The 57671-nt window shown below is 68.7% G+C and carries 55 protein-coding genes (2 of these 55 cut by a window edge); 12 read left to right on the plus strand and 43 right to left on the minus strand.

What is annotated here, in order from left to right:
* The 3 genes from ASG69_RS11775 to ASG69_RS11785 all read left to right on the plus strand — a co-directional run.
* A protein-coding gene (locus tag ASG69_RS11775) for a glutamate ABC transporter substrate-binding protein (RefSeq protein ID WP_027505129.1) crosses the window boundary here: on the plus strand, positions 1-391 show its final stretch. 443 nt of this gene lie to the left of the window's left edge; 391 of the gene's 834 nt are visible here — the last part of the coding sequence; its start codon lies off the left edge, out of view; its stop codon occupies positions 389-391.
* Positions 392-477: 86 nt separating this feature from the next.
* Positions 478-1158, plus strand: a complete 681-nt coding sequence (locus ASG69_RS11780; RefSeq protein WP_027505128.1) for an amino acid ABC transporter permease — start codon at positions 478-480, stop codon at positions 1156-1158.
* Positions 1155-2078 (plus strand): amino acid ABC transporter permease, encoded by a 924-nt coding sequence (locus ASG69_RS11785; protein ID WP_082544487.1) that lies wholly within the window; start codon positions 1155-1157, stop codon positions 2076-2078. Before ASG69_RS11780 ends, ASG69_RS11785 begins: the two co-directional genes overlap by 4 nt.
* A gap of 4 nt (positions 2079-2082) precedes the next feature.
* On the opposite strand, the gene ASG69_RS11790 is transcribed toward ASG69_RS11785, so the two are convergent.
* The 9 genes from ASG69_RS11790 to pgsA all read right to left on the minus strand — a co-directional run bounded on the left by ASG69_RS11790 (position 2083) and on the right by pgsA (position 8727).
* On the minus strand, positions 2083-2724 hold the full coding sequence (locus ASG69_RS11790) for a regulatory protein RecX (RefSeq protein WP_082544488.1): 642 nt from the start codon (positions 2722-2724) through the stop codon (positions 2083-2085).
* 17 nt (positions 2725-2741) lie between these two features.
* Positions 2742-3788: a recombinase RecA gene (gene recA, locus ASG69_RS11795; RefSeq protein ID WP_056445287.1), complete on the minus strand. Its 1047-nt coding sequence runs from the start codon at positions 3786-3788 to the stop codon at positions 2742-2744.
* 166 nt (positions 3789-3954) lie between these two features.
* Entirely contained in the window at positions 3955-4149 is a 195-nt protein-coding gene (locus tag ASG69_RS11800) for a DUF3046 domain-containing protein (RefSeq protein ID WP_027505125.1), read from the minus strand.
* Positions 4150-4184: 35 nt separating this feature from the next.
* Positions 4185-5363, minus strand: a complete 1179-nt coding sequence (locus ASG69_RS11805; protein WP_056444911.1) for a glycosyltransferase — start codon at positions 5361-5363, stop codon at positions 4185-4187.
* Positions 5364-5397: 34 nt separating this feature from the next.
* The gene (locus ASG69_RS22860; protein ID WP_027505123.1) at positions 5398-5571 is read right to left on the minus strand and encodes a hypothetical protein; all 174 of its coding nucleotides are present in this window, start codon (positions 5569-5571) and stop codon (positions 5398-5400) included.
* Between the two features lie 198 nt (positions 5572-5769).
* Positions 5770-6609, minus strand: a complete 840-nt coding sequence (gene pspM, locus ASG69_RS11815; protein WP_235578925.1) for a phage shock envelope stress response protein PspM — start codon at positions 6607-6609, stop codon at positions 5770-5772.
* 31 nt (positions 6610-6640) lie between these two features.
* Positions 6641-7459 carry a phage shock protein PspA gene (gene pspA, locus ASG69_RS11820; protein WP_027505120.1) on the minus strand — a complete coding sequence of 273 codons (819 nt, stop codon included), beginning with the start codon at positions 7457-7459 and terminating at the stop codon, positions 6641-6643.
* A gap of 161 nt (positions 7460-7620) precedes the next feature.
* Complete coding sequence (locus ASG69_RS11825; protein WP_027505119.1) at positions 7621-7971, minus strand: helix-turn-helix domain-containing protein; 351 nt, start codon at positions 7969-7971, stop codon at positions 7621-7623.
* A gap of 201 nt (positions 7972-8172) precedes the next feature.
* Positions 8173-8727 carry a CDP-diacylglycerol--glycerol-3-phosphate 3-phosphatidyltransferase gene (gene pgsA, locus ASG69_RS11830; protein WP_235578939.1) on the minus strand — a complete coding sequence of 185 codons (555 nt, stop codon included), beginning with the start codon at positions 8725-8727 and terminating at the stop codon, positions 8173-8175.
* A gap of 284 nt (positions 8728-9011) precedes the next feature.
* Between pgsA and ASG69_RS11835 the strand changes: the two genes are divergently transcribed.
* On the plus strand, positions 9012-9494 hold the full coding sequence (locus ASG69_RS11835; RefSeq protein ID WP_027505117.1) for an amino-acid N-acetyltransferase: 483 nt from the start codon (positions 9012-9014) through the stop codon (positions 9492-9494).
* A gap of 37 nt (positions 9495-9531) precedes the next feature.
* Entirely contained in the window at positions 9532-9816 is a 285-nt protein-coding gene (locus ASG69_RS11840; protein WP_027505116.1) for a YciI family protein, read from the plus strand.
* Between the two features lie 75 nt (positions 9817-9891).
* On the opposite strand, the gene ASG69_RS11845 is transcribed toward ASG69_RS11840, so the two are convergent.
* The 3 genes from ASG69_RS11845 to ASG69_RS11855 form a co-directional block, all read right to left on the minus strand.
* Positions 9892-10980, minus strand: coding sequence for a TerC family protein (locus tag ASG69_RS11845; RefSeq protein WP_082544489.1), 1089 nt, complete (start codon positions 10978-10980; stop codon positions 9892-9894).
* A gap of 264 nt (positions 10981-11244) precedes the next feature.
* Positions 11245-13962 (minus strand): DNA translocase FtsK, encoded by a 2718-nt coding sequence (locus ASG69_RS11850; protein ID WP_200933806.1) that lies wholly within the window; start codon positions 13960-13962, stop codon positions 11245-11247.
* A 66-nt stretch (positions 13963-14028) separates the two neighbouring features.
* Positions 14029-14658: a TIGR03085 family metal-binding protein gene (locus ASG69_RS11855; protein ID WP_056444917.1), complete on the minus strand. Its 630-nt coding sequence runs from the start codon at positions 14656-14658 to the stop codon at positions 14029-14031.
* Between the two features lie 36 nt (positions 14659-14694).
* Between ASG69_RS11855 and ASG69_RS11860 the strand changes: the two genes are divergently transcribed.
* Complete coding sequence (locus ASG69_RS11860; protein WP_056444919.1) at positions 14695-15468, plus strand: sulfite exporter TauE/SafE family protein; 774 nt, start codon at positions 14695-14697, stop codon at positions 15466-15468.
* Positions 15469-15546: 78 nt separating this feature from the next.
* Here the strand turns inward: ASG69_RS11860 and ASG69_RS11865 are convergent, their stop codons facing one another.
* The 5 genes from ASG69_RS11865 to ASG69_RS11885 are packed head-to-tail and all read right to left on the minus strand — an operon-like array spanning position 15547 to position 21530.
* The gene (locus ASG69_RS11865) at positions 15547-17571 is read right to left on the minus strand and encodes a ribonuclease J (RefSeq protein WP_082544490.1); all 2025 of its coding nucleotides are present in this window, start codon (positions 17569-17571) and stop codon (positions 15547-15549) included.
* Complete coding sequence (dapA, locus tag ASG69_RS11870) at positions 17571-18527, minus strand: 4-hydroxy-tetrahydrodipicolinate synthase (protein ID WP_081821173.1); 957 nt, start codon at positions 18525-18527, stop codon at positions 17571-17573. Before dapA ends, ASG69_RS11865 begins: the two co-directional genes overlap by 1 nt.
* A gap of 57 nt (positions 18528-18584) precedes the next feature.
* Positions 18585-19358, minus strand: a complete 774-nt coding sequence (thyX, locus tag ASG69_RS11875) for an FAD-dependent thymidylate synthase (protein WP_056444922.1) — start codon at positions 19356-19358, stop codon at positions 18585-18587.
* Between the two features lie 26 nt (positions 19359-19384).
* The gene (locus ASG69_RS11880; RefSeq protein WP_056445297.1) at positions 19385-20626 is read right to left on the minus strand and encodes a winged helix-turn-helix domain-containing protein; all 1242 of its coding nucleotides are present in this window, start codon (positions 20624-20626) and stop codon (positions 19385-19387) included.
* Positions 20619-21530 carry a DMT family transporter gene (locus tag ASG69_RS11885; protein ID WP_056444925.1) on the minus strand — a complete coding sequence of 304 codons (912 nt, stop codon included), beginning with the start codon at positions 21528-21530 and terminating at the stop codon, positions 20619-20621. Before ASG69_RS11885 ends, ASG69_RS11880 begins: the two co-directional genes overlap by 8 nt.
* Before the next feature lie 122 nt (positions 21531-21652).
* Here ASG69_RS11885 and ASG69_RS11890 point away from each other — a divergent pair, with 122 nt between their 5' ends.
* Complete coding sequence (locus tag ASG69_RS11890; protein WP_056444928.1) at positions 21653-22423, plus strand: trans-aconitate 2-methyltransferase; 771 nt, start codon at positions 21653-21655, stop codon at positions 22421-22423.
* A gap of 38 nt (positions 22424-22461) precedes the next feature.
* Positions 22462-23115 (plus strand): DUF3105 domain-containing protein, encoded by a 654-nt coding sequence (locus ASG69_RS11895; RefSeq protein ID WP_056444933.1) that lies wholly within the window; start codon positions 22462-22464, stop codon positions 23113-23115.
* On the opposite strand, the gene ASG69_RS11900 is transcribed toward ASG69_RS11895, so the two are convergent.
* From ASG69_RS11900 to ASG69_RS11965, 14 genes are all read right to left on the minus strand, one after another.
* The gene (locus tag ASG69_RS11900) at positions 23116-23568 is read right to left on the minus strand and encodes a flavodoxin family protein (protein WP_027505105.1); all 453 of its coding nucleotides are present in this window, start codon (positions 23566-23568) and stop codon (positions 23116-23118) included. It abuts the gene before it with no gap.
* A complete protein-coding gene (locus ASG69_RS11905) occupies positions 23565-23987 on the minus strand; it encodes a hypothetical protein (RefSeq protein WP_197027766.1) in 423 nt (140 codons plus the stop codon). The genes ASG69_RS11900 and ASG69_RS11905 overlap by 4 nt, the downstream gene beginning before the upstream one ends.
* Before the next feature lie 70 nt (positions 23988-24057).
* On the minus strand, positions 24058-24810 hold the full coding sequence (gene dapB / locus ASG69_RS11910) for a 4-hydroxy-tetrahydrodipicolinate reductase (protein WP_027505103.1): 753 nt from the start codon (positions 24808-24810) through the stop codon (positions 24058-24060).
* Positions 24811-24845: 35 nt separating this feature from the next.
* Positions 24846-25952, minus strand: a complete 1107-nt coding sequence (locus ASG69_RS11915; RefSeq protein WP_056444936.1) for a zinc-binding dehydrogenase — start codon at positions 25950-25952, stop codon at positions 24846-24848.
* 9 nt (positions 25953-25961) lie between these two features.
* A complete protein-coding gene (locus ASG69_RS11920) occupies positions 25962-28655 on the minus strand; it encodes an MGH1-like glycoside hydrolase domain-containing protein (RefSeq protein ID WP_056445300.1) in 2694 nt (897 codons plus the stop codon).
* 54 nt (positions 28656-28709) lie between these two features.
* Positions 28710-29429, minus strand: a complete 720-nt coding sequence (locus ASG69_RS11925; protein WP_056444942.1) for an AMP-binding protein — start codon at positions 29427-29429, stop codon at positions 28710-28712.
* Positions 29430-29549: 120 nt separating this feature from the next.
* On the minus strand, positions 29550-30383 hold the full coding sequence (locus ASG69_RS11930) for an IclR family transcriptional regulator (protein ID WP_037185313.1): 834 nt from the start codon (positions 30381-30383) through the stop codon (positions 29550-29552).
* A 31-nt stretch (positions 30384-30414) separates the two neighbouring features.
* The gene (locus ASG69_RS11935; RefSeq protein ID WP_056444945.1) at positions 30415-32319 is read right to left on the minus strand and encodes a DUF294 nucleotidyltransferase-like domain-containing protein; all 1905 of its coding nucleotides are present in this window, start codon (positions 32317-32319) and stop codon (positions 30415-30417) included.
* Positions 32297-33814 carry a GMC family oxidoreductase gene (locus ASG69_RS11940; protein WP_027505097.1) on the minus strand — a complete coding sequence of 506 codons (1518 nt, stop codon included), beginning with the start codon at positions 33812-33814 and terminating at the stop codon, positions 32297-32299. Before ASG69_RS11940 ends, ASG69_RS11935 begins: the two co-directional genes overlap by 23 nt.
* On the minus strand, positions 33811-35355 hold the full coding sequence (locus tag ASG69_RS11945; RefSeq protein WP_056444948.1) for an APC family permease: 1545 nt from the start codon (positions 35353-35355) through the stop codon (positions 33811-33813). Before ASG69_RS11945 ends, ASG69_RS11940 begins: the two co-directional genes overlap by 4 nt.
* Before the next feature lie 30 nt (positions 35356-35385).
* The gene (locus tag ASG69_RS11950; protein WP_056444951.1) at positions 35386-36918 is read right to left on the minus strand and encodes an aldehyde dehydrogenase family protein; all 1533 of its coding nucleotides are present in this window, start codon (positions 36916-36918) and stop codon (positions 35386-35388) included.
* 23 nt (positions 36919-36941) lie between these two features.
* Positions 36942-38099 carry an aromatic ring-hydroxylating oxygenase subunit alpha gene (locus ASG69_RS11955; protein ID WP_056444954.1) on the minus strand — a complete coding sequence of 386 codons (1158 nt, stop codon included), beginning with the start codon at positions 38097-38099 and terminating at the stop codon, positions 36942-36944.
* Entirely contained in the window at positions 38096-39238 is a 1143-nt protein-coding gene (gene solA / locus ASG69_RS11960; protein ID WP_027505093.1) for an N-methyl-L-tryptophan oxidase, read from the minus strand. The genes ASG69_RS11955 and solA overlap by 4 nt, the downstream gene beginning before the upstream one ends.
* A complete protein-coding gene (locus ASG69_RS11965; protein WP_082544491.1) occupies positions 39235-41709 on the minus strand; it encodes a GcvT family protein in 2475 nt (824 codons plus the stop codon). Before ASG69_RS11965 ends, solA begins: the two co-directional genes overlap by 4 nt.
* Before the next feature lie 212 nt (positions 41710-41921).
* Between ASG69_RS11965 and ASG69_RS11970 the strand changes: the two genes are divergently transcribed.
* The 3 genes from ASG69_RS11970 to ASG69_RS11980 all read left to right on the plus strand — a co-directional run bounded on the left by ASG69_RS11970 (position 41922) and on the right by ASG69_RS11980 (position 44620).
* Positions 41922-42251 (plus strand): bifunctional 3-phenylpropionate/cinnamic acid dioxygenase ferredoxin subunit, encoded by a 330-nt coding sequence (locus ASG69_RS11970; RefSeq protein WP_056445305.1) that lies wholly within the window; start codon positions 41922-41924, stop codon positions 42249-42251.
* Positions 42248-43417 (plus strand): NAD(P)/FAD-dependent oxidoreductase, encoded by a 1170-nt coding sequence (locus ASG69_RS11975; RefSeq protein WP_056444955.1) that lies wholly within the window; start codon positions 42248-42250, stop codon positions 43415-43417. The genes ASG69_RS11970 and ASG69_RS11975 overlap by 4 nt, the downstream gene beginning before the upstream one ends.
* A 120-nt stretch (positions 43418-43537) precedes the next feature.
* The gene (locus ASG69_RS11980) at positions 43538-44620 is read left to right on the plus strand and encodes a fused (3R)-hydroxyacyl-ACP dehydratase subunits HadA/HadB (RefSeq protein ID WP_056444959.1); all 1083 of its coding nucleotides are present in this window, start codon (positions 43538-43540) and stop codon (positions 44618-44620) included.
* Between the two features lie 6 nt (positions 44621-44626).
* Here ASG69_RS11980 and ASG69_RS11985 read toward each other — a convergent pair whose 3' ends face one another.
* The 4 genes from ASG69_RS11985 to ASG69_RS12000 form a co-directional block, all read right to left on the minus strand.
* Positions 44627-45931 carry a M16 family metallopeptidase gene (locus ASG69_RS11985; protein WP_051613192.1) on the minus strand — a complete coding sequence of 435 codons (1305 nt, stop codon included), beginning with the start codon at positions 45929-45931 and terminating at the stop codon, positions 44627-44629.
* Between the two features lie 61 nt (positions 45932-45992).
* Positions 45993-48275 carry a polyribonucleotide nucleotidyltransferase gene (locus tag ASG69_RS11990; protein ID WP_056445309.1) on the minus strand — a complete coding sequence of 761 codons (2283 nt, stop codon included), beginning with the start codon at positions 48273-48275 and terminating at the stop codon, positions 45993-45995.
* 361 nt (positions 48276-48636) lie between these two features.
* Positions 48637-48906: a 30S ribosomal protein S15 gene (gene rpsO / locus ASG69_RS11995; protein WP_027505086.1), complete on the minus strand. Its 270-nt coding sequence runs from the start codon at positions 48904-48906 to the stop codon at positions 48637-48639.
* A gap of 140 nt (positions 48907-49046) precedes the next feature.
* On the minus strand, positions 49047-50015 hold the full coding sequence (locus ASG69_RS12000) for a bifunctional riboflavin kinase/FAD synthetase (protein WP_156380500.1): 969 nt from the start codon (positions 50013-50015) through the stop codon (positions 49047-49049).
* A gap of 66 nt (positions 50016-50081) precedes the next feature.
* Here ASG69_RS12000 and ASG69_RS12005 point away from each other — a divergent pair, with 66 nt between their 5' ends.
* Positions 50082-50750 carry a metal-dependent transcriptional regulator gene (locus ASG69_RS12005; RefSeq protein ID WP_056444966.1) on the plus strand — a complete coding sequence of 223 codons (669 nt, stop codon included), beginning with the start codon at positions 50082-50084 and terminating at the stop codon, positions 50748-50750.
* A 22-nt stretch (positions 50751-50772) separates the two neighbouring features.
* Here ASG69_RS12005 and truB read toward each other — a convergent pair whose 3' ends face one another.
* The 8 genes from truB to infB all read right to left on the minus strand — a co-directional run.
* Entirely contained in the window at positions 50773-51690 is a 918-nt protein-coding gene (gene truB, locus ASG69_RS12010; protein WP_056444968.1) for a tRNA pseudouridine(55) synthase TruB, read from the minus strand.
* 47 nt (positions 51691-51737) lie between these two features.
* On the minus strand, positions 51738-52412 hold the full coding sequence (locus tag ASG69_RS12015; RefSeq protein ID WP_056445312.1) for a 4'-phosphopantetheinyl transferase family protein: 675 nt from the start codon (positions 52410-52412) through the stop codon (positions 51738-51740).
* A gap of 20 nt (positions 52413-52432) precedes the next feature.
* Complete coding sequence (locus ASG69_RS12020) at positions 52433-53392, minus strand: metallophosphoesterase family protein (RefSeq protein ID WP_056444971.1); 960 nt, start codon at positions 53390-53392, stop codon at positions 52433-52435.
* 2 nt (positions 53393-53394) lie between these two features.
* On the minus strand, positions 53395-54765 hold the full coding sequence (locus ASG69_RS12025) for an MATE family efflux transporter (protein ID WP_056444975.1): 1371 nt from the start codon (positions 54763-54765) through the stop codon (positions 53395-53397).
* Complete coding sequence (locus ASG69_RS12030) at positions 54762-55727, minus strand: DHH family phosphoesterase (RefSeq protein WP_056444977.1); 966 nt, start codon at positions 55725-55727, stop codon at positions 54762-54764. The genes ASG69_RS12025 and ASG69_RS12030 overlap by 4 nt, the downstream gene beginning before the upstream one ends.
* Positions 55728-55734: 7 nt before the next feature.
* A complete protein-coding gene (gene rbfA, locus ASG69_RS12035) occupies positions 55735-56184 on the minus strand; it encodes a 30S ribosome-binding factor RbfA (protein WP_027505079.1) in 450 nt (149 codons plus the stop codon).
* A gap of 19 nt (positions 56185-56203) precedes the next feature.
* Positions 56204-56494 (minus strand): DUF503 domain-containing protein, encoded by a 291-nt coding sequence (locus tag ASG69_RS12040; protein WP_027505078.1) that lies wholly within the window; start codon positions 56492-56494, stop codon positions 56204-56206.
* 94 nt (positions 56495-56588) lie between these two features.
* Positions 56589-57671 carry the end of a translation initiation factor IF-2 gene (gene infB, locus ASG69_RS12045; protein WP_056444985.1) on the minus strand. Its footprint extends 1800 nt past the window's final position, so only the last 1083 of its 2883 coding nucleotides appear in the window; its start codon lies off the right edge, out of view — the gene reads right to left on this strand; it ends in the stop codon at positions 56589-56591.

The following is a 57671-nucleotide window of genomic DNA, read 5'->3' on the forward strand; positions in this document are numbered from 1 at the left end:
TGGCAAGCGCCTCTGCTCCGTCTCCGGCTCCACCCCCGCGCAGAAGGTCAAGGACCAGTACGCGCAGGACGTGCAGCTGCAGGAGTTCGACACCTACTCCGCCTGTGTCGAGGCACTGCGCAACGGCGCCGTCGACGCGGTCACGACCGACGACATCATCCTGGCCGGCTACGCGGCTCAGTACCCGGGTGAGCTCAAGGTGGTCGGCGAGCCGTTCACCGAGGAGCGCTACGGCATCGGCCTGGCCAAGGGCGACGACGAGACCCGCACCAAGATCAACGACGCGATCGACGCCATGATCGAGGACGGGTCGTGGCAGAAGGCATTCGAGGACACCGTCGGACCGTCCGGGTACCCGCTGCCCGCACAGCCGACCGTCGATCGCTACTGATCACCACTCTTCGCGAGACCCGAACGGGCGGTTCACACCGGTGAACCGCCCGTTCGACTCGTCACCGCTCTCGGAAGGAGTCGCCGGTGGACATACTGAGTGACTACGCGCCCGAACTCCTCGACGCGTTCTGGATGACGATCAAGCTGACGGTGCTCTCCGCCATCGGCGCTCTCGTCCTCGGCACCCTGCTCGCGGCGATGCGGGTCTCCCCCGTTCCCGTCGCGCGGTGGATCGGTGCCACCTACGTCACCATCTTCCGCAACACCCCGCTCACGCTGATCCTGCTGTTCTGCGCCTTCGGCCTCTACCAGACCCTGGGCGTCACGCTCGCCGATCAGGCGTCCCCGACCGGCCAGGCGGACAACAACTTCCGGCTCGCCGTTCTCGGTCTGAGCATCTACACGGCCTCGTTCGTGTGCGAGTCGCTGCGGTCCGGAATCAACACGGTGAACGTCGGGCAGGCGGAGGCCGGGCGTTCGCTCGGTCTGACGTTCTCGCAGAACCTGCGCTTCATCGTGCTCCCCCAGGCGTTCCGTGCGGTCATCGGCCCGCTGGGCAGCGTGCTCATCGCCCTGACGAAGAACACGACCGTCGCCGCGGCGATCGGCGTCCTCGAAGCGGCCATTCTGATGAAGGAGATGATCGAGAACGAGGCGGCGATCTTCGTCGTCGGCGGTATCTTCGCGCTCGGCTTCGTCATCCTGACCTTCCCCACCGGCCTCTTCTTCGGCTACCTCGGCAAGCGATTGGCGGTTGCCCGATGACCACAGCGAACGCACCTCTGAGCACCGAGGCACCGCCCAAGAAGGTCGCCTCCGCCGAACGCGCCACCGTTCTCTACGACGCTCCCGGGCCCCGCGCCAAGGTGCGCAATCACATCATCTCGGCCGTCGTGCTCGTCCTGGTACTGCTGGCGGCGTACGTGATCTACGCGAAGCTGGACGAGAAGGGCCAGTTGACATCGGAGAAGTGGAGCCCGTTCGTCGAGTCGTCGACCTGGACGACGTACCTGGTTCCCGGCATCCAGGGCACCCTGGTCGCCGCGGGACTGTCGATCGTGCTGGCGCTGATCCTGGGCGCCGTCCTGGGCATCGCGCGCCTGTCGGACCACCGGCCGGTGCGGCTGGTCGCCGGATTCTTCGTCGAACTGTTCCGCGCCATCCCGGTGCTGATCCTGATGATCTTCCTGTACCAGTTCTTCGCCGAGTACCAGGTGTTCAAGTCCCGCTACCTGGCCCTGGCCGCGGTGGTGACGGGCCTGACGCTCTACAACGGCTCGGTCATCGCCGAGATCGTGCGGTCGGGCATCCAGTCCCTGCCGAAGGGTCAGACCGAGGCGGCCATGGCCATCGGCCTGCGCAAGGGCCAGATCATGCGCATGATCCTGCTTCCCCAGGCCGTGACAGCGATGTTGCCGGCCATCATCTCGCAGATGGTGGTGGCGCTGAAGGACTCCGCGTTGGGCTACATCATCGGCTATGTCGAGGTGGTCCGGTCGGGCCAGCAGGTCGGTGCCTTCTACGGCAACTTCCTGCCGGCGCTGATCATCGTGGCCATCATCATGATCATCCTGAACTCGCTGCTGACGTACCTCGCCACGAAGGTGGAGAAGCGACTGCGACGAGCGAAGAAGAGTCCGGTTCCTGTCGATCAGGGTGCCGCCATGGGTGGCGCGACAGTCTGACGTTCTAGTACTCGAGGCCTTCGGAATCGTTTCCGAGGGCCTCGAGTTCTGTCCGAACCACGTCGAAGGCCATGCCCTGGGCGAACCCGCGACGCGCGAGCATCGACACGAGCTTGCGCACCACCTTGTCGCGTTGCGCACGCCGCTCCCGCGGATCCTCGATCTCCTCGTTCAGAGCGGACAGCAGAGCCGGGGCTCGGAGCTTCTTGACGACCAGTTCGCGCGCACGCTCCCGCTCGTCCTCGGGCTCGATCATGTCGAGTGCCTCGGTGGCCAGCACCGGATCGATGCCCTTGGTGCGTAGTTCTGTGCGCAGCGCCTGCTTGCCTCGGCCCGAGTACGTGTGTCGCGAGCGGACCCACTGATGGGCGAAGTCGCGATCGTCGACCAGCTTGATCTCGGTCAGCCTGTCGAGCACGGACGTGATGATCTCGTCCGTGAATCCTTTGGCGGCCAACCGCTGTTCGAGCTCGGCGCGGCTCCGGGCGCGATCGGTGAGCAACCGCAACGCGGCATCCTTGGCCTGCACCGCCGTGCCCCCGCCCGGGGGCGGCGTCTCGCCCGATCGGCGGCCGGAACGGGACCGGGCGCCCGACGTACGTCGGGCGCCCGGTGCACGCGAGTCCGGAAACTCGTCGTCGTTCACAGTCGAGAGACCTGCTGTCAGAAGTCGACCGGAGCAGCGACGGTCTCGTCGGGCGTACGCACGTCTGCACCGATGCCGAGCTTCTCCTTGATCTTCTTCTCGATCTCGTCACGGATGTCGGTGTTCTCGAGCAGGAACTTGCGTGCGTTCTCCTTGCCCTGGCCCAGCTGATCACCCTCGTAGGTGAACCAGGAGCCGGACTTGCGCACGAAGCCGTGCTCGACACCCATGTCGATGAGCGAGCCTTCCTTGCTGATGCCCTTGCCGTACAGGATGTCGAACTCGGCCTGCTTGAACGGCGGCGACACCTTGTTCTTGACCACCTTGACGCGGGTGCGGTTACCGACTGCGTCGGTTCCGTCCTTGAGCGTCTCGATACGACGGATGTCCAGGCGCACCGATGCGTAGAACTTCAGCGCCTTACCGCCCGTCGTGGTCTCGGGCGAGCCGAACATGACGCCGATCTTCTCGCGCAGCTGGTTGATGAAGATGACCGTGGTGCCGGACGAGCTGATGGCGCCGGTGATCTTGCGCAGGGCCTGGCTCATCAGGCGGGCCTGCAGACCGACGTGACTGTCACCCATCTCGCCCTCGATCTCGGCACGGGGAACCAGGGCTGCCACGGAGTCGACGACCAGGATGTCGATGGCACCGGACCGGATCAACATGTCCGCGATCTCGAGCGCCTGCTCACCGGTGTCCGGCTGGGAGACCAGCAGCGCGTCGGTGTCGACACCGAGCTTGGCGGCGTAGTCCGGATCGAGAGCGTGCTCCGCGTCGATGAACGCGGCGATGCCGCCGGCGGCCTGTGCGTTGGCGACCGCGTGGAGCGCGACCGTCGTCTTACCCGAGGACTCCGGGCCGTAGACCTCGACGATGCGGCCGCGCGGGAGTCCGCCGATGCCGAGCGCGACGTCCAACGCGATCGAACCCGTGGGGATGACGGCGATGGGCACACGGGCCTCGTCGCCGAGACGCATGACCGACCCCTTGCCGAAGTTCTTGTCGATCTGCGCGAGCGCGAGATCGAGCGCCTTGTCCCGATCGTATGCAGCTGCAGCCATCATGGTCTCCTTCTCGAAGTTCTTGTCCCCGAAGCGTCTGTACCCCGTCGATCTGTCGCCAAGGTAGAGGGGGGTACCGACAAGAACCGCTGCCGTGCGATTCCCGTCGACTCTGCACACGACTATAAGCGAACAGGTGTTCGATACCCAGCGACACGCCGGAGGTTCACCACCGCGATCGGGGAACGTCGAACTCGACGCACAGTGCGCGCCACACGTCCTTCGGATCCTCGCCGTCCTCGATGGCCTGCGCGGCGGTGCGGTTCCCGAGGCTCAGCAGCAGGTGGTCGACCAGCATCGAGTCCCCGGTCACGGTTCCGAACTGTTCGGCGACACGGTCGTGGAAGTCGGTCAGGCGCACCATGTCACCGTAACCCGGGACGTCCGCGCTCCCCCTCAGCGCGGGCGGGAGTCGACGATCACGCTGCGGCACACCGCGACGGGGTCCTCGACCGCGGCGGCGGTCGCCGCGGCACGACCTGCCGCGGCGGCGTACGTCGAGTCGTTCAGCACCCGGTCGATCGCCTCCGCCACGGCGTCGGCGGACACCGGACGCACGATCGTGGCGCTTCCCTGCCGGGCCGCGCGGTTGGCCAGTTCCCACTGATCTCCCCCGCCGGGGATCACGACCACCGGGACGCCGGCGGACAGCGCCTTCGCCAACATCCCGTGGCCGCCGCCGCACACCACGACCGACGCCAGCGGCAGCAGCGCGTCCTGGCGCCCCAGTCCGCCCACCGCCCAGGACGGTAGACCGGCCGGAACGTCGTCCACCGTGGTGATCACCAGTCGACGACTCCGGCCGCGCGCACGTGAGGCCGCCGTCGCCTCGACAGTGGCCTCGACCATGGACACGGCGCCGGTCGCGGCCGTCGACGGTGCCAGCAGGATCAGCGGTTCGGTCCCCGGCGGCGGGTCGAGGAGAGCGGTCGTCGGCTCCCACAACAACGGACCGACGACCCGCGCCTCGGCCGGCCAGTCCGTCCGCGGCACCTCGAGCGCGGGGATGGTCGCGACGAGGCGCCGCGCGGGGCCGGGGTCCGACGCGGGCAGACCGACGCCCTCGCGCGCCCGAGCGCGCTGCGCCAGCCCTGCTCGGACGGAGCGGTCGGTCAGAGCTCGCATCACGGTGTCCCGCAACCGACCTCGCAGTCCCGTGCCCGGTGCGAGGCCACTCCCGATCGGGGGCAACGACACGGAGGGCCGGTAGAGCGGGTGCGGAGACAGTTCCACCCAGGGAACTCCCAGCCGCTCGGCGGCGAGACCGCCGCCGGCCGTGAGAATGTCCGAGACCACCAGATCGGGAGCCGACTCGGAGAGCACCGGCAGCAGCATCGAGGACATGTGGGCCGCTCGCTCGTGAATTCTGCGGCCGGCGTCCGCGTCGTCGTCCTCGGGCCGCGGTTCCAGTCCCGGCAGCAGGCGAGTGTCCACCCCGTCCGCTCGCGCGGCGTCGAGCCACCGATGGCCGGTGTAGACCACGGCCGTCTCTCCTGCGGCCGTCAGCGCCTTCGCGAGCGCGATGGCAGGGAAGGCGTGCCCCGCATCGGGGCCGGCGACCACCGCGACGAGCATGGGCGAAGCCTAGGTCAGCGCGGCACCGGGGACGTCAGAAGGGTGACTTCGCCGAGTCGCGATCGCCGCTCATCGCGCGGAAGAGGAAGTAGAGACCGGTTCCCACCACGGCCAGCGCCACCAGGGGGAACAGCGCCTTCAGCAGGGCGCCGAGAACGACGATGCCGATCCACACCAGAACGATCGCACCGAGAATCTTCCAGAACATGTCGAACTCCTTCTCGTCGGGGACTCTCGTCGCCGGCCGCGGTGGAGTTCACCGGCGATCCGTCGACGAGTTCGACACTGCCAGAACCGAACTGGCACAACACCGAATCGTCCCGGAGTTCAGGGTGAAGATCGGGGTCGACCCCGAGGACGGTACGTCGATCTCAGGGTCGCGGTCGGGGTGAGACCGTCGCCGAGGTCAGGGCTTCTGCAGGTGCTCGAGGCCGAATGCCCAACCCTCGAGGCGATCGGACGCGAACTGGAGGGCGTCCCGTCGCGCGTCGAGTGCGGTGAGCGAACCGGAGGAGCCCGGCGCGGTGAGCAACGCAGCCGCGGCGACGAGCCCGTCGAACTGGTGCACACCGTCCGCCAACCGGGCCGCGGTGGACCCGATGGACCCGGACAGATGGACCGCTGCAGCGGGACTTCCCAGCGCTGCTCTCTCCATCGCGACGATGTCGTGCGCGACCTCGGTCAGGGCTGCCGACGCGGCCGCGGCGATCCGGGTCGTGTCGTGCACGTCGTCCGCGGCGACCGCCCCGGATCGAGCGAGGATGCCCGTCAGCTCGTGCAGACTGCGTTCGGCGGCCGCGAGACGTTCGATGGGCTCGCGAGCGGCGGAGCCCACCGGAGGCAGAGCACGGCGGACCGGCGCTGCTGCCGGCAGTGGCTGGGCCCGCAGCCGTCGGTAGGCCGCCGCCGCGGCCACGGCGGGCACCGCGAACAACACCGTGGTGCCCGATCCCCCGACGACGATCCAGTCGGGTGCGGACGTGGCCGCCACCGTGACGGTGGCGACGCCCATCGACCCGGACGCCGCACCGAAGAGCGTGGCCCGCCGGCGAGTCCGACGGATCCGCCGTTCGGCCTTCTTCCGCGGGTCGTTCCACGACTTGGCGGCGTCGAGGAACGGCCGCGTGACGTCGACGACACCACGAGCCCGGGCGCGCACCAGGTCGGCAGCGCGCCCCACTTCGGCCGGTGCAGCGGGCCGCTCGTGCCACATCTGCCGTCGGTGCGGGTCGCCGTGTCCGGACATCAACGCTCCGTGAGGGTCTCGTGCAGGCAGATCAGTTGGCCTGAGGCGGCTCGGGGGTCGCCTGCGGGGACGACAGGTTCTTCTGCGTGGACACGCCGTCCGCGGAGGGGCCGGCGGTGAGCGAGTCGCCCGCCATGGAGGCACGGATCTGCTCGAGGCGGCTGTGTCCGGCCATCTGGACGCTCGCCTGCTGGACCTCCATCATGCGGCCCTGCACGGAGTTCTGAGCGAGCTCGGCGGAGCCGAGCGCGTTGGCGTAGCGGCGCTCGATCTTGTCCCGGACGGCGTCGAGGCTGGGCGTGTTGCCCGGCGCGGACAGCGTGGAGTCCATCGAGCGGAGCGACTCGCTGACGCGCTCCTGCATCTTGGCCTGCTCGAGCTGGCTGAGCAGCTTGGTGCGCTCGGCGACCTTGGCCTGCAGCGTCATGGCGTTCTGCTCGACAGCCTTCTTGGCCTGGGTGGCGGCCTGGAGCGCCTGGTCGTGCAGAACCTTGAGGTCCTCGACGCTCTGCTCGGCGGTGACCAGCTGAGCCGCGAACGCCTCGGCGGCATTGGTGTACTGGGTGGCCTTCTCGACGTCGGCAGCCGCATTGGCCTGGTCGGCGAGGGTGACGGCCTGGCGCGCATTGGCGTTCAGCTTCTCCACCTCGTCGAGCTGGCGGCTGAGCTTCATCTCGAGCTGGCGCTGGTTACCGATGACCGACGCGGCCTGCTGCGAGAGCGCCTGGTGCTGACGCTGGGCGTCCTCGATGGCCTGCTGGATCTGGACCTGCGGATCCGCCTTCTCGTCGATCTTGGAGTTGAACAGAGCCATCAGATACTTCCAGCCCTTGACGAAAGGATTGGCCATCGGTTCTTCCTGCCTCCATGTGATCCGCCGCGTACGCGACCCGGCTGGCGACCGTCACCGCCGGTGATGCTGCGCGTGTCCGGGACACGCGGTCTGTCTGTGATCGGTACCCGCCATGATCCCATGTCGAACCACGAATGGTCGGAAACGGGACGCGAAGATCAGGCAGCGGCGAGTGCTCGCGCGGTCGGGGCCGGGATGACCACGCGCGTCTCGTCCGAGATGTGGGCCGCACCGCGCTCGGCGGGAACACCCGTCGACGCGGCCGCACTCGCCATCGTGTCCGTGAGCGATTCGCTCACGTCGAACAGAACGTCCGACAGTGGGACGTCGAGGGCATCGCAGATGGCGTTGAGCAGTTCGCTCGACGCCTCCTTGCGGCCACGCTCGACCTCCGAGAGATACCCGAGGCTGACGCGCGCCGTGTTGGAGACCTCGCGCAACGTGCGGCTCTGAGCGACCCGTGTGCGGCGAAGACTGTCGCCCAATGCCTCACGCAAGAGCAGCGCCATGTGGCCCCTCCTTCATCGTGTTCGAACTACGTCGTGGTCGACCGCGGGAACGCCTGTCGGTGCACCGTCGCTCGACCCTCGTCCACCTACAACGCCGGAACGGTCCGATCGGTTCCCGCTACGCGTGTGGACACCCGTCGGAACGGGTGAGAGAACCCTAACCCCCGCCCGCGATCCGCACGCGGCGGAGCACCGGACGGCTCATCGCCCGTCGTGTGGTGTCCGGACCCGCGGCCGCACCGCCTGCACCACGTAGTCGAGTCCCGTGATCATGGTCAGCGCCACGGCCACGATCATCAGCACCATCGCTGCCGGGATCACAGCGTCGGGAAGCGGCAGAACGTAGACCCCGATGGCCACGCTCTGGACGAGGGTCTTGAGCTTGCCGCCGCGTCCCGCGGGGATGACACCGTGCCGCAGGACGGCGAACCGCAGGAGCGTGATGCCGATCTCGCGGGCACCGATGACGAGGGTGATCCACCAGGGCAGGTCCCCCAGCATGGACAGTCCGACCAGGGCCGCCCCGATCAGTGCCTTGTCGGCGATGGGGTCCGCCATCTTGCCGAACTCCGTCACGAGCCCGTGCTTGCGCGCCAGTTGGCCGTCGATGCGATCGGTGATCGCCGCGACGACGAAGATCCCGAAGGCCGCGAGCCGCCACCCGGTCTCCTGGCCACCGTCCGCGAACAGAGCCCACAGGAACACCGGGACCAGCGCGATCCGCAGGACGGTCAGGACGTTGGCGATGTTGAGCAGTGGAGCCGGAGTGAGCGGGCCCGAGCCGACGACGGCGTCCGGCGTCGGCGCGGACGCGTCACCGGGGCCACGACCGACGTCGTACTGAGCGCTCACGTCGCCGAGCCCGCTCTCGGGACGTGACGTGAGTTACCGGCGCGGGACACACGGTCACAATATCGGTACGCCCGATGACTACTGTTCACCCCATGACTTCCGACCTCGATCCGGAGACGGACTCCCGGGCGGCGCAGGATCGCGCAGACGTCCGGACCGCGTCCGGGTCCACCACCGAGCGCGTGCGCCTGCGCCGTGCCCGCACCTCCGACATCCCGGAGATCAAGCGACTCATCGACATCTACGCGGGCCGGATCCTGCTCGAGAAGAATCTCGTGACCCTCTACGAGGCGGTCCAGGAGTTCTGGGTCGCCGAGGTCGACGGTGTCGTCGCCGGCTGCGGCGCGCTGCACGTGCTGTGGGCGGATCTCGGCGAGATCCGCACGGTCGCCGTCGATCCGTCGGTCAAGGGCCACGGCGTGGGCCACCTCATCGTGTCCCGGTTGATCGACGTCGCCCGCGAACTGCAGCTCTCCCGCATCTTCGTGCTCACCTTCGAGGTGCCGTTCTTCGCCCGCCACGGGTTCTCCGAGATCGACGGGACCCCGGTCACCGCCGAGGTTTACGCGGAGATGTGTCGCTCGTACGACACCGGTGTCGCCGAGTTCCTCGATCTCAGCTACGTCAAGCCGAACACTCTCGGCAACACCCGCATGCTGCTCACGCTCTAGATCACCCACCACCCGCTCACACCGCAGGAGAACATCGATGGCCCATTTCCTCGTCAACTACACCTACTCGTCGGCCACCGCCGAGGGACGCGACCGCGTCCGCGCCGAGCACCGCGACTGGCTGCGGGATCTCCTCGCTCGCGACATCGTGGTGGTGGCGGGGCCGTACGCGGACGACAGCGGCGCCACCATCATCGTCAAGGGTGAGAGTGCGGACCAGGTGGGCACGCTGTTCGCCGAGGACCCGTTCGCGGTGGAGAAGCTCGTCGACGCCGTGGCGATCCAGGAGTGGAAGCCGGTGATGGGCGTCCTCGCGGAGTGACCCGCCCTCCGGCACCGCCGGACACACGAACAGCCCGGCACCTCTCGGTGCCGGGCTGTTCTCGTGCGGGGTGGATCAGTGCGAGTCGCGCTCGGTGTCCGTGACGCCGGTCGACGTGGTACCACTCGAGGCGGCCGTGGTGTCGTCGCCGAGGACCGGGCTTCCGGTCTCGCCGTCCTTCACCGCGGGCTTCGCGTCGCCGCGGGTCTTGAGCAGGCTGGCCACGGTGGTGACGATCAGGATGCCCATGATGACACTGAGCGACACTCCGGTGCTGATCTCGGGGACCGACAGGTTCTCGCCGCCGTTGATGAAGCCGAGCTCGTTCTCGTGGAGCGCGTGGAGGACGAGCTTGACGCCGATGAACGCCAGTACCAGGGACAGGCCGTAGGACAGGTAGACCAGGCGATCGAGCAGTCCGCCGATCAGGAAGTACAACTGGCGCAGACCCATGAGGGCGAAAGCGTTGGCCGTGAAGACGATGTACGGCTCGGTGGTGAGACCGTAGATCGCCGGGATCGAGTCCAATGCGAACAGGATGTCGGTGAAACCGATGACGACCAGGGCCAGCAGCATCGGGGTGACCACGCGCTTGCCGTCGATCTTCACCGTCAGACGATCACCGTGGTACTCGTCCGTGGTGGGGAGGATCTTCTTGGCGAACTTCATGATCTTGGTGTCCTGCTGGACCTCGTTCTCCTCCTCTTCCCCGGCCTCCTTGATGAGCTTGTAGGCCGTGTAGATGAGGAACGCACCGAAGAGGTAGAAGACCCAGCTGAAGTTGTTGATGGCCGCGGCACCGAGGGCGATGAAGCCACCGCGCATCACGAGCGCCATCACGATGCCGATGAGCAGCACCTTCTGCTGGTACTGACGCGGTACGGCGAACGTCGTCATGATGATGAGGAAGACGAACAGGTTGTCGACGCTGAGCGCCTTCTCGGTGACGTACCCGGCGAAGTACTCACCGCCGTAGGTCGCGCCGTACTGCCAGAACACGATTCCGCCGAAGATGATGGCGATCGTGATGTAGACGACGGACCACGTCGCCGACTCCTTGAAGGTCGGCTCGTGGGGGGTCTTCACGTGAGCGAAGAAGTCGAAGACGAAGAGTCCCAGGATCACCACGATGGTGACGATCCAGACTGTGGACGAGACATTCATGTGAGCAACTACCTCCGGTAGTCCATGGGTGGGCTCCGGAGGTCTCTCCCACAGAACCAGTGATGATGTCTCGTGCGACCACTGTGTCTGCCGATGACCCGGATCGAGGCAGGGCTCGATCGTGCTGACGGGTCCTTCGCAAGCTGGGGATACTCCCCTCCTGAAAACAACCATGCCACAGCCCCGGACGTATGGAGGCACGCGAAGGGTAATGCACAGGTAAAACTCAGCTAGCGTGAGAGTCAATTCACAACGGGGCCACCGTCACTCGTCCGGATTGTCCGACTCTCCCGGATCCCCGCCCTTAATCGACCACAGCAGCCCGTCCAACTCGTCGGGCTTGACCAGGACGTCGCGGGCCTTCGATCCCTCGCTCGGGCCGACCACTCCGCGCGTCTCCATCAGATCCATGAGCCTGCCGGCCTTGGCGAAGCCGACGCGCAACTTGCGCTGCAGCATGGACGTCGAGCCGAACTGACTCGTCACGACGAGTTCGACGGCTTGGAGCAGCACGTCGAGATCGTCGCCGATGTCGGCGTCGACGTCCTTCTTCTCCGCGGCCTTCTGCGCGGTGACGCCCTCCTGGTACTCCGGCTCCGCCTGGTTCTTGGCGAAGTCGACGACCGCGGTGATCTCCTCGTCGGTGATGAAGGCACCCTGCAGACGGGTGGGCTTGCCCGCGCCCATCGGCAGGAACAGGGCGTCGCCCATACCGATGAGCTTCTCCGCACCCTGCTGATCCAGGATGACGCGGGAGTCGGTCAGCGACGACGTGGCGAACGCGAGCCTGGACGGGACGTTGGTCTTGATCAGGCCCGTGACGACGTCGACGGACGGGCGCTGGGTCGCGAGCACGAGGTGGATGCCGGCCGCGCGCGCCTTCTGCGTGATGCGGACGATCGCCTCCTCCACGTCCCGCGGCGCGGTCATCATCAGGTCCGCGAGCTCGTCGACGATCGCGAGGATGTACGGGTAGGGCTTGTAGACGCGCTCGCTGCCGAGCGGTGCGGTGATCTCGCCCGACTTCACCTTCTTGTTGAAGTCGTCGACGTGGCGCACCCTGTTTGCCTGCATGTCCTGGTAGCGCTGCTCCATCTCCTCGACCAGCCAGGCGAGGGCCGCGGCAGCCTTCTTCGGCTGCGTGATGATCGGCGTGATGAGGTGCGGGATCCCCTCGTACGGGGTCAGCTCGACCATCTTGGGGTCGATGAGGATCATCCGGACCTCCTCCGGCGTCGCCCGCGCGAGCAACGACACCAGCATGGAGTTGACGAAGCTCGACTTGCCCGAGCCGGTGGAGCCCGCCACCAGGAGGTGCGGCATCTTCGCGAGGTTGGCGCTGACGAAGTCGCCCTCGATGTCCTTGCCGAGGCCGATGACCAGAGGATGGTGATCCTTGCGGGTCGAGGGCGCCGTCAGCACGTCGGCCAGGCGGACCATCTCGCGGTCGGAGTTGGGCACCTCGATGCCCACCGCCGACTTGCCGGGGATGGGGGCCAGCAGACGCACGTTGTCGGTGGCCACCGCGTACGCGATGTTGCGGGCGAGCGCCGTGATCTTCTCGACCTTGACGCCCGGTCCGAGCTCGACCTCGTAGCGCGTGACCGTCGGTCCGCGGGTGAAGCCGGTGACGGCGGCGTCGATCTTGAACTGCTCGAGGACCTCGGAGATCGCCTCGATCATCGCGTCGTTCGCCTGGCTGCGCGTCTTCGGCGGATCGCCGTCGATCAGCAGGGACAGCGAGGGCAGGACGTAGTCGCCGTCGACGACGCGGTCCACGACGAGTTTGTCGTCCTCCTTCGGCTTCGGCGGAGTCGCCGCGACGACCGGAGCGGGCTTCGGCTTCGGCGTCGGCTCGACCACCGGTTCCTTCGCACGCGTGCGGACGGGCGGCGGCACCGGCACGTACTCGGTGGGAGCGTCGTCCACCGGTGCCGACTCCTCCACCGGGTACGCGTCGGCCGGCGCGGACGATCGGCGGCGGCGCGACCTCGCCGGCTTCTCGTCGACCGGGTAGCCGTCGGCGTCGAACAGGGCCGGGTCGTACTCGTCGTACGAGGAGCCGTAGCCCGCGGAGTCGTACCCGTCCGGTGCGAAGTCACCGAGGTGCGACTCCTCCTCCCAGTCCTCGTAGTCGCTGTACTCGTCGCCGCGGTTCGCCGTACCGAACAGGGTCCGCAGACGCGCGGGGATGTCGCGCACGGTCGTCCCGGTGAGGAGAAGGACGCCGAACAGGACCGCGAGCAGGAGCAGCGGCACGGCGAGCCAGACGGTGACCCCGCTGCTGAGCGGACCGCCGACGACGAAGCCGACGAAGCCGCCGCCGGACGCACGCCCGGCCAGGTCGTCCGGTGATCCGGAACCCAGATGCCAGAGTCCGAGCATCGGCAGGCCGACCAGCAGAGACCCGAGGACGAGCCGGGGGCGGTCGTCGGGAGCGGGTTCGGTCCGCATCAGGGCTACGGCGACGCCGATGCCGAGCAGCGGCAGCAGGATGGCCGCGCTGCCGACGACGGCGCGCAGCCCGATCTCGATCCACTCCCCGACCGGGCCACCGGCCGAGAACCAGAGACCGGCGGCGACGACCACGCTGACCGCGAGGCACCCGAGGGCGATGCCGTCGCGGCGGTGGCCGTGTTCGATGTCGGCGGCCTTGCCGACGGTGCGAGTGGTGGCACCGAGTCCGCGCGCGGCGAGGCCCCACCCCTTGCCGATGCCGCGACCCACGGAGTTCAGGGCCGCGCGACCGGGCGAGATCGTGCGCTTGGGGGCGCTGCGAGGTCGGGCTCCGGACGACGACCGTGCGGTACCGGACGAGCGAGTCGCCGGGGTGCGCCCGGTGGACGACCGGGGGGCGGTGGGCTTGCGCGGCGTCGTGACCGTCCGCCCGCGTCCGGTGGAGGCACCACTCGTGCCGGTGCCTGCCTTGCTCGATCCGGCCGCGCCGGATCGGGACGCGCGCGTACTCGTCTTGCCTGCCATACCCGTCAGGCTAGTCGGTCGACCCCATCCGGACCATCCGCAACACCAGTAACAGCTCGACCGCTGTCACACGCCGCGGTCGAGGCCCTTCACCGCGGCGACGTCCGCTTGGTCACCGTCGAACTCCAGCACCACCGCATCGCGGCCGAACGCGTGCAGCACCAGCTCCGACGGCTCCCCGCGCAGCGCCACCCGGCGCGAGGCCGACTTCTTCCCGAACGTCCGCCGACGACCGTCCGGGGTCTCCACGTCCACGGCCACGGGGGCTCCCCTGTAGGCGACACGGCCGAGCAGACCCAGCAGACCCCACAGGGCGGTCTGCATCTCGGCGCTCAGTTCTCGCGGAGTCGGTGCGGATCCGTCGGCCCGCCGGACGTCCTCGTGGTGGACGAACATCTCCCCGAGGTTGATCTGCGCGTCGAGGAGCTTGTACGGCGACCACACCGGAGGTCCCGTGCGCACGTCGTCGACGAGACCCACCCACTCCCCCGCGGCGACCGAGTCCTGCACGCGGCGCGTGTACCCCGCCAGCGGCGGTAGGAAGATGCCCGGAGCCGCATCCAGGCGGCGTTCGCGGATCACCAGATGCGCCGCGAGATCCCGGACGGTCCAGTCACCGCACAGGGTGGGAGCGTCCGGACCGACCTTCGCCATCGTGTCGGCCAGTTCCAGACGTTCGTCGTGCGCAAGGCTCATGACACACGAATCTAGCCGTGTCGTACGGTCGCCGGTGTGCCCGTCTCCGAAATAGTCCTCGTGCTGCTCGCGGGGTTCGCCGCCGGTGGCATCAACGCCGTCGTCGGGTCAGGAACGCTCATCACGTTCCCCACTCTCATCGCCTTTGGTTACCCACCCGTCACGGCGACCATGAGCAATGCGATCGGACTGGTGGCAGGCAGCGCCTCCGGCGCATGGGGCTACCGACGCGAACTACGCGGCCAGTGGTCGCGGTTGCGCTGGCAGCTCCCCGGATCGCTGCTCGGCGGCGTGCTCGGTGCCTGGCTCCTGCAGCACCTGCCCGAGAAGACCTTCACCGCCGTGGTTCCGGTGCTGCTGATCCTGGCGCTGGTCCTGGTGGTCACCGGCCCCCGCATCCAGGCCTGGGCCCAGAAGCGCTCCGAGCCGGACACCGCCGCCGGGATCGGCCGCGGACGCTTCGTGCTGCTGGTGATCGGGACGTTCGCCGTGGGTGTCTACGGCGGCTACTTCACCGCGGCCCAGGGCATTCTGCTGATGGGCGTCATGGGCGCGTTGCTGCCGGAGAACATCCAGCGCATGAACGCGGCCAAGAATCTGCTGTCGCTCGTGGTCAACGTCGTGGCGGCGGCATCGTTCATCATCTTCGCCTTCGACCGGATCAGTTGGGCGGCAGCCGGTCTCATCGCCGTCAGCTCCCTGATCGGCGGCGCGGTGGGAGCACGGTACGGCCGGCGTCTGTCACCGCGGGTGCTGCGTGCCTGCATCGTCCTGCTGGGCCTCGTCGGTCTGTACAACCTGCTCGCCTAGCCGGCCGACGACGGGGCGAGAGACACGACAGGCCGGCGCCGGGGTGTCCCCGGGGCCGGCCTGTCGAGTGCGACCGTGTCAGCTCGGCGTGACCTCGAGCACGGTCGGCACGATCATCGGCTTGCGGCGGTACTTGTCCGCCACCCAGCGACCGACGATGCGGCGGACCGACTGCGCGATGCGGTGCGTGTCCCGCACACCCTCGCCGGCGAGACGCACCAACTCCGCCTCGACCAGCTGCGCCGCTTCCTTCAGTGCCGCGGGATCGTCGGAGAAGCCGCGACCCGAGACCTCAGGAGTGCCGACGGACTTGCCGGTGGTGGTGTCCACGGCCATGGTGATGGCGATGAAGCCGCCCTCACCGAGGACGAGGCGGTCGGACAACGTCGAGTCACCCACGTCGCCGACGGACAGGCCGTCGACGTACACGTGGCCCACCGGCACCTGGCCGACGATCTCGGCGAGGCCGTCGACCATGTCCACGACGACGCCGTCCTCGGCCAGCACCACGCGCTCCTCCGGCACACCCGTCGACACCGCGAGAGCGGCATTGGCGCGCAGGTGCCGCCACTCGCCGTGCACGGGCATCGCGTTGGTGGGACGGACCGCGTTGTAGAGGTACAGCAGCTCGCCGGCCGACGCGTGGCCGGAGACGTGCACCTTGGCGCTCTGCTGCGTGACCACCTTGGCGCCACGCTTCGCGAGCCCGTTGACGACGGCGAACACGGAGTTCTCGTTGCCGGGGATCAGCGACGACGCGAGGACGACCAGGTCGTCGGCACGGATGTTGATCTGACGATGCTCACCCCGCGCCATCCGGGACAGCGCGGAGAGCGGCTCGCCCTGCGAGCCGGTGGAGACCAGGACCAGCTTGTCGTCCGCGAGCTTCGTCGCGGTGTCCATGTCGACCTCGACACCCGAGGGCACCGTCAGGTACCCGAGCTCCTGGGCGATGGCCATGTTGCGCACCATCGACCGCCCGACGAAGGCGACCTTGCGGTTGTAGCGGTGTGCGACGTCGATGACCTGCTGGATGCGGTGCACGTGGCTCGCGAACGACGCGACGATCACGCGGTTCCTGGCCTTGCCGATGACCGTGTCCAGGACACCGCCGATCTCACGCTCGGGCGTGACGAATCCGGGCACCTCGGCATTGGTGGAGTCCACAAGGAAGAGGTCGACACCCTCGTCGCCGAGTCGCGAGAACCCGCCGAGATCGGTCAGGCGGCCGTCGAGCGGCAGCTGGTCGAGCTTGATGTCGCCGGTGTGCAGCGCGACACCGGCATCGGTACGGATGGCGACGGCGAGCGCGTCGGGGATCGAGTGGTTGACCGCGAAGTACTCGAGCTCGAACGGTCCGTGGTTCGTGCTCTCGCCCTCGCGCACCTCGACGAGCTTCGGCTTCTGGCGGTGCTCACGGCACTTCGCCGCCAGCAGCGCCAACGTGAACTTGGAGCCGATGACCGGGATGTCCGGGCGCAGGCGCAGCAGGAACGGCACGGCACCGATGTGGTCCTCGTGACCGTGGGTGAGCACCAGGGCGACCACGTCGTCCATCCGGTTCTCGATGTGACGGAAGTCCGGGAGGATCAGGTCGACACCGGGCTGTGCGTCCTCGGGGAAGAGCACACCGCAGTCGACGATGAGCAGCTTGCCCTTGTGCTCGAAGACCGTCATGTTGCGGCCGATCTCGCCGATGCCGCCGAGAGCGACGATGCGGAGACCGTTCTTCGGTGCCTTGGGCGGAGCTCCGAGTCGCTGCGTCTTGTCCACGACCGTGCGCGCATCGGGTCGCTGGATGGCAGCGGAGTTCTGCGGGGTGCGCGCGGGACGCGACCGAGGACCGCGGCCCCCACCCGAGCCCGAGTTGCCGTTCGACGATCGCGAGCCGCCCGACTGGCGGTCGCGGCCGGTCGGCGCGTCCTTCACGGGCGCCTCCTTCACGGGAGCGGCTTTCGCCGGCGCCTGCGCCGCGGGGGCATCCTGCACGGGCGCGGCCTCGGCCTTCGGTGCAGGAGGAGCGGGCTGCTGTTCCTGCGGAGGAAGTTCCGCGGGCGGTCCGGCACTACGGGTGGCACTGCGCCGCCTGGGCGGTCGAGTCATCAAAGAACTCCTGCACGGTGAAGATCGGCTGCCAGAGCATCGATCTGATCGGTGGACGGTGGAACTTGTGGCAGACGGGGCTCCCCCACGTCGATGCCGAGAAGTCGAAGGCCCGCCTTGGAGCCCGTGACGCCGCCGAGTCGGGCGAACGACCGCACGATCGGGAGCAGACCGACGTTGATGGCCTGCGCTGCGGCGATGTCGCCCGCGGCCCAGGCGGAGTGGAGATCCCGGAGCTTGCCGGGCACGAGGTGCCCGATGACGCTGACGAAGCCGACGGCCCCGACGGACAGCCAGGGCAGATTGAGCGGGTCGTCGCCCGAGAAGTACTCGAGACCGGTCGAGGCGATGAGTTCGGCTCCCGCGGCGAGGTCGCCCTTCGCGTCCTTGACGGCGAGGATGCGCGGATGATCGGCGAGGCGACGCAACGTCTCCGTCTCGATCGGCACCACCGAGCGGGGCGGGATGTCGTACAGCATGACGGGCAGATCGGTCGAGTCGGCCACGGCGACGAAGTGGGCGTACAGGCCGGCCTGCGGCGGGCGCGAGTAGTACGGGGTGACGACGAGCAGTCCGTGTGCCCCGGCGTCGGCGGCGGCACGAGCGAGTTCGATGCTGTGCGCGGTGTCGTTGGTACCGGCGCCGGCGACGATGCGAGCGCGATCTCCGACGGCAGCGACCACGGCGCGCAGCAGGTCGGCCTTCTCGCGATCCGTCGTGGTCGGCGACTCGCCCGTCGTTCCCGAGATCACGAGGCTGTCGCACCCGCTCGAGACCAGATGCGCGGCCAGTGCGACGGAGGCGTCGATGTCGAGAGCACCGTCCGGAGTGAACGGTGTCACCATCGCGACGGAGACGGCACCGAACGGCGAGGGCGTGCTGCTCGTCTGCACTCGTGCCGCAGTGTCGACAGTCCCCGCAGCGTCGACAGTCCTCGCGGTGTCACCGATGGTCATGGTCAGGAAGGTTACCCGGTCCCCGTCCGGCCGCCGGACCCCCACGACCCGCGCCGCCTATTCCCCCGCGTACGAACTCCTGGCGACTTCCGTTCCGTCGGCCAGTGTCTCGATCTCGAAGTCGGCGAAGACGTCGGGTGCGGCCTCGACGAGGCGCCGCAGGCAGGCCACCGCAAGCCGTCGGATCTCGAGATCCGCGTGCTCGGAGGCCCGCATGGTGACGAAATGCCGCCACGACCGGTAGTTCCCGGTCATCACCAGGCGCGTCTCCACGGCGTTCGGGAGCACCGAGCGCGCGGCCTGCCGCGCCTGCTTCCCGGCGACGACCGCAGGCGAGTCCGCACCGGTCTCCGCTTCGAGTGCGGACAGCAACGCGTCGTACGCGGCACGGGACGAGTCGGTCGCATTCTGGAACAACTCACGCAACGTCGCGTCGGACTCGAGAGCTGGAGGCACGACCATCAGCGCGTCGCGTTCGGACACCGAACGCTGGGAGAGCTGCGAGAAGGAGAAGTGGCGGTGCCGGATCAACTCGTGACTACAGGAGCGTGAGATGCCGGTGATGTAGAAACTCGCGGACGCGTGCTCGAACACCGACCAGTTCCCCACGGCCAGTAGGTGGTTGAGATACCCGGCGTTGGTCGCGGTGCGCGGATTGGGCTTCGACCAGCTCTGGTAGCAGGCCCGGCCGGCGAACTCGACCAACGCCTGACCGCCGTCGGCGTCGGTCTCCCACGGCACCTCCGACGGAGGGGTGAAGGACGTCGCGGCCACGAGCTGAACGGACAACGGGGCACCGGCTCGATGCTCTGAGACTGGACGCTGGGACATTCGACACAGACTATGGGGTGGCGGCGTCATCGAGAGACGGCGCGTACCTCGCGGCCCAGGTCGGCCGCGAGATCACCACGGTCACCGACCACGACGTCGGCCACGTCCAGCCATCGAGCCATCTCCGTCACCGACGCGGCCAGCGCCGCCGCCACCTCGCCACGGCGGCCGCGGGCGTCGACGGAGGGCTCGGTGAACGCACCGGGCACCGTGAGCACTCCGGCGGAGCGATCGACCCGGATGTCGACGCGGGCGACGAGCTCGTCGTGCAGCAGGAACGGGAAGACGTAGTACCCGTACGTCCGCTTCGGCTCGGGCGTGTAGATCTCGATGCGGTAGTGGAAGTCGAAGAGACGCTCGGTGCGCGGACGCCCGAAGATCAGCGGGTCGAACGGGCACAGCAGTGCGGCCGACTCGACCGACCGCGGTACCCGGGTGTCTCGATGCAGGAAGGCCTGATCCCGCCACCCGGTCACGGTCACGGGCACCAGCACGCCCGCGTCCACCAGGTCGGCCACGGCCCGAGTGGTCTGGGCCGCCGACAGCCGGTAGTGATCGCGCAGGTCGGCCGCCGTGGCGACCCCCATCGCCTCGGCCGACTTCTCGACGAGCTGACGCACCGCGTCCACCTCGTCCACCCGTCGCGACACGACGTCCGGGGGCAGCACGCGCTCGGCGAGGTCGTACAGCCTCGTGAACCGTTCCCGCCGCGGTACCGACAACACGCCGCCGGCGAAGAGCTGTTCGCACACCACCTTGACGTCACTGTGGTCCCACCACGACCCCTTGGGGCCGGGTCTCCGGCGATCCAACAGAACTTCGAGCTCTCGCGCGGTGACGGGCCCCTGGTCGCGGATCGCGTCGAGCACGTCCTCCACCAGTCCGGGACTGCGCGCAGCGACCCTCGCGGCGCCGCCCCACCGACCGTGCTCGTACTGATCCATCCGCCACCGCATCAGCGGCCAGTCGGCGACGGGCAGGAATGCCGCCTCGTGCGCCCAGTACTCGACGAGCAGGCGCGGCGATCGCGCCGTGTCGGTCCATGCCGCATCGTCCAGCGCCTGACGGTCGTAGGGGCCGACACGACTGAACACCGGCGCGTAGTGCGCCCGCACCGCCGCGGACACCGAATCGATCTGCAGCAACTTCGTCGAGCGCACCACACCCGCCACCGCGCGCCTGCCGGAGACCGCACCGGACCGCGCTCGACCGAAGCCCTGGGCCGCGACGGCCGTGCGACGCGCTGCCGCCGCGGACAGCTCACGCATGGGCACCGCCCGCGTTCGTCCGGGCGTGGGTCACTCCGGCGTCGACGACGGACACCAGGAGCAGCACCGCACCGACGGCGCCCACCGCCGTGAGTCGTTCGTCCAGCAGGATCACTGCGAGGACGGTACCGGTGAGAGGTTCGAGGAGTGCGACGACCGCCGCCGTCGACGCCGCCGCGGTCCGCAGTCCGCGGAAGTACGCGCTGTAGGCCACAGCCGTCGGGACGAGGGCGAAGCTGAGCACGAGGAGAATGCTCGTCACCGACACGACCGGGAGCAGCGCCGTGCGGTCCGTGGCTGTCGCTGCCACCGCGAGCAGCGCCCCGCCCAGCACGAACGACCATCCGGTGACGACGGTGTCGTCGCCCTGCGCGGCATGTCGACGACCGACGAGGGTCATCGTCGCGAACGCACTGCCCGACACCACCGCCAGAGCGCCACCCACGACGGTGGACCGCAGATCGCCGTCGGCCGGGGAACCGACTAGCAGCCCGAGCCCCGCGACACCGACGACGACGGTCCGCACGACGGCACCCGCCGGGCGGCGACGTGACGTCAGCGACTCCACGAGGACGACCACCACCGGAGCCGACCCGATGGTCACCAGGGTCGCGGCCGCCACGCCCGCCGTGACGGTGGCCGCGAAGTAGGCACCCTGGAAGACCGCGGCGAGTGTTCCGATGACGGCGATGCGACTCCACACAGGTCGGCCGCGCGGCAGGACGCCCCCGGTCGTGGCCACGACCGCGAGGAGCATCAGCCCGCCGAGGCCGAGCCGGTACGCGGCGACCGCGGTGGACGGGAGGTCCGCGGAGCGACCCAGCGCGGTTCCGAGAACACCGCCGGTCCCCCACAGCACGGCGGCGACGACGAGCAACGCCACACCGGATCGCGGGTACTGCACCGGCAGCCTCCTCACCCTCACGTGTCCAGCGACCGTAGCGCCGGTGGACAGTGCTGCTCACTCCGGCGTAGCGTGCGTAACAGTACAAGCGTACTGTTTGCCGGCCCGTCGAAGGAGCCATCATGTGGAGCCCGTCCGACTACCTCACCTTCGCCGACGAGCGCACCCGTCCGTTCCGCGAACTGCTCGCACGCATCTCTGTCGGGAGTCCCCGGCGCGTCGCCGATCTCGGCTGCGGCCCGGGCAATGCGACGGCGTTGCTCGCGCACCGCTGGCCGGACGCCGCCGTCGAGGCGTCGGACAACTCGCCGGACATGGTCGCGGCCGCGCGCGCTGCCGGTCTGGACGCCACCGTGCTCGACGTGCGGGACTGGGTGCCGTCCTCCGACACCGACGTCGTCGTCTCCAACGCGACTCTGCAGTGGGTGCCCGAACACCGGGAACTGCTGGCGCGCTGGCCCGGCCAGTTGCCGGACGGTGCCGTGATCGCCGTCCAGATGCCCGGCAACTTCGATGCACCGTCGCACCGCATCATCCGGGACCTCGCGACATCGGACGCCTGGGCACCGCGACTTCCCACTCTCGAGCTGCGGCACGCGAACGCCGTGGACGATCCCGAGCAGTACGCCGACCTGCTGGCCGCCCGGGGTTGCGCCGTGGACGCCTGGGAGACCACGTACGTCCAGCAACTCCGTGGTGCCCGGCCCGTTCTCGACTGGGTCTCCGGCACCGCTCTCACCCCGATCTTCGACCTCCTCGACGAGAAGGGTCGGGACGAGTTCCGCGACGACCTCGCTCCGTTGTTGGCCGAGGCCTACCCGGCACGATCCGACGGGACCACCTTCTTCCCGTTCCGACGCGTCTTCGTCGTCGCGGTGGTGCGGAACGGCTGACGAGCAGGACGGTGCGGCCGGACGGATACTCTCGAATCATGCATCGGTCGGCGCTCGTTCCCCTGATCCTGTCGGCCGCCCTCCTCGCCGGGGGCTGCGGCAGGGCCGTCGAGGGACGTCCGACGGCCGACGCGTGGGTGCCCACCGCCGACAATCCCGACCCCTCTCTCGCGCTCGACGGCATCGAGGTGGTCGACTACCCGCCCGCCTACCACGTACTGCCGAACTACCGTGTGGCGTACGCCTTCTCACCGCCGATGGGTGGTCGACATGACAACGCGTGGGCGACGTGCACCGGCGTGGTCTATCCGGAGGCCGTGCGCACCGAGAACATGGTGCACTCCCTCGAACACGGTGCCGTGTGGATCGCATACGACCCCGAAGCGCTCGACGACAACGAGATCGCAGCGCTGGCCGCGCGGGTGGAGGGCGAGCCGTACCTGATGATGTCGCCGTATCCGGGCATGGATCGCCGGATCTCGCTGCAGTCGTGGGGGCATCGCCTGGCAGTGGAGAGCAGCGACGACGAGCGCATCGACCGTTTCGTCTCGGCACTGCGCCTGAATCCGAACACTTTCCCGGAGCCCGGCGCGACGTGCGCGACCCTGCCCACCACGTTCGACACGGCGAACCCGCCGGCGTTCGTCGAGAGCGCGCCGGATCCCGCGTCCCCGCTGACCCTTCCGGAGTGATCAGGCAGGCATGATCGTCGCGGCGACCGTGCCACCGAGTTCGACGAGCCGTTCCCGCGCAGCGGCGTCGAACCCGGTCACCTCGACGGGCACCGCGGCCGGCTCGAGGCCCCATCCGCTCACGATGCTCGTCAGTGCGCGCACCGCGCCCGCAGTGTCGTTGTTGCCGTACACCCAGGCGCCCCAGGGCTTTCCGTTCATCGACCCGAGCGTCGGGTAGTACACCGTGTCGAGGAAATGCTTGAGAGCACCGGACATGTACCCGAAGTTCGCGGGAGTGCCGAGGAGGATGCCGTCCGCGTCGACCACGTCGGCGATCGTGGCACCCAGGGCCGGGCGCACCCGGACGTCGACACCCTCGATGTCGGGATCCCGCGCCCCGGCCAGCACCGCCTCGAGCATCTCCGCCATGGGCGGCGACACCGTGTGGTGCACCACCAGCAGGACGGTCACGCGCTCTCGGTGCGCTCGAGTTCCACGGCGCGCCGCATGATCTCGCGTGCGCGCCCGCGATCGCCCGCGTAGTCGTACGCACGGGCGAGACGGTAGTTCGTGCGCCAGTCGTCGGGCGACTTCTCGTACTCCGCCTTGACGTCCGCGAAGAGCGAATCCGCCGCGCCGCGCTCGATGCGCCCCGACGGCATGCGCGGAAGGTCGTCGACGTCCAGCTCGAGATTCTCGTCGTGGATCCGACGGGCCAGGTGCTGGTGCCGAAAACCCGCCCGCAGCGTCGCCGCCACGATCCACAGGCCCAGCAGCGGAAGGATCAGCACACCGATACCCAGCCCGATGTTCACCGGACCGCCGAGCTGGATGAAGTCGATCCCCCGCCCGCCCAGGATGACGAAGTAGACGCCGAGAACCAACACCATCACGGCGATGATCGCGACCACCCGCGAATACTTGCTCACTCCGACCGTCCTCCTGACTTCCCGCTGCTCATCACAGATCCATCAGCGGTTCGATGCCCAACGTCAATCCGGGCCGCGCCGCGATGGACCGGACGCCCAGCAGCACACCGGGAGTGAAGGAGGTGCGGTCGATCGAGTCGTGCCGGATGGTGAGAGTCTCGCCCTGCGTTCCCAGGAGCACCTCCTGGTGCGCCACCAGACCGGCGAGGCGCACGGAGTGCACACGCACTCCGTCGACGTCGGCGCCGCGCGCACCGTCGAGTTCGGTGGTGGTCGCGTCGGGACTCGGGCCCACTCCCGCCGCGCGCCGCGCGTCCGCGATGAGCGCCGCCGTGCGGTACGCGGTGCCGGACGGCGCGTCCGCCTTGTTCGGGTGGTGCAGCTCGATCACCTCGACCGAGTCGAAGAAGCGTGCCGCCTGCTGCGCGAACGCCATCGACAGCACGGCGCCGATGGCGAAGTTGGGAGCGATGAGCACTCCGGTCGCGGGCGAGTCCGCGAGCCAGGACCGCACCTGATCGAGTCGCTCGTCGTCGAACCCGGTGGTGCCCACGACGGCATGGATCCCGGCGCCGATCAGGTACTGCAGGTTGTCCATGACGACACTGGGATGGGTGAAGTCGACCACGACCTGCGCGCCGTTCTCAGCGAACGTCTCGAGCCGGTCGTCCTTGTCCACGCGAGCGACGAGCTCCGTGTCGGCCGCGGCCTCGACGGCCTCGCACACCGCCTGGCCGACCTTGCCGGCCGCGCCGAGTACTCCGACACGTATCGCCTCTGTCACCTGTTCACCCCTCACCTGGAACTGTCGGGGACAGCCTAGTGGTCGAACTCGATGACCTGACGAATCGCCTTGCCGTCCGCCAGTTCGTCCATCGCCCGGTTGATCCCGTCGAGCGTGATGCGTGAGGACACCAGTTTCTCCACCGGGAAGCGGCCCTCGCGCCACATCTGCTCGTACGTCGGAATGTCCCGTTCGGGAACGGCGGACCCGAGGTAGCTCCCGACGATGGTCCGCGCCTCGGCCACGAGCGTGAGGGGCGAGATCGACGCTCGGGCGTCCGGCGACGGCAGGCCCACTGTCACGGTGGTGCCGCCCGGAGCAGTGGCAGCGAGAGCGGTCTCGAAGGCGCGCGCGTTGCCGGCGGCCTCCACGACGATCTGGGCACGCACGCCGGACTCGGCCAGTTCCTGCGGGGTGTACACGGACGTGGCGCCCAACTCGCGGGCCGTCTCCAGCTTCTCCGGCATCGAATCGACCCCGATGACGTCGCCCAGTCCGAGCGAGGCCGCGGTGAGCACCGCGGCCATGCCCACTCCGCCGAGCCCCACCACCATGATGGTGTCGCCCTCGGTGGGGGACGCGGCGTTCAGCAGTGCGCCGCCGCCGGTGAGCACCGCGCACCCGAGCACCGCGGCGACGGCCGGCGGGACGTCGTCGCCCACGGGCACCACCGACCGGCGGTCCACCACCGTGTGCGTCGCGAAACCGGACACCCCGAGGTGGTGCTTGATCTCGACGCCGTCGCGGCGCAGCCGCACGTCTCCGCCGAGCAGAGTGCCGGCGTTGTTGGCCGCGCTGCCGGGGATGCACGGTGTGCGCCCGTTCGACCGGCACCCCGAGCACTCACCGCATCGAGGCAGGAAGGTCATCACCACGCGCGTGCCGAGCGCGAGATCGACCCCCGGGCCGACGCCCTCGACGATGCCCGCGGCCTCGTGCCCCAGCAGCATCGGGACGGGGCGCACGCGGTTGCCGTCGACCACCGACAGATCGGAATGGCACAGCCCCGCCGCCTCGATGCGTACGAGGATCTCCCCCTCGCCGGGAGGATCGAGCTCGAGCTCGGACACCGTCAGGGGACGCGACTCCGCGAACGGCCGCGAACGGCCGATCTCTTCCAGGACAGCTCCGCGAATCTTCATGCCGCCACGTTAACCCGGCGGCGTCGGCGGTTGCGGCACTCTGGGATTGAGAAGATGCGCGACCAGCGCGGTCCAGCCGGTCTGATGGCTGGCGCCGAGCCCCTCTCCGGTGTCCCCGTCGAAGTACTCGCTGAAGGTCGGATGTTCCGACCACAGCGGATCGTCCGAGGACTCGATGCGATCGCCGTCCGACGGCCGACCGGATCCGCGCACGCGGAACAGGTCCGCGAGGCCGTTCTCGATGATCTCGGCGGCCTCGACCAGGGTGTGCTGCACGCCGGACCCGGTGGGGATCTCGATGGTGAACGTGTCGCCGAAGTAGCGACCGTAGGCGCGGAGCTTGTCGGCGAGCAGCACGTTGACGGGGAACCACACCGGGCCGCGCCAGTTCGAGTTCCCGCCGAACATCGACGTGCGGGACTCCCCCGGCTCGTACTCGATGGACAGTGATCGGCCCTCGACCTCCATCGTGACGCCGTCGCGGTAGGACGCGGACAGCGACCGGATACCGAAGGACGACAGGAACTCGTCGCTGTCGAACATGCGCTCGAGGATGCGCCGCAGCCGATCGGGATCCACGAGGGCGAGGAGCATGCGCCAGGTCCCGTTGTCGTTGCGCGACATCATCGGGGACACCAGATCCGGTCTCCGGTGCTGCAACCACCGCAAGCGAGACGTCAGGTCCGGACACTCCTTCGGCACCCATGACGGGATCTCGGTGGCCCCCAGGATCGGCAGGAGGCCCACCATCGAGCGCACCCGCAGCGGCACCGCGTCACCGTGCGGTGGGGCGAGGACGTCGTAGAAGAATCCGTCCTCCTCGTGCCACAGCGACATCTGCGCCGACCCGAAGGATCCCACGGCCTCCGCGATGGACAGGAAATGCGCGAAGAACTTCGTCGCGACGTCGTCCCAGGCGGAGTCGTGGCGTGCCAGTTCGATCGCGATCTTGAACATCTGCTGGCAGTAGAACGCCATCCAACTGGTCGCGTCGGACTGCTCGAGTCGGAAACCGGGAGGCAGTGGCTCCGAGCGGTTGAACATCCCGATGTTGTCCATCCCGAGGAAGCCGCCCTCGAAGATGTTGGAGCCGCCAGCGTCCTTGCGGTTGACCCACCACGAGAAGTTCAACAACAGCTTGGTGAACACCCGGACCAGGAACTCACGGTCGCGGTGTCCGTCGATGCGGTAGACCTGCCACACCGCCCACGCGTGGACCGGCGGGTTGACGTCTCCGAACTCCCACTCGTACGCGGGCAGTTGACCGTTGGGGTGCATCGCCCACTCGCGACACATGAGCACGAGCTGTTCCTTGGCGAAGTCCGGGTCGACGTGCGCCAGCGGGATGGTGTGGAAGGCGAGATCCCATGCGGCGAACCACGGGTACTCCCACTCGTCCGGCATGGAGACGACGTCCGCGAGCGAGAAGTGCGACCAGGCATGGTTGCGGGCGGTCGCGTCGAGTCGCGACTGCGGCGCCGACGCTCCCACCGGATCACCCTGCGCCCACTCGCGTACGTCGTAGCGGTAGAGCTGTTTGCACCACAGCAGGCCGGCGTAGGCGCGCCGTGCGACGTGGCGGTCGGCCGCGGACAGATCCGGGCCGATGACGTGGTCGTAGAACTGGTCCGCCTCGTACCGTCGGTCGGCGAGGACCGCGTCGAAGCCGGGGCCGAACGTGAACGAGTCCGGCACCGCGGTGCTCAACCGGAGACGGATGCTGCGGGTCTCGCCGGGCGCCACGTCGTCGAGCGAATACCAGAACGCACTCTTCGTCCCCGTGCCGTCCGGATTGACGGCCGACTCGTCGCCCTCGACGATGCGCCGCCCGATGCCGTCCTTCGTCCAGGCCGAGAGGTTCTCCGCGGCGCCGAACAGCTCCACCGCATTGGTCTCGTTGTCGCAGAACAGCACTCGCGCATCACCCTGAGCGGCGAGGTGGTACCGGCCGAGAAAACCGTGCTCCGCACGCACCACGGCCATGTCACCGGGAAGCGCGTCCGCCGTGACGTCGACGATGGAGGCGGTGCGATCGTCGCGCCCCCAGGACCACGTGTTGCGCAACCACAGATGCGGCACCACGTCGACCGATGCGGCCTCGGGCCCGTGATTGGTGACGTCGACGACGATGCACACGTCGTCCGGCGACGCCTTGGCGTAGGTGACGACCACGTCGAAGAACCGGTTCTCGTCCAGCACCCCGGTGTCGGCCAGTTCGAACTCGCGGTCCATGCGTGTGCGCGCGCGGCTCGCCTCACGCAGCCCCTCGTAGGGGTACTCGGCCTGCGGGTAGCGGTAGAGCCACGTCATCCAGCTGTGGGTGGGCGTTCCGTCGAGCGCCCACCAGTACTCCTTGGCGTCCTCGCCGTGATTGCCCTCACCGTTGGTGAGTCCGAACAGCCGCTCCTTGAGGATCGGATCGCGCCGGTTCCACAGGGCCACCGAGAAATTGAGGAAGCCGAAGCGGTCGCAGATGCCCCCGAGGCCGTCCTCGCCCCATCGGTAGGCGCGCGAGCGGGCGTGGTCGAAGGGGAAGGACTCCCAGGCGTTGCCGTCCTCGGAGTAGTCCTCGCGCACGGTGCCCCACTGACGGCCCGCGAGATACGGGCCCCAGGTACGCCAGGCGCTCTGTGCTCCGGGCGATTCGGCGAGCCGAGAGTGCTCGACGGTCGGGTGTGCAGGCTGATCTGCGGCGTCGGTCACCGCCACAGTGTGCCCCGACGGACGCGGACGTGCATCGCACCGGAGGCCCGGGCGTCACACCGCCGCGGGAAATCCCCGTCCGGGCGCGCTGACGGTGCAGCCGGTGACCAGACCGGCCAGAAGTCCGACGAGACCCGCGACCGAGGCCGACGGGTGGGACAGGTCGAAGAGAGTGCCCGGCGCGAGACCCGCACGGACGGCGAGATCGGACACCGACGCGGCCAACTCCTCGTGCGTGACGGTGACGCGTCCGGTCGTGCCCGGACCGAGCGCGACGAGGGCGGGCCGCCAGGCGTCGAGTGCGGTGGGCCGGCCGGCTTCGGTGAGACCCTGATCCCAGGCGGGCGACTCCCACCAGACACCCTCGTGATCCACGACGGCGTCGCGACGAGCATCGAACGTCACCGACGCGGCCGGTACGGCACCGACGGCCGCGCAGGCGTGCGCGCGGAGCACGTCGGGAAGTTCGGCGTCGACGGCGAACAGGGGATGCCCGGAGGCGAGGACGGCCAGGACGGAGGTGACCGCGTCGACCGAGCCGTCGGCGAGTACGGCGAGCGGGACGCGGTCGCGGGAGTGGGCACGGCGCAGCGCGGCTCCGCGGTTTCTGGCGGCCACGGCGAGCTCGCCGTAGGTGATCGAGTCGGCGGGTGAGACCAGCGCGAGACTCGACGGGTTCCGCCGCGCCACCGCGTCGATCGCCGCGACGACACCGCTCTGGAGCGCCGACGACGGCGGTGCGTCGAGCACGCCGCGCGGGTGGAGACCGGTCATACCGCAACACCGCCAACTGCCGAGGAAACTATCGGCGATCAGGTCAAGGACTCCATAACCATACCTGAAGTATGTTTCCATTCGTAACACTCACCCCCGAGACTGTGAGAAGTCACGGTGTCAGTCGCCGCCGTATCCCAGCTTGCGGCTGATCTCGAGGGCCGCACTCATCGCGTCCGCCGCGACGGACGCGAAGTCGTCCGGTTCGAGCCGGTAGGCCGGACCCGAGACGCTGAGCGCAGCCACGACGTCCCCGGTGTGGTCACGCACGGGCGCGGACACCGCGTTCAGACCGATCTCGAGTTCCTCACGCACTGAGGCCCAGCCCCGCGAGCGCACCGCCTCGAGCTCCTGCTCCAGCGCGGTCGACGAGGTCACCGTGGTCTCCGTGAAGGAGTCCAACCGGGACGGGAGGCGCCGACGTACCTCGTCCCGCGACAGTCCGCTGAGGAGAATCTTCCCGCTCGACGTGGCGTGGACCGGGCTGCCCTGGCCCACCCACGTACGCAGCGCGACCTCGGACTCGGACCGAGCCTTGACGATGTTCACGGCGCGGTCCTCGTCGAGCACCGCGAGGTTGGTGGTCTCCCCCACCTTCTCGGCCAACATGTCGCAGATGCCCTGCGCTGCCTTCGCGAGGTCGCGTTCGGCCGTCGCGGACCCGGCGAGGCGGACGATGGTGAACCCCAGCCGGTACTTGCCCCGTTCACCCACCTGCTCCACGAAGCCGCGGGCGTCCAACACCCCCAGCAGCCGCGAGACGGTGGACTTGTGCACCCCGAGTTCGTCGGCGATGGCCGTGACACCTGCCGTCCCGAGTCGAGCGACGATCTCGAGGACCTCGAGAGCGCGGTCGACCGACTGCACCGCGGTACCGCGCGTCACCGCTCTCCCCGCGTCGTCGCCGTCGTCGGTGCCGGACGTGTCGGACACGGAGATCTCGGAAGAAGCCATGATGGTGTCCGATTCTATCCGGCACCGGGTGTCAGCGGTCGCGCACCGCGCGGGGCACGGGGACACCGACGGTGGACGCCACGTGGCCCACCCTGCGCTGGACCGACGCGATCTCCCGGATCGCGTCCATCACCATGCTGCGCTCGAGGGGTGTCAGCTCACCGAGGGCCACGACGTCCGTCGGGGTGCGCCCGTCGCTCAGGCAGTCCACCTGATGGCCGAAACGCAGGTGCTGCAGCCGCTCGAACACGTCGACGAGCACGCGTGAGTCCGGTTCCGACAGCAATCCGTTGCCCGCCGCCGCGGTCAGCCGGGCGGGTGTCGACGCGCAGGCGACGCCGACACTCATACCGCCCCACCGCGCCAGGTTCACGATCGGCGACACCGCGTGCGACTTGAGATCCACCGTCGTACCGCGCCGCGCGAGCACGTCCCGCACCGACCGCACCCGTGCTCGGGTGGCCAGCGCATCGCGGAGCTGGAGCCGCAGCGCCTCGGGATGCTCGACGGCCATCTCGCGGTACGCGTCCGGAACCGAGTGGAGATCGGGATCGCCCCACACCACCCGGCCGTCGACCAGGAGCGAGGACATGACGATGCCGCGATCGCCCAGGGGGTCGTCGAGCCAGCCGCTCGCGGCGGCGCGCCACGCGGAGGCCGATCGGGCGAAGCGGGGGCTGGACGCGATCGCGTTGTTGGTGTCGGCGGGCAGTCCACAGGCGTCGAGCGTGCGGTGCACGGCGCGGGCAAGGCCGCGGAGCGCCTCCTCTCGGCCGGCGAGGCCGTCGCTCCACGACAACGCGCTGTCGACGTCGGACGACGGCATCGCCTCCCGTCGTCCGACGCTTCCCAGCGACAACCACGCGAGATCTCGGCCGCGCAGCGGGGTCGGCGATGCCGCGATCGCCAGCTCCACGGCACGACGGACGAGGGCGTCCACCACCACGGACAGGATCCCGGACGCGGCCCCCGCGGTGGTCCCGGTGCGCCACAGGTCGACGATCAGCGGACGCAGACCCGCACTCACCCCGATCAACGCGTCGGTGGACACGGCTGCCTCGACGTGCCGACGCAACGAGAAGCTGCGGGTGGTCGAGTTGGCCAGCAGATCGGCGCTCTCGAGGACACCGACCAGACCGCCCCGGACATCGACGACCGGCATGTGTTGCACGCCGAGCTCGAGCATCTCGAGCAGGACGCCGGTGGGCGTCCGGTCCGCGTCCACCACGGCCGCGGGCACTGTCATGACGGATCCGATCCGTGTGTCCACCGGCACACCGGCGGCGACCACCCGAGTCCGCAGGTCTCGATCGGTGAAGATGCCGTACCGGCCCCGCGTCGTCGGGATCACCACGCACGACGACCCGCGCTCCGTCATCAGGCAGACCGCGTCGCGGATCGAGGTGTCGGCGTCCACGGTCGCCGCCGCACGACGCACGAGGGCGGCCGCGGTGCCGCCGGGCGCCGCCGACAGACCGGCGCCGTCGGGACTCGGTGAGGCGATGGACCGGCCGCCGAAGGACTGCGCGATCGTGCGAGCCAGGTACGTCACGCCCGCGGGGCTCGCGAACACCGGTCGCACGGACGGACCCTGCAGGCGCACGACGACCGAAGGCCGCGCCGCCGTCGCCGTGAAGGTCGTGCGCAGACCGACGAGCATGGCCGAGAAGCCGAACAACCCACCCGGCTCGATCGTGTCGAGCGGCGCGGCGCCGTCGACGTCGTCGGGGTGCAGCAGGTCGACGCTGCCGGACCACACCACCCACACCGCGTCGATGTCGTCGACACCCGGTCCGACCACGACGTCGCCCGCCGCGTACTCGGCGGTGGACGCCGTCGCCGCCAGATCGGCGAGATCGCTTCTGGTCAGCGAGTCGAACGGAGAGTGACCGGCGAGGAATTCTGCGAGCGTGTCAGCCGGTGACGAGGTCGGCACACCGTTCCGCCATCGTCATCACCGTGATGTTCGGGTTCACCGCCGGCAGCTTCGGCATCGCCGACGCATCGACCACCCGCAGATTGTGCACGCCCTTGACGCGCAATTCGGGATCGAGCACCGCCATCGGATCCGACGCGGCACCCATCTTCGCGGTGCCGGCCGGGTGATACACGGTGTTGTGAGTGCGATGCACGTAGTCGAGGAGATCGTCGTCGGTGACGGCGTCCGGCCCCGGCGCCAACTCGCGGGCGATCCAGTCCTTCAGCTGCGGCTGGTCGGCGATGCGTCGAGCGAGCTTGAGACCCGCGAGCATCACGCGGTCGTCGTGCCCCTCGCTGTCGGTGAAGTACCGCGGATCGACCTTGGCGCGATCACGGAAATCGCGTGAGCGCAGTCGGACGGTTCCGCGTGAACGGCCCTGTGTCACATTGGGAGTCAGGCAGAAGCCGTTGTCCGTGGTGGGGTAGCCCCAGCGCAGGGTGTTCATGTCGAACGGCACGCTGCCGTAGTGCATCATCACGTCCGGATACGTCAGATCGTCCTCGGTCGTGGCGAACAGGCCGATCTCCCACCACTGCGACGACGTGGTGACCATGGGCTTCGACGCCTCCCAGAACACCAGGCCCTCGACGTGGTCGTCGAGGTTCGCGCCGACGCCCGCCGAGTCGACACGCACCGGAATTCCCATCTCGCGCAGGTGCACCGAGGGCCCGATTCCCGACAGCATCAACAGTTTCGGAGTGTCGATCGCACCCGCGGTGACAATGACCTCACGGCGTGCGGAGACGACGTCGTGCCCCGTCAGATCAGGACGCTGATACCGCACTCCGGTGGCCGTGAGCGAGTCGTCGATGACGATCTCGCTGACCCAGCAGCCCGTGCGGACCTCGAGATTGGGGCGCGTCGCCATGATCGGATGCAGGTACGCGTGCGAGGTGGACATGCGCAACCCGTCGTCGGACGAGTTGATCTGGAACCAGCCGGCCCCGTTGAGCACCGTCTCACCGCGATTGAACTGCACGGTCGGCAGTCCCACGCCGGCCGCGGACTCGAGGACGGCGGCACCACACGGATCGAGTGGCGGAACGTCCCGCAGCGTCACCGGTCCGGTGACGCGCGAGACGTACGGGAGGATCGACTCGGCGTTCCAGCCCGTGGCGCCCATGGCCTCCCAGTCGTCCAGGATTCCGGCCGGTGGATGGAACGCGATGCACGAGTTGTGAGACGAGCAGCCGCCCAACACCTTCGCCCGCGCGTGGCGCATGAAGCTGTTGCCGCGTTCCTGCGGCTCGACGGGATAGTCCCAGTCGTAGCCGGAGTCGAGCAGATGCATCCACCGGTCGAGCACCAGGATGTCGTCGTTCCCGACGTCCGTGGGTCCCGCCTCGACCAGACACACGGTCACGGTGGGATCCTCGCTGAGGCGTGCGGCGAGAACACATCCCGCAGTTCCGCCGCCCGCGATGACGTAATCGAAGATCGCGTCCGTCATACCTTCTCGCCTTCCGCCGTACCCGCTGTGGTGGTCGCTGCGTGTGACGTCAACGTACCGATGTGTCCGCGACCGACGGTGAAATACCACAGATATCCGAGCCCGAGGATGACACCGATGTAGACGAACGCACCCCAGGTGTTGTACCAGGGTGTCCCGTAGACGGCTTCGCGCGGCCACGCCAGATTCAGCGCCATGCCGGCGCCCCACACGACCGCAAAAATGTTGACGGGCAGACCCCAGCGACCCATCGTGAAGTAGCCACCCTCCTGCAGGTCCTTCGGCGGCCACTCGCCCTTCAGTCGCTTCTTCAAGAGCGGTCCCGTGACCATCAGATACGCCAGGTAGATCATGATGATCGCGATCGACGTGAGCACCGTGAAGATCTTGGGCTGCCCCACGTTGATCACGAGGATCAGGATCGAGAGCAGACCGATCACGACGGCGGGCACCACGGGCGTCTGGTACTTCGGATGCACGGTGGCCAGCCGCTCGCCGAACGGCAGCGCGTTGTCGCGCGCCATCGCGAAGGTGAGGCGGATCGCCGCCGTGTGCACCGCGAGCGAGCACACCGTGACGGCCACCAGGATGCAGATCAGGAACACCGTTCCCAGGGGTCCGGACAGCACCGAGGTGACGATGGACTGCAGTCCACCCTGCGGCGTGCCCAGCTCGGGATCGTTCAGATCCGGCGCAGCCATGACGGCGAACACGAGGATGGCGCCGCCGATGACGAACGACGCGAGGATGGCCCGCAGGATCGCCTTGGGGGCGGTACGCCGCGGTTCGACGGTCTCCTCACCGAGCGAGCTCGCCGTGTCGAAGCCGTACATCACGTAGCCCGACGCCAGCGACGCCACGAGGAACGCGCCCAGGTACCCGGCACTCTCCTCGGTTCCGTACCCGTTGGTGGAGAAGAAGATCTCCGGGCCGCGCTGAATGTTGAACGCCAGGATCACGGCGATGAGCACGGCCGCGACGAGTTCGATGAAGACGCCGGCACTGTTGATCCGCGCCATCAAGCGGATGCCCGCGGCGTTCACCAGAGTCGTGAACGCGATCATGATGGTGCCGAGAACGACGGCATTGGTGGCGTAGTCGTACTCCCCCGTGCCGTCCCCGATGAGCTGGAAGCCGGACCACAACCGAGGCAGGTTCACCTGCAGGGCGAGCACCACCGCCGACAACGTGACGATCGACGCGGTGAGCATGAGCCACCCCGACGACCATCCGACGATGCGGCTGCCGAGCAGCTTCGCCCAGTTGTAGACCGAGCCCGCCACCGGATACTTGGCCGCGAGTTCCATGAAACACAGCGCCACGGCCATCTGCCCGACGAAGACGATGGGCCAGGACCACAGATAAGCCGGGCCCGCGGACCCGAATCCGAAGTAGAACAGCTGGAACGTGCCGGTCAGGATCGAGATGTAGCTGACGCCGGCCGCGAAACTCGCGAATTTGCCCAGACTGCGGTCGAGAGATTCCTTGTATCCGAAATCGCCGAGACCGCCGTCCTCGACGTCGGAAGTGGAAGACACCATGTCGCCTCGCTCACGTGAGAATGGAAGAAACTAGCTGGTGGTGGTGCCGAACCAGTCCGCCCGAGGTGCTGCGGTGTTGTTCCAGATGTGCTTGGTCTCCTGGTACTCGTGGAGTCCCGCGGGCCCGAGTTCGCGCCCGTTGCCCGACTTCTTGAAACCGCCCCACTCGGCCGCGGCCGTGTAGTACCCGAAGTCGTTGAGCCACACAGTTCCGTGTCGCAGCCCGCGCACCATGCGTTCGCCGCGTTCGGGATCGGTGGTGCGCACACCGGCCGCGAGACCGTAGTCCGTGTCGTTGCCCAGTCGCAGTGCCTCTTCCTCGGTGGTGAACCGTTCGACGGTCAGTATGGGCCCGAACGTCTCGAGCTGCACGATGTCCATCTCACGAGAGCAGTGGTCGAACACCGTGGGCAGGAAGTAACTTCCGTCCGCCAGAGCCGGATCGGACGGTGCGCGGCCGCCCGTGCGCAGAACTGCACCCTCCGCGAGGGCGGTCTCGACGAACGCCTCCATCTTGTCGCGCTGAGTCGTGGAGACCAGTGGCCCCGTCTCGCTGGACGGATCCGTTCCCGGTCCCATCCGGATGGCTTCGGCGCGGCGCACGATCTCGTCGACGAACCGATCCGCCACCGAGTCCTCGACGATGAGACGTGTTCCGGCCGAACACACCTGGCCGGAGTGCAGGAAAACGCCGGTGAGCACCTGGTCGACGGAGGCGTCGAACGTGTCCTCGTCGGCGGCGTCCGCGAACACGATGTGCGGATTCTTGCCCCCGAGTTCCACCGCCACCTTGGTCACGTGCGGCGCGGCACTCGCGAGGATCGCACTGCCGGTCGCCAGTCCACCGGTGAACGACACGAAGTCGACGTCCGGATTGTCCGTGAGCGCCGGCCCGATGGTCGCGCCGCTGCCCTGCACCAGATTGACGACACCGTCCGGCACCCCCGCTTCCTCCAGCAGGTGGGTGAACGCGATGGTGCTCAGCGGGGTGACCTCGCTCGGCTTGAGCACCATCGTGCAGCCGGCAGCCAGCGCAGGCGCGATCTTCCACGAGATCTGCAGCAGAGGGTAGTTCCAGGGCGCGATCATCACGCAGACACCGATCGGCTCGTGCACCACGCGCGAGATGACCGCAGGATCACCCACGTCGACGAGACGATCGCTCGAGACGGCGGCGAGCTGAGCGTAGTACCGGAACACCGAGGTGACGTCGTCGATGTCGATGCGGCTCTCCGCCAACGTCTTCCCGGTGTCGAGGGTCTCGATGACCGACAGTCGCTCCTTGTCGCGCTGCAGGAGATCCGCCACGCGGTCGAGCACCGCACAGCGTTCCGCGACCGGGGTTGCGGGCCAGTCGCCGCGATCGAAGGTGGCACGGGCCGCGGCGACGGCGGCGCGGGCGTCGTCCGGCGAGGCCTCGTCGACCGACACCAGGACGCGACCGGTCGCGGGGTCGATGCAGTCTCGGGTCTCCCCCGAGGTGGCAGGGACCCACTCACCCCCGATGAGGAGAACGCGCTCGAACAGTGTCGGATCGACGTCGTGCTCGGTCTGTTGATTCACTGCCCCACCCTTTCACCGATCGGTCACCCCTGCAGGCGCCCGTCCTCCCGCAGGCGTTCCGCCAGCCAGTCGTGGAAGAGCCCGATGTGATGCTCGGCCGGCACCAGAACGCCACCGTCACGGTATGCCCGTGAGCTCATCGCCGGTTGGGTTCGCTCACATGCGTCGAAATCCTGCACGTTGACGCGATGGAACAACTCGACCGATCGGCTGACGTCGCGGCCGGACTCGACGACGTCCCGCGTGTACAGCCAGTCGCACTCGACGACGGTGCGGTCCGCGGACACCGGGTACATGCGGTGCAGGATCACGTGGTCGGGAACCAGGTTGACGAAGACGGTCGGCTTGATCGTGATGGCGTAGTACCGCCGGTCCTGATCCTCCGAGAGCGTCGGCAGGGCGCCGAACCCCGCGGACCCGTCCACGGTGAATCCGTCGATCTCCGCGCCGAACTCCGCACCGTGGCCGACGAAGTACTGGGCCGCGAGCCCGTCCGCGAACTCGGGGAGGACCTCGGTCAGCTCCGGGTGGATCGTGGCGCAGTGATAGCACTCCATGAAGTTCTCGACGATCAGCTTCCAGTTGGCCGCCACGTCGTAGACCTCGCGGCGACCGAGTTCGAGAGACGGCATGTCGTACCGGTCGATGGCCGTCGGGTCGCCGAGCCGCTCGGTGACCGCGCCGATCACCTCGTCCTCGAAGGACGGCGGCTCGTCCGCAAGGCACAGCCACGCGTAGCCGAGCCACTCCCGGAGCGCGACGGGGATCAGACCCCACTCCGTACGGTCGAGCGGGGCACCGGACCCGTCCGACAACGCGGACAGATTGGGAGCGGCCACGAGCTTCCCGTCCAGCCCGTACGTCCAGGCGTGGTACGGACACTGCAGATTACGCTTGACCTGGCCCGACTCCTCCGTGCAGATCTGTGCGCCGCGGTGACGGCACACGTTGAGGAACGCGCGCAGGACCCCGTCACGCCCGCGCACCACCAGCACGCTCTCGCGGCCCACGTCGACGCGGCGGAAGGCGCCGGGTGCCGCGAGATCGGCACTGCGGACGGCGCAGAACCACATCGTCTCGAACACGTGCTCCTGCTCGGCCAGAAACGTCTCCGCGCTGGTGTACCAGGATCCGGGGAGAGTGGGGATCAACGACTGAGTGCGGGGCGCGGCGCTTGTCATACGGTCACCAATCGGCGGGGATCGAAGAGGGTGATGGGGTGCGCGGTCGTCCCGGTGGTCGCGAGGTCGGCCAGGATCTCACCGACGACGGGCACGAACTTGAAACCGTGGCCGGAGAACCCGCACGCGACGGTGACGTTGGTGGCGTCGGGGTGCCGCGCGATGACGAAGTGCTCGTCCGGAGTGTTGGAGTACATGCACGTCGCGGAGTGCACGCTCGGCCCGTCGAGGCCGGGCACCGTCTGCCGCACCCGGGTCTGCATCGCCTCGATCTCGTGCGGGTGCACCGTACGGTCGATGGTGTCCGGCGTGCACTCGATGCCCTTGCGGAAGAAGGCCACCTTGACGCCGCCGTCGGGACCGTCGATCGCCGGGAAACCGTAGTCCTGCATACCGTCCGCGGCCTCGTGGATGAAGATCGGGTTGTTCTCGTACGCGGCGGTACCGGCGCTCGCGCCGAACCAGTGCAGTACCTGGCGCTCGACGACGATCGGTACCGCGAACTGCTCGAGCAACTGCGGCGCCCAGGCACCGGGGCAGATCACCACCTGGCCCGCCGTGTGGGTCCCCTTGTCGGTGGTGACGGTGACGCCGTCCCCCGACTCCTCCCAGCCGAGCACCGTCTCACCGAACTGCAATGTCGCACCGCGGTTCTCGGCGAGATCCAGATGGGCCTGAACGGTGAGTTCGGGCCTCGCGAAACCCGCGGCGGCCTCGAACAGTGCCACCTCGTCGGGGTCGGGATCGAAGGTGGGGAACGCCTCGCGCACCTGCGCGGCATCCAGGATCTCGTGCGGCAGCGACCATTGCCGTGACGCCAGCAGCGAGCCCGAGAACGTCACCGAGCTCTCGCGCCCGAGGAACAGTCCTCCGGTGATCCGATGCACCTCTTTGCCGGACATGCTCCTCAGTTCGTCCCACAGTTCGTAGGACCGCAGGAGGAGCGGGACGTAGGCCGGGTCCTCGAAGTAGGACTGCCGGATGATCCGCGATCCGCCGTGGCTCGATCCCTTGTCGTGGGCGGGAGTGAATTTCTCGAGCCCCAGCACCCGCTGTCCGCGGTCGGCCAGATGGAAGGCGGCGGCGCTGCCCATGCCGCCGAGTCCGATGACGATGACGTCGTAGCTCACGTGGCTCATCTCCTGATCAGCTGTCCGGCGGGATCGACGACCGCGTCGTCGGACACCGTCGCACCCAGTGCGGCGGCGAAGTAGGTCACCGACACCGCGGTGCCGAGTGGAGTGTCCAGCGGAAGCCAGGCGTACGCGACGCACCGCCCGAGGGTCGCCGACCATCCCGCGCTCGTGACGTACCCGACGGCCGTGCCGTCGAGAGAGACCGGCTCCTTCCCGAGCACCACGGCGTCCGGGTCGTCGAACACGAGGGTCCGCAGCCGTCGCGTCGCGGGCCGAGCGGCCAGGGCCGACCGACCGACGAAGTCCGTGGCGTCCTTGACGGCGAACTCGACGCCCGCGTCGGCCGGGGTGTCCTCGGAGGTCATGTCGTGCCCCCACGCGCGGTACCCCTTCTCGAGTCGCAGGCTGTCGAACGCGAGCCGACCGGCAGCGATCACCCCGTGGTCGGACCCGGCCTCCCACAACAGGTCCCACAGGGCGCCGCCGTACTCGGCGTCGGTGTAGATCTCCCACCCGAGTTCGCCGACGTACGACACCCGCATCATGATCACGGGAATCGCACCGAGGTACGTCCGCACGGCGCGGAAGTAGCCGAAGGCCTTGTGTCCCAAATCCGCGTCGGCCAGCGGTGCCACCATCGCGCGGGCACGGGGACCCCACACTCCGACACAACACGTCGCTCCGGTGACGTCCCGCACCGTCACCGGACCGTCGGGCGTTCCCGTCCTGGCGCGGCGCAGCATCGCATCGAGGTCGAGTGGACCGTTCGCTCCGACGCGATAGTGATCGGCGCCGAGACGCGCGACCGTGAGGTCGCTGCGGATCCCGCCTCTCTCGTCGAGCATCAGCGTGTAGGTGACACGGCCGATCGCGGTGTCCACGTCGTTGGTGGTGAGGTGCTGCAGGAAGTGGGCTGCGCCGGGTCCTTCCACGTCGTACCGGGTGAGCGGTGTCATGTCGTACATCGCGACCCGGCTCCTCGTCACCGCGGCCTCGGCCACGGCGATGTCGGAGAAGTGACGCGCGGACCACTCGTCGCGGACCGGAAGGTGGAACCCGGTCTCGAGGAGCGCCGCGAGTTCGCCCGCGTTGCTCTCGTACCAGGCGGGGCGCTCCCAGCCTCCGCCCTGGACGAAGCGGGCGTCCAGCGCGACCTCCGCGGCGTGGAACGGGCTGCGCCGCAGTCCTCGCAGCGCCGTGCGCTGCTGGCGGGGGTGCACGATGTCGTACACCTCCACGAACGCCTGCGCGCTGGTCGCGGCGATGAAGGCGGGACTGCGCTCGACCGATTCGAAGCGATACAGATCGGACTCGTGGAGGTCGATCTCCGAGGCGCCGTCGATCAGGGTCTGGGCGAGAGCGCGCGCGATACCGGCGGAGTGTGTCACCCACACCGCCTCCGCCACCCAGAAGCCGGCCAGATCCCGGTGCTCCCCGACGATCGAGTGACCGTCGGGAGTGAAGGAGAAGATGCCGTTGAATCCGGATTCGACCTTCGACTCCCGCAGCGCCGGAAGCACTCTCGCGGACTCACGCCAGGCCGGCGCGAAATCGTCCTCGGTGAACGGCAGCATCGACGGCATCGGTGGGGGCGCCACGGACGACGCGTCACCGTCCGCGTCCCACGACAGCGCGCCCATGTCCGCGGGCATCGGGTCGTGGCCGTAGTAGCCGATACCGAGACGATCCCCGTGCTCCCGGTAGTAGAGGTCGCCGTCCTGATGACGAAGGATCGGCAGACCCGCGTCCGTCGCACCGGTGTTCCGGCCGACCAGCGCCTCGATCTGTCCGGTGTAGGCGTACTGGTGCGCCATCGGGACCAGGGGAACCGTGAGTCCCACCGTGCGCCCGAGCTCGGCACCCCAGAAGCCCGCGGCCGACACGACGATGTCCGCCGGCACGTCGCCGTGCGGGGTCCGCACTCCGGTCACACGTCCACTCGCCTGGAGGATCTCGGTCACCGGACTGTCCCCCCGGAACACCGCCCCGCGGGCCTGCGCCGCACGCGCCTGCATCTCGGCGGCCCGCACCGCCCGGGCGAGACCGTCGCTCGGAGTGTGGAACGCGCCGAGCACGACGTCCGGGTCCACGAGCGGGTGCAGAGCCGCTGCGGCCGCGGCGTCGACGAGCCGTCCCTCGATGCCCCACGAGCGCGCCCACCCGGCCTTGCGTTGCAGATCCGTCCACCGAGCTTCGGTCGTCGCGATCTCGAGGCCGCCGAGCGTGTCGAAGCACGGCCCGTCGTCGTGCGTGAGTGCGCGGAACTTGTCGGCCGTGTAGGCCGCGAAGTGGGCCATGGAGCGCGAGGGATTCGTCTGGAACACCAGCCCGGGGGCGTGCGAGGTGGATCCGCCGGTGGAGAACAGCGGCCCCTGGTCGAGCACGGTGACGTCAGTCCACCCACGGGCGGTCAGTTCGTCCGCCAGGGAGGTCCCGACGATGCCGGCGCCGATGACGACGATACGAGGTGTCACGAGCGTCCCCCTGGGACCTGTTGCGATCAGCGCAACGATGGGTGGTTTACGCAACACAGACTCGACGCCCCGGGCCGGGCTGTCAACCCGGCACGCTGTGGTTCGACACACCGGTGCAGCGATTGACGTGGTGGATCGTCCTGGTGCATCCTGTTGCGCAGATCGATCACAGTTGCGATCGACGCAACACCGTCACACTTGCGGGAGGCATCATGCCGGACACCGTTCATCGCGTCGCCGTCTGCTTCGCATCGGCCCTCCCCGTCGGCGAGGTCGCCACCGTCACCCCGCCGGGTCACACCGCGATCTCCGTCTTCCACACCGAGGAGGGCCTCTTCGCGATCGACGACACGTGCACACACCAGGACGCCTCGCTCGCCGACGGATGGGTGGAGAACTGCGCGGTCGAGTGCCCGCTCCACGAGTCGTGCTTCGATCTGCGGACCGGCGCGCCCTCGGGCACACCGGCGAAGACTCCCGTTCGAACCTATGCGGTGCACGTCGTCGACGGCGCGGTCGTGCTCGACCTCCCCGGCTCGTGACGACCCCCGACAGGCCCGACGTCGAGACGGTGAACTCCGTCCTGGTCGTCGGGGCGTCGCTCGCGGGCTCGACCGTCGCGACCGCTCTCCGCGAGGACGGGTTCACGGGTCGCGTCACCGTCGTCGGCGACGAGCCCCACCTGCCGTACGATCGCCCGCCCCTCTCCAAGGCCTTCCTGCAGGGATCGGCTCCCGACCCGTGGCTCGTTCCCGAACCCGATGCGCTCGACGTCGACTGGGTGCTCGGGACACCGGCTGTCGGCATGACCGGGCGGAGCGTGGAGCTCGCGGACGGGCGGGAGGTGAGTGCCGACGTCGTCGTCATCGCGACCGGCGCGCGCGCACGGACCCTGCTGGGCGCCGACGACCTCCGCGGCGTTCACACGCTGCGCACGTTGGACGACGCCGCCGCACTGCGCTCGTCGCTGGCCACGGCGACCACCATGGTGGTGATCGGCGCGGGATTCATCGGAGCCGAGGTGGCCTCCACGGCCGCCGGCCTCGGCATCTCCGTCACCATCGTCGAGGCGTCCACCGCTCCCCTGTCCGGCCCGCTCGGCCTGACGATGGCGGAGGTCTGCGTCGATCTGCATCGTGCGAACGGCGTGACCCTCCTGCTCGGCGCCGCCGTCGACTCTCTCGAGGGCCGCGACGGGGCCGTCACCTCCGTCCTGCTCGGGGACGGGACGGTACTGCCCGCCGACGTCGTGGTGATCGGAATCGGATCGATCCCCAACACGGAGTGGGCGGCAGCGTCCGGCCTCGCCGTCGACGGCGGTTTCGTCACCGACGCGCAGTGCCGCACCACCGTTCCGGGCGTCTACGCGATCGGGGACTGCGCTCGCGCGTTCGACGAGGTGCTGCAGGACCACCATCGCAGCGAACACTGGTCGCACGCGGTCACCCAGGCTCGGCGAGTGGCGCGGTCGATCGTGGGGGCGCAGCCCGCGCCGTCCGGTGTTCCGTATTTCTGGTCGGACCAGTACGGCTCTCGCATCCAGTTCGCCGGCCGTCGCCAGTCGACCGATTCCGTGCGCGTGGTCGAGGGCGACCCGGAGGCCGGCTCGTTCGTCGCCGTGTACGAGCGAGCGGACGACGTCGTCGCCGTCCTGGCGATGAACAACGCCCGATCGTTCACGAGGATGAGGAAGAGCCTCGGGGCCTGATTCTCCGCATGCCGATCAGCATTGGGTGCGTATAACAATCTCGAAGTCGCTTTTCTGTGATCAGCCCGGAGAACTCCGTTGGCACTGCACAGCGCTCGTCGCCGGGGATAGGTTGCCGTCATGACTGCCGAGATCCTGGCCACCGACGCCGTCGCGAGCGACACCACGTTCGACCCGGCGCAGCATGCGCTGGACATGGTGGGCTACCACTACCGCGCCGACGACTACTACGAGGTCGGCCGCGAGAAGGTGCGGGAGTACGCGAAAGCCGTCCGCGACTTCCATCCGGTCCACTGGACCGAGGAGGGCGCACTCGAGGTCGGCTATCCGGCGCTGATGGCGCCGCCCACGTTCTTCTCGCTGGTCGGCATCATCGCCCAGCAGAAGCTGCTCGAGCGCATCGCCACCGGATACGACCTCAGCCGGATGCTGCAGACAGACCAGCATGCCGAGTACTTCGCGCCGATCCTGGCGGGCGACCGGCTCACGTGCGACGTCTCGCTCGACTCCTTCCGCACGGTCGTCGGCCGCGACATGATGGTGACCAAGACCGTCATCACCAACCAGCGCAACGAGCTGGCGCAGATCACGTACACCACACTGCTCATCGGGCGCGCCGACGACGGCGACGACAGCATCGCGGACGTCGCGCGCGGCATGGTCATGAACGGCATGTTCACCCTGTCCACGTCCGACGAGGTGGCCGACGTCAATCCCGGCGGTGACGACCTCGAGACGGTCTACGCCCCGCCCGTCGTCGTCCCGCACACCGGCCATGCCCGTCGGCGCTTCGAGGACGTGGCGGTCGGCGACGCACTGCCCACCAGGACGGTGCTGCTCTCGCGCGGCGATCTCGTGAACTACGCGGGCGTGGTCGGCGACAACAACCCCGTGCACTGGAGCGACCACTTCGCGTCGCTGCTCGAGCTCGACACCGTCGTCGCCCACGGCATGCTCACCATGGGCCTCGGCACCGGCTTCGTGTCCGAGTGGCTCGGCGACCCGGGTGCCCTGAAGGACTGCACCGTGCGCTTCACCAGCCCCGTCATGGTCGACCCGGTGTCCAAGTCGGAGATCGTCATCGACGGCACGGTGAAGTCGAAGGACGAGGCGACCCGGACTGCGGTGGTCTCCATCGACGCCCGCTACAAGGGCAAGCGCATCCTCGGCCACAAGGCGATGGCCACCGTTCACCTGGCCTGAGACGCCTCAGCTCCCGGCCACGGCTCCGCGTACCGAGGCCGGGAGCTTCGTCACCTTCGAGAACGGCCCGACCACGGCGGCCGCCATGGGCCGCGCCAGCAGGGTCCGGGCGACGTCGCGGACCTCGTCGTTGGTCACCTGATCGATGCGCGCGAGCGTCTCCTCCACCGACCTGTGGTCGCCGTAGTTGAGCTCGCTGCGACCGATCCGGTTCATTCTCGATCCGGAATCCTCCAGTCCGAGAACCAGTCCCCCGCGCATGCTCCCCTTCGCGCGAGCGCACTCCGCGTCCGTGATGCCGTCGGTGGCCACCGACGCGAGCACGTCGCGGATCACCGAGGTGACCTCGCCGAGATTCTCGGGCTGGCATCCGGCGTACACCGAGAACGCACCCGTGTCGGAGAACGTGTCCACCGACGAGTACACCGAGTACGCGAGACCGCGCTCCTCCCGGATCTCTTGGAACAGACGCGAACTGAGCCCTCCACCGATGGCGGTGTTCAGAACCGACAACGCCCACCGATGACCCTCGTGGCGTCCGAACGCCCGCACGCCCAGGCACAGGTGCGCCTGTTCACTGTCCCGCGTCGTCAGGCTCAGGGCCGGGCGCGCGGTGATGCGGCCCGCTCCCCCACGCCGCGGTGCCGGTTCGGCGGCACCGGCGATCCGGTCGGCGAAACTGCGACGGACCCCCGCCACCACGTCGTCGTGGTCGACGTTGCCGGCGACCGCCACCACCATGCGCGGCGGGGTGTAGCGCCGAGTGTGGAACGAGTGCAGCTGATTCCGCGTCATGGACTCGATGGACTCCACCGATCCGATGACGGGACGACCGATGGGGTGGTCACCGAACAGCGCGGTGAGGAAGGCGTCACCGAGCAGGTCCTCGGGGTCGTCGTCGCGCATCGAGATCTCCTCGAGCACCACCTGGCGTTCGACATCGACGTCCTCGGCGCGGCAGCGACCGCGGAGCACCACGTCCGCCACCAGGTCGAGTCCGAGGTGCAGGTCCTCGTCGAGCACGTGCGCGTAGAAGCACGTGTGCTCCTTGGACGTGAACGCGTTGAGCTCGCCGCCGACTCCGTCCATCACCTGCGCGATGTCCAGAGCCGTACGGGTGGGGGTGGCCTTGAACAGCAGGTGCTCGAGGAAGTGCGCGGCACCGGCGACGGTCCGGCCCTCGTCGCGCGAACCGACGGCGACCCAGACGCCGACCGAGGCGGACCGCACGCCGGGAACGAACTCCGTGACGACTCGGACGCCGCCCGGCAACACCGTGCGGCGGACGCCGGACGGTTCGGGTGTACGCACACGGCGGCGCGGCCGGGAGCCCGAGAGCTCCGCAGACCGCGCCGCCGCGTTCGTGTACTTCTTACTCAGCGCTGACCTCGTCGGAGGTGGCGACCTGATCGTCGGCCGGCGCAGCGGCTGCCGCGTCGTCCTCGACCGGGACGAGGCTGATCTTGCCGCGGTTGTCGATGTCGGCGATCTCCACGCGGAGCTTCGATCCGACGCTGACGACGTCCTCGACCTTGTTGATGCGCTTGCCGCTGCCCAGCTTGGAGATGTGCACCAGGCCGTCACGACCGGGGAGCAGCGAGACGAACGCGCCGAATGCCGTGGTCTTGACGACGGTTCCGAGGAACCGCTCGCCGACCTTGGGCAGCTGCGGGTTCGCGATGGCGTTGATCATGTCGATCGCAGCCTGTGCGGACGGGCCGTCCGCAGCACCGACGTAGACGGTGCCGTCATCCTCGATCGAGATGTTGGCGCCGGTCTGCTCGGTGATCGAGTTGATCATCTTGCCCTTGGGCCCGATGACCTCGCCGATCTTGTCCACGGGGACCTTGATCGCGGTGACGCGCGGTGCGTACGGGCTCATCTCGTCCGGAGCGTCGATGGCCTCGGCCATGACGTCGAGGATCGTGACGCGCGCGTCCTTGGCCTGCGACAGCGCACCGGCCAGAACCTGCGACGGGATGCCGTCGAGCTTCGTGTCCAACTGCAGGGCGGTGACGAACTCGCGGGTGCCGGCGACCTTGAAGTCCATGTCGCCGAACGCGTCCTCCGCACCGAGAATGTCGGTGAGGGCGACGTAGCGGGTCTCACCGTCGACCTGGTCGGAGACCAGACCCATGGCGATGCCGGCGACCGGTGCCTTCAGCGGCACACCGGCGTTGAGCATGCCCAGCGTCGACGCACAGACCGAGCCCATCGACGTGGAGCCGTTGGAGCTGAGCGCCTCCGAGACCTGACGGATGGCGTAGGGGAACTCCTCCTGGCTGGGGAGCACGGGGAGCAGCGCGCGCTCCGCGAGGGCTCCGTGGCCGATCTCGCGACGCTTCGGCGATCCGACGCGTCCGGTCTCGCCGGTGGAGTACGGCGGGAAGTTGTAGTGGTGCATGTAGCGCTTGCTGGTCTCGGGTCCGAGCGAGTCGATCTGCTGGGCCATCTTGACCATGTCGAGGGTGGTGACGCCCAGGATCTGGGTCTCGCCACGCTCGAACAACGCGCTGCCGTGGGCGCGCGGGATGACGGCGACCTCGGCGGAGAGCTCACGGATGTCCGTGATGCCGCGGCCGTCGATGCGGAACTGGTCCCGCAGGATGCGCTGACGCACGAGCTTCTTGGTCAGCGAGCGGAACGCTGCGCCGATCTCCTTCTCGCGGCCCTCGAACCGGTCGCCCACGCTGGTGAGGATCTGATTCTTGACCTCGTCGAGCTTGCTCTCGCGCTCGGTCTTGCCGGCGATGGTGAGCGCCTCGTTGAGCGGGATCTGAGCCGCACCCTCGACAGCCTCGAACACGTCGGACTGGTACGCGGGGAAGAGCGGGAAGTCGCCGGTGGGCTTGGCGGCCGCCGTGGCGAGCTGCTTCTGCGCCTCGCACAGCGATGCGATGAACGGCTTCGCTGCTTCGAGGCCCTCGGCCACGATGGCCTCGGTGGGCGCCTGCGCGCCGTCCTCGATGAGGGCGATGACCTTCTCGGTCGCCTCGGCCTCGACCATCATGATCGCGACATCGGCGTCCGCACCGGTGCCCGAGACGACGCGGCCGGCGACGACCATGTTGAACACGGCCTTCTCGAGCTGCTCGTTGGTGGGGAACGCGACCCACTGCTTGTCGATCAGGGCGACACGGACGCCGCCGATGGGGCCGGAGAACGGCAGGCCCGCGAGCTGGGTGGACGCCGACGCGGCGTTGATGGCCACGACGTCGTACAGGTCCTTCGGATCGAGGCTCATCACGGTGATGACGACCTGGATCTCGTTGCGCAGTCCGTCGACGAACGTCGGACGCAGCGGCCGGTCGATCAGGCGACAGGTCAGGATGGCGTCGGTGCTGGGGCGTCCCTCACGACGGAAGAACGATCCGGGGATGCGGCCGGCGGCGTACATCCGCTCCTCGACGTCCACCGTGAGCGGGAAGAAGTCGAAGTGGTCCTTGGGGTGCTTCGAGGCGCTGGTGGCCGAGAGCAGCATGGTCTCGTCGTCCAGGTATGCGACGACGGCGCCGGCGGCCTGCTTGGCCAGCCGGCCGGTCTCGAAGCGGATGGTGCGGGTGCCGTACGACCCGTTGTCGATGACGGCGGTGGTCTCGAACACGCCCTCGTCGACCTCGGTGGCCGCGGCGGTGTTCGTGGTTGTCTCTGACATGGAAGTCTTCTCGTCCTCTCGTCTTCGCCGTGCCCACCCGGGCGCGCACTCGAACCCGGTGGTCCGGTGCGGCGTCCCCGAGTCGACGTGCGAGCGGAGGCGGCCCACGATCGAAGTCCCCCGGGCCGGGTCGCGCTCCGCGCGTCCGGAAACCGAGAGACCACTACCGAAGACCGACACCGCGACGTGTGTCGGGGGCGAACGGCTGATGGTGCTCACCGCCGAGTCGGCGGCCTACCTGTGGTGCTGTGCACTCCCGGAGAGGGAGTACTGCTGTGACACTACCGGTCCACGACGAACGGCCGACGAGGAACAGCCGTGGGCTGCCTCGCCGGCGCGATCGCGTGAACCATGACGGAAATTATCGACGCAGTCCCAGACGCTCGATGAGCGAGCGGTACCGCGCGACATCGACCTTCTGCACGTACTTGAGCAGACGACGACGACGACCCACGAGCAGCAGCAGGCCGCGACGCGAGTGGTGATCGTGCTTGTGCACCTTGAGATGCTCGGTGAGATCCTGGATGCGCTTGGTGAGCATCGCCACCTGGGCTTCCGGCGATCCGGTGTCCGTCTCGTGGACGCCGTACTCGCCGAGGATCTGCTTCTTCTGTTCGGTGGTCAAAGCCACAGTGAAACTCCTGATGCAGTGCCGTCCGCGCGTGGATGGTGCCGCACCCGAGGGCGCGGTGTTGCAGCCGCCGCGGACCGCAGCGAACAACAGTCGTCCATCCTACCTCAGTGGCCGAGGCCCGAACGACACCTCTTCATTCAGGCGTCCAGGGCGGCGAGGATGTCGCGGGTACGGTCGACGTCGAGATCCATCTGCGCGATCAGCTCGTCCACCGAGGCGAAGGCCTCCATGCCGCGCAGACGCTCGACGAAGTCCACCGCGACGTGCTGCCCGTAGAGATCGGCGTCGCCGTCCAGGACGAACGCCTCCACCGTGCGGGTGCGTCCCGAGAACGTGGGATTGGTCCCCACCGACACCGCTGCGCGACAACGCTTTCCGGGAGTCACGGTACCCATGATCGGTCCGGGTCCGAGCACCGTGAACCACGACGCGTACACCCCGTCCGCCGGGATGGCGGCGTGCATGGGCGGCTTGACGTTGGCCGTGGGGTAGCCGATGGTGCGGCCACGGCCGTCACCGTGCACCACCACGCCCTCGACTCGGTGGGGTCGACCGAGCGCGTCGGCGGCGGCCGCGACGTCACCGGCGTCGACGCAGGCGCGAATGTAGGTGGAGGAGAACGTGACCGACTCCTCGGCCAGCAGAGTGACACCGTCGACCGCGAACCCGAACCGCGTGCCGGCGGACCGGAGCAGATCGACGTTGCCGGCGGCCTTCTTGCCGAACGTGAAGTTCTCCCCCACCACGACCTCGGCGGCGTGCAGCCGCTCGACGAGGATGTCGTGGATGTAGCGATCGGGGGTGAGCTTCATGAACTCCGGCGTGAAAGGCATGACGCAGAAGACGTCGATGCCCAGTTCCTCGGCCAGTTCGGCACGCCGGGTGAGGGTGGTCAGCTGGGCCGGGTGACTGCCCGGACGCACCACTTCCATCGGATGCGGATCGAAGGTCATGAGCACACTCGGCACTCCGCGTGCCGCCGCCGATGTCACGGCGCGGTCGATCAATTGGGCGTGGCCGCGGTGTACGCCGTCGAACACGCCGATCGTCAGAACACATCTGCCCCAGTCGGCCGGGACATCGTCGAGACCTCGCCATCTCTCCACGACCAGGAGCCTACGGGCCGACGATCGACCGGTCACGTCCGGCGCACCGACGGCTAAGCTGTCGGCGTGCCAGCCCCTGCCCTCTCCACCGTCGCGCAGGACTACCTCAAGGTCATCTGGACCGCGAGCGAGTACTCCGACGAGCCGGTGAGCACCAAGATGCTCGCCTCCCGGATGTGCGTCTCGCCGTCCACGGTCTCCGAGGCCGTACGCAAACTCGCCGATCAGGGCCTCGTCGACCACGCCCGCTACGGGTCCATCACACTCACCGAGGCCGGGCGGCGCGCCGCCATCGGCATGGTCCGCAGGCATCGGCTCATCGAGACCTGGCTGGTCGAGGAGATGAGCTACGGCTGGGACGAGGTGCACGACGAGGCCGAGGTGCTCGAACACGCGGTGTCGGACCTGCTCGTCGAGCGCATCGACGCCAAACTCGGTCGGCCGTCACGCGACCCGCACGGTGATCCCATCCCTACCATCGACGGCACCATTCCCGCGCCGCCGGCGGTACCGCTCAGCGATTTCGTCGCGGGCCAGAAGGGCCACGTCACCCGCATCTCCGACTCGGATCCGGACATGTTGCGGTACTTCGATTCCATCGGCATCACCCTCGACCTGTCGATCACGATGGTCGAGCGCCGCGACTTCGCCGGGACCGTGGCCGTGCAGGTGGCCGACACGGTACTCGACCTGGGTCATGTTGCCGCCGAGGCGATCTGGATGACCACGGACTGACGCCGGACCGCCCCGGACGAACTCAGGGGCGCAGCGTGGCCGGCCGCACGACCATCACGGTGCTGGCCCGCTTGCCGCGTTCCTGCACCAGGGCGATGGTGTGGCCGTTCTCGTCCAGTGCCGCGTAGATGCCGGGCATCCCGATCGGGTCGAGCCAGCGTCCCTGGCTCAACGATTCGGCCTCGTCCGACGTGACCGTCCGGTGCGGGAACGCCGTGCGAGCGGCAGCGTCGATGTCGAGGCTCACGTGCGGGTCGTCCCGCACCTCGTCGAGAGTGCGGGCGTGCTCCAACGTGAACGGTCCGACCCGGGTGCGCCGCAACGCGGTCAGGTGGCCGCCGACGCCCAGGGACGCACCCAGGTCTCGCGCGAGCGCCCGCACGTAGGTCCCGGACGTGCACTCGACGTGGACGTCCAGATCGATCACGTCGCTCCCCCGGCGACGCTCCAGGACGTCGAAGCGGGAGACGGTGACCGTGCGCGGTTCGAGCACGACGTCCTCGCCCTCCCGAACGAGAGCGTGGGCGCGCTTGCCGTCCACCTTGATGGCGCTGACACTCGACGGGACCTGACTGATCTTCCCGGTCAGCGCGGCGACGGCCTCGTCGATCCCGGAGTCCGTCACCGCACTCGTGTCCGCCGTCGACACCGTCTCGCCCTCGGCGTCGTCGGTGGTGGTGGCGGCTCCGAGGCGGACGGTCGCGGTGTACTCCTTGGTGGTCAGCGAGAGCAGACCCAGCATCTTGGTCGCTCGCTCGACACCGAGCACCAGCACCCCCGTCGCCATGGGATCGAGCGTGCCGGCGTGTCCGATGCGGCGCGTCTTCAAGGCCTTGCGACAGGCGGAGACGACGTCGTGGCTGGTGACTCCGCCACTCTTGTCCACCACCAGAAGTCCGGCGCCGTCGAGTCCTGTGGGGGGTTTGGGGTGAGCTGGCACGAGGGAGAAGTCTGTCAGAAGATCGCGGGAAGGCCGGAGGCCGGCCGTCAGAAGACCGTGATCGCAGTGACGACGAGGCCGTCGGAGACGGCCCAGCGTCCGTCGAAGGAGGTGAGCGGTGCGCCGCTGGTGGTGTCGCCGGGGACCAGCAGCCGGGAGCGGAAGGTACCGGTGACGGTCGAGCGTCCCGCCGAGTCGGCATCGCGCTCGAAGGTGATGTGCGCGTCCTCGAATCCGAGCCACCGCCCGGTCAGCGGGTACCAGGCCTTGTACGTCGCCTCCTTCGCGCAGAACAGCAATTTGTCCCACTGCACCTCGTCGTCGGTGCGGGTGGCCAGGACCTCACGCTCGGCCTCGATGCTCACGGCTTTCAGCACGCCGTCCGGCAGCGGTTCGTGCGGTTCCGCGTCGATGCCCACCGAGCGGACCTGCAACGCGTAGCCCACGGCGGCGGCGCGATAGCCGTCGCAGTGCGTGAGCGAGCCGACGACGCCGCCCGGCCACACCGGCGATCCCATCTCGCCGCGCAGGATCGGACCGGGCTCGAGTCCGAGCCGCCCCATCGCGAGTCGGGCGCAGTGCCGCGCCGAGGTGAACTCGCGCTTGCGCTTGTCGACGGCCTTCTCCACGAGATGCGCCTCGCGGGGGTGCGGGGTGAGACCGGGCGGATCCTCGAACAGCTCCTCGGCGACGACGCCGCGCGCGAGCAGCCCGCCGAGCAGGGAGGTCTCTCGTGCCGTCGTCACAGTCGCTTCTCCGCTCGCATCTTCTCCACTTCCGCTTCCATCTCCGGCGTGACCGTGAAGTGGCCGCCGAACTTGTTCAACGATCCCGGCGGGTACTCGGGGACCGGAAGGATCTGTCGCAGCACCTGATCCGGGAGTCCGCGGCGTTTCCACTCGCGCGGGTAGCCCACCGACACCTCCTCGAACCGGACGCCGTCGTAGTACGTCGTCCGTGGGATGTGGAGGTGGCCGTAGACCGCACACAGGGCGTTGTAGCGGGTGTGCCAGTCCTTGGTCGCCGTGGTTCCGCACCAGAGGGCGAACTCGGGATAGAACAGCACCTCGGTGGGCTGCCGCACCAGCGGCCAGTGGTTGATCAGCACCGTCGGGATCGAGGTGTCCACCTCGGCCAACCGCTTCTCGGTGATCGCCAGCCGCGCCGCGCACCACGCGTCGAGGGATGCGTAGGGCGTCGGGGTGATGAGGAACTCGTCGGTGGCCACCACGTTGCGGCTGCGCGCCAGCGCCAGACCGTCGAGCTTGTTCGTGGTGCCCGCGGGCAGGAACGAGTAGTCGTACAACACGAACATCGGCACCAGCGTGACGGGGCCCATATATCCCGACCGGCCTCCGGCCTGCCCGACCTCGCCCTCCCACACGGGGAACGGGTCCTCGGGCGTCAGCACACCCAGTTCCCGGCACATCGTGACCAGGTAGTCGTAACGCGCCTCACCGTGCATCTGTACCGGGTCCTTGACCGTGGTCCACAGCTCGTGGTTTCCCGGCACCCAGATCACGGTGTCGAACTTCGACTTCAGCTCGGCGAGCGCCCAGCGGATGTCGTCCGTCTTCTCCGACACGTCTCCGGCGACGATCAGCCAGTCCTCGGGGCTCTCCGGTTCGATGGCCTCGGTGACGGGCCGGTTGCCCTTGTGACCGACGTGGATGTCGCTGACGGCCCACAACTTGGCTGGCACACTCACGACCCTTCTGCGGTTGATGTTCGGCTCCCGACGGTATCGGTCCCCGTTCTGATCCAGGCGCCCGACGCGGTCCGCCAGACCACGGAGACCGCTCTCAGGCTGACGAACACCATCAGGCCCACCCAGATTCCCGGCAACCCCCAGTCGAGGATCGCCGCGAGCCAGATCAGCGGCAGGAATCCGACGACGGCGCTCGCGAGAGTCGCGTTCCGCAGGAAGGCGGCATCACCGGCCCCGAGCAGCACACCGTCGAGGGCGAACACGACGCCGGCGACGGGGATCAGCGCGACGAACAACCACCAGATGCCGTCGATGCTCGTCAGGGTCGACGAGTCGGACGTGAAGAGCGGCGGGATCACGGCGTGGGTGGCGGCGAACAGTCCTGCGAGCACCACGGCGAAACCGACGGACCACGCGGTCACCCGCGAGGCGAGCATCGACGCGGCGCGGCCACGGCCCGCTCCCAAAGCGGCGCCGACCAGGGACTGTGCGGCGATGGCCAACGAGTCCAGCATCAACGCGACGAGATTCCACAACTGCAGAACCACCTGATGGGCCCCGACCGCACCGGCACCGAAGCGTGACGCCACGGTCACCGCGGACAGGAAGCAGGCCTGGAAGGCGAACGAGCGGAGCACGAGGTCCCGGCCGAGGACGAGCTGGCGGCGGATGATCGCGAGATCCGGCCGGAGCGAGCGGGTCCGCGGCCCGCGCATCAGGGCGGAGACGAACAGCGTCGCTGCGACGGCCTGGCCGATGACGTTGGCCACGGCGGATCCGACGAGGCCGAGGGCCGGAACGCCGATCAGACCGTGCACGAGGACGGGACACAGCACGGCCGACAGTGCGAGCCCCGCCACCACGTACCGCAACGGCCGCACGGTGTCCTGCACGCCGCGCATCCACCCGTTCCCGGCGAGCGTGACGAGGATCAACGGGGTGCCGAGCACGCCGACTCGGAGCCACGTGGTGGCCTCGGCGGTGATGTCTCCCCCGCCGCCCAGCACCGACAGGATCGGGTTCGCGGAGAGCTGGACAACCAGGATCAGCAGGAGGCCCAGCACCACTGCGAGCCACGTGGCCTGGACGCCCTCGTTGCGGGCGTCGTCGTCCCGGCCCGCACCGTGCAGCCGTGCCGCGCGCGCGGTCGTCCCGTACGAGAGGAACGTCAGCTGCGTACTCACCTGGGCGAGAACGAGGCCACCGACGGCCAGACCCGCGAGTGGGAGCGCACCGAGTCGACCCACCACCGCGGAGTCGAAGAGCAGGTACAGCGGCTCGGCCACCAGGACGCCGAGTGCGGGGAACGCGAGGCCGAACAGGGTGCGAGCGGACACCCGCCCGTCCACGGCGGAGCTATCGGTCACCCGAGCGCGGCGACCAGGGCGTCGACGTCGTCCTCGATCGGGCCCGTCGCGGTGTAGCCGGCGGAGAACTTGTGGCCGCCCCCACCCAGTGCGGACGCCACGACGGAGACGTCGACACTGCTCTTCGCGCGCAACGACACGGCCCATCCCGCCTCGTTCTGCTTGAACACGGCGGCCACCTCGGCCTCCGCGGTGGTGCGCACGATGTCCACGACGCTCTCGATCTCCTCGGGACGCAGTCCGCGAGAGTCCTCGAGCCGCACGATCGCGTAGACGAGCCCACGCGAGCCGGCCGCGTCCGGCACCAGGCGCGCCGAGCCCAGGACGGCGCCCAGCATCGGCAGCCAGGCGAAGGGGTGGGTGTCGAGCAGGCGGCGCGAGATGGCGGCGCCGTCGATCCCGGTCGCGAGAAGTCGCTCGGCCAGCAGGTGGGAGCCCGGCCGGACCCAGCGGAACGATCCGGTGTCGGTCACGAGGCCGGCGAACAGGCAGTGCGCGAGGTCCCGGTCGATCTCGACGCCCCACTCGTCGAACAGCACGGCGACCACCGCGGTGGTGGACTCCGCACTCGCATCGATCACGTGATGCGTGCCGTAGAAGGTGTTGGACCGGTGATGGTCGACGACCAGGGACACGGCGCCGTCCAACCGGTCAGCCAGCGACCCGAGCCTGCCTCGACTGCCGGCGTCCACGGTGACCACCAGGTCCGCGTCCGTCGGGACCTCGGCGGGCGGCACCAGGAACTCCGCTCCCGGCAGACCGATCATCGACTCGGGCAACGAGGCGGGCGCCGCGAACGACACGGTCGGCCGCGCGCCGCGTCGCGAGAGCGCGATGGCCAGGGCGAGCGCACTGCCGATGGTGTCGGCGTCGGGTTGCACGTGGCACAGCAGAGTCACCGTCCGGGCGTCCTCGAGAAGACGGACGGCTTTCTGCAGGTCTGCGCGCAGCGTGTCGGTCACCGGGGTCTCAGAGCTCGTCGGTGTCGCTTCGAGGCACCTTGTACGGATCCGGATCACCGGCGGGCTGCGCCCCCGCAGCGGCCTGAGCCACCTTGTCGTCGATCTGGCGGGCACGCTCGAGCAGTTCCTCCATGTGGCGCGCGGTGTCGGGCACCGTGTCCGCACGGAAGGTCAGCGTCGGGGTGAAGCGCACGCCGGTACCGGCACCGACCTTGGTGCGCAGAGCGCCCTTGGCCTTCTCCAGACCCAGAGCGGCAGCCTGGAAATCGGGCTCGGCGTCGAGCGTCTCGCCGCGCACGGTGTAGTAGACGGTGGCGTCGTGCAGGTCCGGGGTCACCTTGGTGTCGGTGACCGTCACGAACGACAGCCGCGGATCCTTGATCTCGTGATCGATGGCCGTCGCGACGATCGCACCGATGCGCTTGGCCAGTTTACGAGCGCGGGCTTGGTCCACCACGATGCGTCTCCTTCGTCCATCAGTCCTCGGGCCCGAACACTCGGCGCCGAACTGCGAGTAGTTGTAGTTCCGGCCTCTCGGCCACGTGTCGCTCGCACGAGTCGAGTACCTCGTGCAGGTGGGCGACGTCCCCGGTGGCGATGGCGACACCCACCATCGAACGACGGTAACGCTCCTGTTCCCCGGTCTCGGCGGCCGACACACCGAAGCGCTGCAGGGCAGCGACGACGGGCTTGATCACCGAACGTTTCTCCTTCAGCGAATGTACGTCGCCGAGCAGGATGTCGAGTTCGAGAGCACCGAGAAACACGAGCACCTCATCGATAGCAGGGTCGGACACCGTCTTCGACGAACGGGTGTGGCCCGCGGACATGCCGCGGGCCACACCCGTTCGTTCTCGTCGATCAGTCGCGCGGCTTCTCCCGAAGCTCGTACGCCTCCACGACGTCTCCGACCTTGATGTCGGAGTACGTCACCGTCAGACCACACTCGTAGCCCTCGCGGACCTCGGTGGCGTCCTCCTTCTCGCGCCGGAGCGACGAGATGGTGACGAGCTCGGCGACCACGTTGTTGTCACGCAGCAGTCGAGCCTTCGCGTTGCGGCGCACCAGACCCGAGGTGACGAGGCAACCGGCGATGTTTCCGACCTTCGAGGAACGGAACAGCGCGCGGATCTCGGCCTGGCCCAGCGTGACCTCTTCGTAGACCGGCTTGAGCAGACCCTTGAGGGCCTTCTCGATCTCGTCGATCGCCTGGTAGATCACCGAGTAGTACCGGATGTCCACGCCCTCGCGGTTCGCCAGCTCCGTCGCCTTGCCCTCGGCACGGACGTTGAAGCCGATGATGATCGCGTTGGACGCCGACGCCAGGTTGACGTTGGTCTCGGTGACACCACCCACGCCGCGGTCGATGACGCGCAGTTCGACCTCGTCGTCGATCGCGATACCGACGAGCGCCTCCTCCAAGGCCTCCACGGTGCCGGAGTTGTCGCCCTTCAGGATCAGGTTGAGCTGCGACGTCTCCTTCAGTGCGGCATCGAGATCGTCGAGGCTGATCCGCTTGCGCGACTTCGCTGCCAGCGCGTTGCGCTTGCGAGCGTTGCGGCGGTCCGCGATCTGACGGGCGATGCGGTCCTCGTCGACGACGAGCAGGTTGTCACCGGCACCCGGCACCGACGTGAAGCCGATGACCTGGACGGGACGCGACGGGAGCGCCTCGATGACGTCCTCGCCGTGCTCGTCGACCATGCGACGGACGCGGCCGTAGGCATCGCCGGCGACGATCGAGTCACCGACACGTAGGGTTCCGCGAGCGATGAGCACGGTGGCCACCGGTCCGCGACCACGGTCGAGATGTGCCTCGATGGCGACACCCTGTGCGTCCATGTCCGGGTTGGCGCGCAGATCGAGCGCCGCGTCGGCCGTCAACAGCACTGCCTCGAGAAGGGCATCGATGTTGGTGCCCTGCTTGGCCGAGATGTCGACGAA

This window comes from Rhodococcus sp. Leaf225 (assembly GCF_001426145.1).
Classification (GTDB): Bacteria; Actinomycetota; Actinomycetes; order Mycobacteriales; family Mycobacteriaceae; genus Rhodococcoides.

Bases quoted from the DNA above. Each gene is read 5' to 3' on its own strand.
- ASG69_RS11785 (WP_082544487.1), top strand. From the start codon at position 1,155: ATGACCACAGCGAACGCACCTCTGAGCACCGAGGCACCGCCCAAGAAG.
- recA (WP_056445287.1), bottom strand. From the start codon at position 3,788: ATGGCTGCAGCTGCATACGATCGGGACAAGGCGCTCGATCTCGCGCTC.
- ASG69_RS11805 (WP_056444911.1), bottom strand. From the start codon at position 5,363: ATGCTCGTCGCGGTGGTCGCCGGCCCCGATGCGGGGCACGCCTTCCCT.
- ASG69_RS22860 (WP_027505123.1), bottom strand. From the start codon at position 5,571: ATGTTCTGGAAGATTCTCGGTGCGATCGTTCTGGTGTGGATCGGCATC.
- pspM (WP_235578925.1), bottom strand. From the start codon at position 6,609: ATGTCCGGACACGGCGACCCGCACCGACGGCAGATGTGGCACGAGCGG.
- pspA (WP_027505120.1), bottom strand. From the start codon at position 7,459: ATGGCCAATCCTTTCGTCAAGGGCTGGAAGTATCTGATGGCTCTGTTC.
- ASG69_RS11825 (WP_027505119.1), bottom strand. From the start codon at position 7,971: ATGGCGCTGCTCTTGCGTGAGGCATTGGGCGACAGTCTTCGCCGCACA.
- ASG69_RS11840 (WP_027505116.1), top strand. From the start codon at position 9,532: ATGGCCCATTTCCTCGTCAACTACACCTACTCGTCGGCCACCGCCGAG.
- ASG69_RS11845 (WP_082544489.1), bottom strand. From the start codon at position 10,980: ATGAATGTCTCGTCCACAGTCTGGATCGTCACCATCGTGGTGATCCTG.
- ASG69_RS11850 (WP_200933806.1), bottom strand. From the start codon at position 13,962: ATGGCAGGCAAGACGAGTACGCGCGCGTCCCGATCCGGCGCGGCCGGA.
- ASG69_RS11855 (WP_056444917.1), bottom strand. From the start codon at position 14,658: ATGAGCCTTGCGCACGACGAACGTCTGGAACTGGCCGACACGATGGCG.
- ASG69_RS11865 (WP_082544490.1), bottom strand. From the start codon at position 17,571: ATGACTCGACCGCCCAGGCGGCGCAGTGCCACCCGTAGTGCCGGACCG.
- dapA (WP_081821173.1), bottom strand. From the start codon at position 18,527: ATGACCATCGGTGACACCGCGAGGACTGTCGACGCTGCGGGGACTGTC.
- thyX (WP_056444922.1), bottom strand. From the start codon at position 19,358: ATGTCCCAGCGTCCAGTCTCAGAGCATCGAGCCGGTGCCCCGTTGTCC.
- ASG69_RS11880 (WP_056445297.1), bottom strand. From the start codon at position 20,626: ATGCGTGAGCTGTCCGCGGCGGCAGCGCGTCGCACGGCCGTCGCGGCC.
- ASG69_RS11890 (WP_056444928.1), top strand. From the start codon at position 21,653: ATGTGGAGCCCGTCCGACTACCTCACCTTCGCCGACGAGCGCACCCGT.
- ASG69_RS11895 (WP_056444933.1), top strand. From the start codon at position 22,462: ATGCATCGGTCGGCGCTCGTTCCCCTGATCCTGTCGGCCGCCCTCCTC.
- ASG69_RS11905 (WP_197027766.1), bottom strand. From the start codon at position 23,987: ATGGTGTTGGTTCTCGGCGTCTACTTCGTCATCCTGGGCGGGCGGGGG.
- ASG69_RS11915 (WP_056444936.1), bottom strand. From the start codon at position 25,952: ATGAAGATTCGCGGAGCTGTCCTGGAAGAGATCGGCCGTTCGCGGCCG.
- ASG69_RS11925 (WP_056444942.1), bottom strand. From the start codon at position 29,429: ATGACCGGTCTCCACCCGCGCGGCGTGCTCGACGCACCGCCGTCGTCG.
- ASG69_RS11930 (WP_037185313.1), bottom strand. From the start codon at position 30,383: ATGGCTTCTTCCGAGATCTCCGTGTCCGACACGTCCGGCACCGACGAC.
- ASG69_RS11940 (WP_027505097.1), bottom strand. From the start codon at position 33,814: ATGACGGACGCGATCTTCGATTACGTCATCGCGGGCGGCGGAACTGCG.
- ASG69_RS11945 (WP_056444948.1), bottom strand. From the start codon at position 35,355: ATGGTGTCTTCCACTTCCGACGTCGAGGACGGCGGTCTCGGCGATTTC.
- ASG69_RS11955 (WP_056444954.1), bottom strand. From the start codon at position 38,099: ATGACAAGCGCCGCGCCCCGCACTCAGTCGTTGATCCCCACTCTCCCC.
- solA (WP_027505093.1), bottom strand. From the start codon at position 39,238: ATGAGCCACGTGAGCTACGACGTCATCGTCATCGGACTCGGCGGCATG.
- ASG69_RS11970 (WP_056445305.1), top strand. From the start codon at position 41,922: ATGCCGGACACCGTTCATCGCGTCGCCGTCTGCTTCGCATCGGCCCTC.
- ASG69_RS11980 (WP_056444959.1), top strand. From the start codon at position 43,538: ATGACTGCCGAGATCCTGGCCACCGACGCCGTCGCGAGCGACACCACG.
- ASG69_RS11990 (WP_056445309.1), bottom strand. From the start codon at position 48,275: ATGTCAGAGACAACCACGAACACCGCCGCGGCCACCGAGGTCGACGAG.